At 73.3% G+C, this 57671-nt stretch carries 49 protein-coding genes (2 of these 49 cut by a window edge); 20 read left to right on the top strand and 29 right to left on the bottom strand.

The features are described 5' to 3' along the window. The 3 genes from AB0H28_RS10420 to AB0H28_RS10430 all read left to right on the top strand — a co-directional run. Positions 1 to 156 carry the 3' end of a low temperature requirement protein A gene (locus AB0H28_RS10420; RefSeq protein ID WP_358036756.1) on the top strand. 1161 nt of this gene lie to the left of the window's left edge, so the window shows 156 of its 1317 coding nt (coding positions 1162–1317); its start codon lies beyond the left edge, outside the window; the stop codon is at positions 154 to 156. Positions 157 to 194: 38 nt separating this feature from the next. Then, the gene (locus AB0H28_RS10425; protein WP_358036758.1) at positions 195 to 1253 is read left to right on the top strand and encodes an SRPBCC domain-containing protein; all 1059 of its coding nucleotides are present in this window, start codon (positions 195 to 197) and stop codon (positions 1251 to 1253) included. A gap of 150 nt (positions 1254 to 1403) precedes the next feature. After that, positions 1404 to 3164 carry a cellulose binding domain-containing protein gene (locus tag AB0H28_RS10430; RefSeq protein ID WP_358036760.1) on the top strand — a complete coding sequence of 587 codons (1761 nt, stop codon included), beginning with the start codon at positions 1404 to 1406 and terminating at the stop codon, positions 3162 to 3164. 60 nt (positions 3165 to 3224) lie between these two features. Here the strand turns inward: AB0H28_RS10430 and AB0H28_RS10435 are convergent, their stop codons facing one another. Further along, on the bottom strand, positions 3225 to 4787 hold the full coding sequence (locus AB0H28_RS10435) for a pectate lyase (protein WP_358036762.1): 1563 nt from the start codon (positions 4785 to 4787) through the stop codon (positions 3225 to 3227). Between the two features lie 377 nt (positions 4788 to 5164). On the opposite strand from AB0H28_RS10435, the gene AB0H28_RS10440 reads away from it, so the two are divergent. Both AB0H28_RS10440 and AB0H28_RS10445 read left to right on the top strand, forming a co-directional pair. Continuing rightward, on the top strand, positions 5165 to 5809 hold the full coding sequence (locus AB0H28_RS10440) for a response regulator transcription factor (RefSeq protein ID WP_358036764.1): 645 nt from the start codon (positions 5165 to 5167) through the stop codon (positions 5807 to 5809). Between the two features lie 110 nt (positions 5810 to 5919). Then, on the top strand, positions 5920 to 6531 hold the full coding sequence (locus AB0H28_RS10445) for a response regulator transcription factor (RefSeq protein ID WP_358036766.1): 612 nt from the start codon (positions 5920 to 5922) through the stop codon (positions 6529 to 6531). Here AB0H28_RS10445 and AB0H28_RS10450 read toward each other — a convergent pair. The 12 genes from AB0H28_RS10450 to AB0H28_RS10505 all read right to left on the bottom strand — a co-directional run bounded on the left by AB0H28_RS10450 (position 6427) and on the right by AB0H28_RS10505 (position 27244). Then, entirely contained in the window at positions 6427 to 8235 is a 1809-nt protein-coding gene (locus tag AB0H28_RS10450; RefSeq protein WP_358036768.1) for an ABC transporter ATP-binding protein, read from the bottom strand. The two genes, AB0H28_RS10445 and AB0H28_RS10450, sit on opposite strands and share 105 nt — an antisense overlap. Then, positions 8232 to 9899 (bottom strand): ABC transporter ATP-binding protein, encoded by a 1668-nt coding sequence (locus AB0H28_RS10455; protein ID WP_358036770.1) that lies wholly within the window; start codon positions 9897 to 9899, stop codon positions 8232 to 8234. Before AB0H28_RS10455 ends, AB0H28_RS10450 begins: the two co-directional genes overlap by 4 nt. A gap of 65 nt (positions 9900 to 9964) precedes the next feature. Further along, a complete protein-coding gene (locus AB0H28_RS10460; protein WP_088647629.1) occupies positions 9965 to 10084 on the bottom strand; it encodes a SapB/AmfS family lanthipeptide in 120 nt (39 codons plus the stop codon). A 47-nt stretch (positions 10085 to 10131) separates the two neighbouring features. Further along, positions 10132 to 10251 carry a SapB/AmfS family lanthipeptide gene (locus tag AB0H28_RS10465; protein ID WP_357761203.1) on the bottom strand — a complete coding sequence of 40 codons (120 nt, stop codon included), beginning with the start codon at positions 10249 to 10251 and terminating at the stop codon, positions 10132 to 10134. Between the two features lie 6 nt (positions 10252 to 10257). Next, positions 10258 to 12864: a class III lanthionine synthetase LanKC gene (gene lanKC / locus AB0H28_RS10470; RefSeq protein WP_358036772.1), complete on the bottom strand. Its 2607-nt coding sequence runs from the start codon at positions 12862 to 12864 to the stop codon at positions 10258 to 10260. 451 nt (positions 12865 to 13315) lie between these two features. Then, a complete protein-coding gene (locus tag AB0H28_RS10475; RefSeq protein WP_358036774.1) occupies positions 13316 to 17323 on the bottom strand; it encodes a discoidin domain-containing protein in 4008 nt (1335 codons plus the stop codon). A gap of 97 nt (positions 17324 to 17420) precedes the next feature. Then, complete coding sequence (locus tag AB0H28_RS10480) at positions 17421 to 20276, bottom strand: discoidin domain-containing protein (RefSeq protein WP_358036776.1); 2856 nt, start codon at positions 20274 to 20276, stop codon at positions 17421 to 17423. A gap of 184 nt (positions 20277 to 20460) precedes the next feature. Then, entirely contained in the window at positions 20461 to 22086 is a 1626-nt protein-coding gene (locus tag AB0H28_RS10485) for a glycoside hydrolase family 13 protein (RefSeq protein WP_358037397.1), read from the bottom strand. Positions 22087 to 22143: 57 nt separating this feature from the next. Then, positions 22144 to 23031 carry a carbohydrate ABC transporter permease gene (locus tag AB0H28_RS10490; RefSeq protein WP_358036778.1) on the bottom strand — a complete coding sequence of 296 codons (888 nt, stop codon included), beginning with the start codon at positions 23029 to 23031 and terminating at the stop codon, positions 22144 to 22146. Positions 23032 to 23034: 3 nt separating this feature from the next. Then, positions 23035 to 23994: a sugar ABC transporter permease gene (locus tag AB0H28_RS10495; protein ID WP_358036780.1), complete on the bottom strand. Its 960-nt coding sequence runs from the start codon at positions 23992 to 23994 to the stop codon at positions 23035 to 23037. Between the two features lie 58 nt (positions 23995 to 24052). Beyond that, positions 24053 to 25429 carry an extracellular solute-binding protein gene (locus AB0H28_RS10500; protein WP_358036782.1) on the bottom strand — a complete coding sequence of 459 codons (1377 nt, stop codon included), beginning with the start codon at positions 25427 to 25429 and terminating at the stop codon, positions 24053 to 24055. Between the two features lie 813 nt (positions 25430 to 26242). After that, positions 26243 to 27244, bottom strand: coding sequence for a LacI family DNA-binding transcriptional regulator (locus AB0H28_RS10505; protein WP_358036784.1), 1002 nt, complete (start codon positions 27242 to 27244; stop codon positions 26243 to 26245). A gap of 175 nt (positions 27245 to 27419) precedes the next feature. Here AB0H28_RS10505 and AB0H28_RS10510 point away from each other — a divergent pair, with 175 nt between their 5' ends. Continuing rightward, positions 27420 to 29447 (top strand): glycosyl hydrolase family 28-related protein, encoded by a 2028-nt coding sequence (locus AB0H28_RS10510; protein WP_358036786.1) that lies wholly within the window; start codon positions 27420 to 27422, stop codon positions 29445 to 29447. Between the two features lie 244 nt (positions 29448 to 29691). On the opposite strand, the gene AB0H28_RS10515 is transcribed toward AB0H28_RS10510, so the two are convergent. The 4 genes from AB0H28_RS10515 to AB0H28_RS10530 form a co-directional block, all read right to left on the bottom strand. Further along, positions 29692 to 30501: a SigB/SigF/SigG family RNA polymerase sigma factor gene (locus AB0H28_RS10515; RefSeq protein WP_358036788.1), complete on the bottom strand. Its 810-nt coding sequence runs from the start codon at positions 30499 to 30501 to the stop codon at positions 29692 to 29694. 151 nt (positions 30502 to 30652) lie between these two features. After that, positions 30653 to 31258, bottom strand: coding sequence for a GerMN domain-containing protein (locus AB0H28_RS10520; RefSeq protein WP_358036790.1), 606 nt, complete (start codon positions 31256 to 31258; stop codon positions 30653 to 30655). After that, positions 31255 to 32604 carry a HAMP domain-containing sensor histidine kinase gene (locus AB0H28_RS10525; protein WP_358036792.1) on the bottom strand — a complete coding sequence of 450 codons (1350 nt, stop codon included), beginning with the start codon at positions 32602 to 32604 and terminating at the stop codon, positions 31255 to 31257. Before AB0H28_RS10525 ends, AB0H28_RS10520 begins: the two co-directional genes overlap by 4 nt. Continuing rightward, positions 32601 to 33275, bottom strand: a complete 675-nt coding sequence (locus AB0H28_RS10530; protein WP_358036794.1) for a response regulator transcription factor — start codon at positions 33273 to 33275, stop codon at positions 32601 to 32603. The genes AB0H28_RS10525 and AB0H28_RS10530 overlap by 4 nt, the downstream gene beginning before the upstream one ends. A gap of 150 nt (positions 33276 to 33425) precedes the next feature. Here AB0H28_RS10530 and AB0H28_RS10535 point away from each other — a divergent pair, with 150 nt between their 5' ends. The 7 genes from AB0H28_RS10535 (at position 33426) to AB0H28_RS10565 (ending at position 38116) form a co-directional block, all read left to right on the top strand. After that, a complete protein-coding gene (locus AB0H28_RS10535; RefSeq protein WP_358036796.1) occupies positions 33426 to 33797 on the top strand; it encodes an STAS domain-containing protein in 372 nt (123 codons plus the stop codon). A gap of 9 nt (positions 33798 to 33806) precedes the next feature. Continuing rightward, positions 33807 to 34121 (top strand): hypothetical protein, encoded by a 315-nt coding sequence (locus AB0H28_RS10540; RefSeq protein ID WP_358036798.1) that lies wholly within the window; start codon positions 33807 to 33809, stop codon positions 34119 to 34121. Then, the gene (locus tag AB0H28_RS10545) at positions 34118 to 34654 is read left to right on the top strand and encodes an STAS domain-containing protein (RefSeq protein ID WP_358036800.1); all 537 of its coding nucleotides are present in this window, start codon (positions 34118 to 34120) and stop codon (positions 34652 to 34654) included. Before AB0H28_RS10540 ends, AB0H28_RS10545 begins: the two co-directional genes overlap by 4 nt. 26 nt (positions 34655 to 34680) lie before the next feature. After that, positions 34681 to 34965 carry a BON domain-containing protein gene (locus tag AB0H28_RS10550; RefSeq protein WP_358036802.1) on the top strand — a complete coding sequence of 95 codons (285 nt, stop codon included), beginning with the start codon at positions 34681 to 34683 and terminating at the stop codon, positions 34963 to 34965. Between the two features lie 142 nt (positions 34966 to 35107). Beyond that, positions 35108 to 36541: a cellulase family glycosylhydrolase gene (locus AB0H28_RS10555; RefSeq protein WP_358037399.1), complete on the top strand. Its 1434-nt coding sequence runs from the start codon at positions 35108 to 35110 to the stop codon at positions 36539 to 36541. A gap of 48 nt (positions 36542 to 36589) precedes the next feature. Continuing rightward, complete coding sequence (locus AB0H28_RS10560; RefSeq protein WP_358036804.1) at positions 36590 to 37246, top strand: YdcF family protein; 657 nt, start codon at positions 36590 to 36592, stop codon at positions 37244 to 37246. A gap of 60 nt (positions 37247 to 37306) precedes the next feature. Beyond that, positions 37307 to 38116, top strand: a complete 810-nt coding sequence (locus AB0H28_RS10565) for a glycosyltransferase family 2 protein (protein ID WP_358036806.1) — start codon at positions 37307 to 37309, stop codon at positions 38114 to 38116. Here AB0H28_RS10565 and AB0H28_RS10570 read toward each other — a convergent pair. After that, positions 38015 to 40591, bottom strand: a complete 2577-nt coding sequence (locus AB0H28_RS10570) for a discoidin domain-containing protein (RefSeq protein ID WP_358036808.1) — start codon at positions 40589 to 40591, stop codon at positions 38015 to 38017. The two genes, AB0H28_RS10565 and AB0H28_RS10570, sit on opposite strands and share 102 nt — an antisense overlap. Before the next feature lie 259 nt (positions 40592 to 40850). Between AB0H28_RS10570 and AB0H28_RS10575 the strand changes: the two genes are divergently transcribed. Continuing rightward, positions 40851 to 41774, top strand: coding sequence for a 5'-3' exonuclease (locus tag AB0H28_RS10575; RefSeq protein ID WP_358036810.1), 924 nt, complete (start codon positions 40851 to 40853; stop codon positions 41772 to 41774). Positions 41775 to 41831: 57 nt separating this feature from the next. Here the strand turns inward: AB0H28_RS10575 and AB0H28_RS10580 are convergent, their stop codons facing one another. Both AB0H28_RS10580 and AB0H28_RS10585 read right to left on the bottom strand, forming a co-directional pair. Continuing rightward, the gene (locus AB0H28_RS10580) at positions 41832 to 42767 is read right to left on the bottom strand and encodes an MHYT domain-containing protein (RefSeq protein WP_358036812.1); all 936 of its coding nucleotides are present in this window, start codon (positions 42765 to 42767) and stop codon (positions 41832 to 41834) included. 163 nt (positions 42768 to 42930) lie between these two features. Beyond that, positions 42931 to 45723: a DEAD/DEAH box helicase gene (locus tag AB0H28_RS10585; protein ID WP_358036814.1), complete on the bottom strand. Its 2793-nt coding sequence runs from the start codon at positions 45721 to 45723 to the stop codon at positions 42931 to 42933. Positions 45724 to 45809: 86 nt separating this feature from the next. Here AB0H28_RS10585 and AB0H28_RS10590 point away from each other — a divergent pair, with 86 nt between their 5' ends. After that, positions 45810 to 46562: an HAD-IA family hydrolase gene (locus AB0H28_RS10590; protein ID WP_358036816.1), complete on the top strand. Its 753-nt coding sequence runs from the start codon at positions 45810 to 45812 to the stop codon at positions 46560 to 46562. Next, a complete protein-coding gene (locus AB0H28_RS10595) occupies positions 46559 to 47491 on the top strand; it encodes an EamA family transporter (RefSeq protein WP_358036818.1) in 933 nt (310 codons plus the stop codon). The genes AB0H28_RS10590 and AB0H28_RS10595 overlap by 4 nt, the downstream gene beginning before the upstream one ends. Here the strand turns inward: AB0H28_RS10595 and AB0H28_RS10600 are convergent. From AB0H28_RS10600 to AB0H28_RS10610, 3 genes are all read right to left on the bottom strand, one after another. Then, positions 47454 to 48380, bottom strand: a complete 927-nt coding sequence (locus AB0H28_RS10600; RefSeq protein ID WP_358036820.1) for a diacylglycerol kinase family protein — start codon at positions 48378 to 48380, stop codon at positions 47454 to 47456. The two genes, AB0H28_RS10595 and AB0H28_RS10600, sit on opposite strands and share 38 nt — an antisense overlap. Before the next feature lie 67 nt (positions 48381 to 48447). After that, positions 48448 to 48768, bottom strand: a complete 321-nt coding sequence (locus AB0H28_RS10605; protein ID WP_358036822.1) for a fasciclin domain-containing protein — start codon at positions 48766 to 48768, stop codon at positions 48448 to 48450. A 43-nt stretch (positions 48769 to 48811) separates the two neighbouring features. Next, positions 48812 to 49510: a hypothetical protein gene (locus AB0H28_RS10610; RefSeq protein ID WP_358036824.1), complete on the bottom strand. Its 699-nt coding sequence runs from the start codon at positions 49508 to 49510 to the stop codon at positions 48812 to 48814. 142 nt (positions 49511 to 49652) lie between these two features. Here AB0H28_RS10610 and AB0H28_RS10615 point away from each other — a divergent pair, with 142 nt between their 5' ends. Continuing rightward, positions 49653 to 50537: an ABC transporter substrate-binding protein gene (locus AB0H28_RS10615; protein ID WP_358036826.1), complete on the top strand. Its 885-nt coding sequence runs from the start codon at positions 49653 to 49655 to the stop codon at positions 50535 to 50537. Positions 50538 to 50665: 128 nt separating this feature from the next. Here the strand turns inward: AB0H28_RS10615 and tatC are convergent, their stop codons facing one another. The 5 genes from tatC to AB0H28_RS10640 all read right to left on the bottom strand — a co-directional run bounded on the left by tatC (position 50666) and on the right by AB0H28_RS10640 (position 54419). Then, positions 50666 to 51619, bottom strand: coding sequence for a twin-arginine translocase subunit TatC (tatC, locus tag AB0H28_RS10620; RefSeq protein ID WP_358036828.1), 954 nt, complete (start codon positions 51617 to 51619; stop codon positions 50666 to 50668). 21 nt (positions 51620 to 51640) lie between these two features. Next, positions 51641 to 51961 carry a Sec-independent protein translocase subunit TatA gene (gene tatA / locus AB0H28_RS10625; protein WP_358036830.1) on the bottom strand — a complete coding sequence of 107 codons (321 nt, stop codon included), beginning with the start codon at positions 51959 to 51961 and terminating at the stop codon, positions 51641 to 51643. Between the two features lie 196 nt (positions 51962 to 52157). Continuing rightward, entirely contained in the window at positions 52158 to 52406 is a 249-nt protein-coding gene (locus tag AB0H28_RS10630; RefSeq protein ID WP_358036832.1) for a hypothetical protein, read from the bottom strand. Positions 52407 to 52416: 10 nt separating this feature from the next. Next, a complete protein-coding gene (locus tag AB0H28_RS10635; protein ID WP_358036835.1) occupies positions 52417 to 53424 on the bottom strand; it encodes a YafY family protein in 1008 nt (335 codons plus the stop codon). Then, a complete protein-coding gene (locus AB0H28_RS10640) occupies positions 53421 to 54419 on the bottom strand; it encodes a WYL domain-containing protein (RefSeq protein ID WP_358036838.1) in 999 nt (332 codons plus the stop codon). Before AB0H28_RS10640 ends, AB0H28_RS10635 begins: the two co-directional genes overlap by 4 nt. Positions 54420 to 54524: 105 nt before the next feature. On the opposite strand from AB0H28_RS10640, the gene AB0H28_RS10645 reads away from it, so the two are divergent. Then, positions 54525 to 55514, top strand: a complete 990-nt coding sequence (locus tag AB0H28_RS10645) for a cation diffusion facilitator family transporter (protein WP_358036841.1) — start codon at positions 54525 to 54527, stop codon at positions 55512 to 55514. A 43-nt stretch (positions 55515 to 55557) separates the two neighbouring features. Next, positions 55558 to 56643 (top strand): DUF3866 family protein, encoded by a 1086-nt coding sequence (locus AB0H28_RS10650; RefSeq protein WP_358036843.1) that lies wholly within the window; start codon positions 55558 to 55560, stop codon positions 56641 to 56643. 10 nt (positions 56644 to 56653) lie between these two features. Here the strand turns inward: AB0H28_RS10650 and AB0H28_RS10655 are convergent, their stop codons facing one another. Further along, on the bottom strand, positions 56654 to 57202 hold the full coding sequence (locus AB0H28_RS10655) for a carboxymuconolactone decarboxylase family protein (protein WP_358036846.1): 549 nt from the start codon (positions 57200 to 57202) through the stop codon (positions 56654 to 56656). Positions 57203 to 57467: 265 nt separating this feature from the next. On the opposite strand from AB0H28_RS10655, the gene AB0H28_RS10660 reads away from it, so the two are divergent. Then, positions 57468 to 57671, top strand: partial view of a hypothetical protein gene (locus tag AB0H28_RS10660; RefSeq protein WP_358036849.1) — the beginning only. The gene runs 732 nt beyond the window's last position; the window shows 204 of its 936 coding nt (coding positions 1–204); the start codon lies at positions 57468 to 57470; its stop codon lies off the right edge, out of view.

A 57671-nucleotide genomic window follows, 5' to 3' on the forward strand; every position in this document is an offset into this window, starting at 1 on the left:
GTCACCGTCATCTGTGTGGTGCTGGTCGCGGTCGAGCTGGTGATCTTCGCGGACGCCCGCGCCGCGCTGCGGCAGGTGGTGCACCAGGAGCGGGTCAGCGCCGAGGAGAACGAGGCCGGTTGGCGGGCGCGGTGGCACGACGGTGAACCGGAGTGACCCGGCCACGACGGCCGGACGGGCCTTAGAGTCTCCGCGTGATCGAGATCGCCACCGAGGTCGACCTGTTCCACCCGCCCGCCCGCGTCTGGCAGACGTTGACCGAGCGGGCGTTGCTGGCCAAGTGGTTCGCCGACAGCACACAGGGGGACGACCACTGGACACTGGCGACCGCCGCGCTGCCGGGCTACGACGCCGACACCGAGGTGGAGGTGGTCGAGCTGCGCTCCCCGCATCGGCTGGTGGTGCGGTGCCGGGAAGCCGGCCGCGCGACCCGGCTGGCGTGCGACCTGACCCCCACGGCGCACGGCACCCGGCTGTCCGTACGCGAGGTCCTGGAGGACGGCGACTGGGACGCGGAGGCCCGCGCCGGGCAGCAGGAACGGGCACTGACCGGGCGGCTCCCGGCGATCCTCGACTGGCTGGCCTTCCAGCAGGTGGACCTGCGCCGCGCCGAGGGCGGCCGGACCGCCGAGCTGCCGCTGGTCGGCCTGCCCGGAGCCCGGCGCGACCGGTCCCGCCACCGGATCCTGCTGGCCGCCGGCGCGGTGACGGTGTTCGCCGCCGCGACCGGGGCGGCGCTCTGGGCGACCCGGGACACCGCGCCCGCGCCGGCCGCACCGCCACCGTCCACCCCACCGCTGGTGCTGCCCGCCACCACCACCGCCTCGCCGCGGCCCACGACCGCCCGGCCCACGCCGAGCCCCGAGCGACGCAGCGCCTCCCCCTCGCCGTCGGCGTCGCGCTCCCCCAGCCGTACGCCGAGCCCGTCGCCGCCCGCCGCGGTGCCGCTGACCGCGACCTACGAGACGGTCAACGACCGGGTCTTCGGCTACCGGGGCGAGGTGGTGCTGCGCAACGCCGGCCCGACACCGCTATCGGAGTGGACGGTGACGCTGACGATCGGCGACGGTGCCACCGTGGGTTCGGTCCAGGGCGCCGAGGCGGCGCAGAGCGGCTCGGTGGTCACGTTCACCGGCGCGGCGCTGCCGCCCGACGGCTCGACCACCATCCGATTCGACGTCCGCGACCCGGATCCCCGGCACGACGGCCCCGAAGCCTGCGCCGTCGACACCACCCCCTGCACCACCCCCTGACGGAGTCCCCCGCCTCTCGCGGTGGGGCTGGGATTTCTGGGATTGAGCCTGTGGGAGCGCTCCCGTAACATCGCTGTTGCGGCTGTTAACGTTCACAACACAATCACGTCAGCGAATGTGCGGGCCGCCACCACCACAGGAGGAAGTGTTATGTCTAGATCCAGAGCCGCCAATATCGGATTGGTGTCGGCCGGCGTCGCGCTGGTCGCCTCGACGGGGGTCGTCGCGGCGCTGCCGGCCGGTGCCGCGGCGGCCGGCTGTTCGGTGGACTACGCCGTGTCGTCACAGTGGCCGGGCGGCTTCGGCGCCAACGTCACCATCACCAACCTCGGCGACCCACTGTCCAACTGGACCCTCACCTGGTCCTACGCCGCCGGCCAGAGCATCACCCAGGCCTGGAACGCCACCGTCACCCAGAACGGCGCCGCCGTCACCGCCAAGAACGTCAGCTACAACGGATCCGTCCCCACCAACGGCACCACCTCGTTCGGCTTCAACGGCGCCTGGACCACCAGCAACCCCACCCCCACCAGCTTCACCCTCAACGGCGTCACCTGCACCGGCGGCACCACCACCCCGACCAGCTCACCCACCAACTCGCCCACGCCGCCGCCCACGCCGCCGCCCACGACGCCGCCGCCCACCCCGACGCCCACGTCGTCGCCGTCCACCCCGCCCCCCGGGCCGGCGGACATCGCGGTGAACACCGCCACGAAGTACCAGACCGTGGACGGGTTCGGCGCGGCGGTGTCGATCTGGGGTGGCGCGTGGTCGACGGCCGAGACGCAGACGCTGGTCGGGTTGGGGCCCAACCAGCTCGGCCTGTCCATCGTGCGCACCGGCCTGTCGCCGGTGTCCAGCGAGTGGTCGACGCAGGTGAGCGCGCTGAAGACGGCGAAGTCGTACGGGTCGAACGTGAAGATCATGGCGTCGCCGTGGACGGCGCCGGCGGCCTGGAAGACGAACAACAGCCGGGTCAACGGCGGCAAGCTGAAGCCCGACTACTACGACGACTACGCCAACCATCTCAACAGCTACGTCCAGTACATGCGCGGCCAGGGCGTGACGATCGACGTCATGTCGGTGCAGAACGAGCCGGACTGGCACCCGAACTACGACTCGATGGACTGGACCGGCACCGAGCTGCAGACCTTCGTCCGGGAGCAGGGCGCCAAGGTGCAGAACACCAAGCTGATGGTCGCCGAGGCGGTGAACCTCAACTACGGCTACACCGATCCCACGCTGAACGACCCGGCCGCCCGCAACAACATCGGCTACATCGGCGGTCACCTCTACGGCACGGAGGATTCGGGACGGCTGAAGCCGTACACCCTGGCGCAGCAGTACAACAAACCGGTGTGGATGACGGAGTGGAACCTGCACGAGGCCGACGGCAGCGGCTCGAACATCTGGGGCAACCCCAGCAACGCAGCGGCCTGGAACGAGACGTTGGACGACATCATGCGCACCGTGCACAAGTCGATGGAGTCCAACTGGAGCGCCTACATCTGGTGGTACGGCAAGCGCTACTACTCGTTCATCGGTGACGGCGAGGCCGCGTACGGCACGACGGCCGGCGCGCCGCTCAAGCGTGGGTACGCCTTCTCCCAGTACGCCAAGTACGTCCGTCCGGGCTACCAGCGGGTCGGCCTGACGAAGAGTGCCAAGGCGTCGCCGCTGGAGGTGACCGCCTACTCCGGCGACGGCAAGATCACGTTGGTGATCCTCAACCGGTCGACGAGCGCGGTGAACAACGCCGTCATCCAGGTGCCGCAGAACGTCAGCGCGGCCCAGTACGTCGCCACCTCGCAGAACGCGAGCGCGGCGAGCCAACCGGCCGGCGTGAACGGCAACCAGGTGTCGGTGAACGTCGGCGCACGCAGCATCTCCACCGTGGTGCTCACCCTCTGACAGCACTGACGCACGCGGGCGGGGGCGGCCGACACGGCCGCCCCCGCCTCGTCGCGCCGGCTAACCGGCGTACGTCTCGAACTCGCCGACCTTCGGGGTACCGTTCGAGCTGGTGATCCGGAAGTTGATCTTCCTCAGTGAGGTGGCGGCGAAGGTGGTGGAGCCCGCGCCGTTGCCGGTTGCCAGCACGGCCCCGGTGTCGTTGTCGACCAGTTGCCACGAGCCGATCGAGCCCTGGGTGCCGGACGGCTCACGGATGATCACCCGGGACACCGTGGTGGCCGAGCCCCACTTGATCGAGATGGTGCCGGTCGACCCGGTCGGCGACCAGTACGTGCCCAGGTTGCCGTCGCGCACGTTGCCGTAGCTGGTGCCGCTGGCCTTGCTGGAGCCGTCCGCGCCGGCGCCGGAGGCGAGGCTCAGGTTGGTCCCGCCGGGCGGCGGCGGGGTGGTCGCCGGCGGCGGGGTGGTCGGCGCGGGTGTGGTCGGCCCCGGCGTGGTGGGCGGGGGCGACTGCGGCGCGCAGGTGCCGTCCGAGACCCGCAGGCCGGTGTTCGCGCCCGCCGTCTGCCGGACGATGTCCGGCACGCAGCTCGCCCCGTCGAGACGGTAGGAGTAGGGGATGCCGACGGTGGTCGTGGACGTGGGGTTCGGTCCCGCCGGGTAGTTCTCGTCGCCGGTGGCCGACCAGGTCACGTTGTCGAAGATGTTGCCGCTGACCTGCCAGGAGCCGCGTTCGTTGGTGTAGAACGTGCCCAGCACGTCCTTGGAGTTGCGGAAGTAGTTGTTCTCCACCTTGGCCCGTGCCCCGGCACGGGAGTTGATGCCGGACTCGTGCAGACCCGAGTAGTGGTTGTTGTAGATGTGCGCGACGCCGCCGCGCAGCAGCGGCGTGCGGGAGTCGATGTTCTCGTAGAGGTTGTGGTCGAACGTGATGAAGCTGTTCGACCTGTCGCTCTCGCTGGAGCCGATCAGGCCACCGCGGCCGGAGTTGCGCAGGATGCTGTAGGACAACGTCACGTACTGGGTGTCGTTCTTCATGTCGAAGAGACCGTCGAAGCCCTCCGACTCCCCGCCCGACGCCTCCAACGTGACGTGGTCCACCCAGATGTTGCGGACGGTGCTCTCCATGCCGATCGCGTCGCCGCCGTTCGAGGTGGGCGAGCCGGACTTCTTCACGTTCCGCACGGTGACGTTCCGGACGATGATGTTGCGGGATTCGCGGATGTGGATGCCGAGCTGGTCGAAGACCGCGCCGCCGCCGACTCCGATGATGGTGACGTTGCTGATCTGCTTCAGCTCGATCACGCCGGCCGCGGTGTTGCAGCTCGAACCGGACACCTTTGCGGTGTTGCCGTGGTTGATGGTCCCGCTGACCTCGATGATGATCGGAGTGCTGCTGCTGGCCCGGTTGCACAGCGCGGTGTGGATCGCGGTCCCGGTGGTGGCCCTTACCGTCGGTCCGCCCGCGCCGCCGGTGGTCCCACCGTTCTGGGTCGCGTAGCCGGTGGCGCTCCCGGCCGCCGCCGATGCCTGTGGGGTCGGCAGGGCCACGGCGACCGCGACCCCCACCGCGGCCGTGGCGAGGCTTGCCTGGAGCCGCAGTGCGGCTTGTCGTTTCATGTGACGCCTCATTTCGTATTCGCGCATGCCGGATCGACCGGCCGCCGCCGAACAGGGAAAAGGTGAATGGCCGCGGCGCGATACGGCGCGCCGCCGGCGGTTCTCATTCATTCGCGGAGCCCGGCCCGCAAACGAAACATCGATGTAACGCAATCGTATGAAAGCGCTTTCGCTCAGGGCAAGGGCTGGCGTTTGCAGGTTTTTTGCACCGCCGGAACTAGGCGGGCGCGGGCGCCGTCACCCGCCGGTACGGCCGGCGGCGCGCTCGTCCACTGACGACACCGGCGACCGGGAATCCGCCCACATGCCGGGACCACCTGCGAAACGTCCCGCCGGACGGGGTTACCGAGTGACGCTCCGTAGGGCAGAGTAGTCCCGTGAGTGATACTCCATGGAAACCTCCGCAGGGGTCGGCGTCGAGGATCCGGGTCGCCGTGCTCGGTGACCCGGGGCTGCACCGCACGCTCGTGGCCGGAGTGGTCGCGGCGGCGTCCGACTTCGAGGTGGTACGCGAGTGCGATGCCGGTCCCGACGACGTGCGCCGACTCGCCGGCGTCCGACCCGATCTCGTCCTGATCGACATCGGCGCCGAGAAGGAGATGTGGACCGTGCTGCCGGCGTTGCGCGTCGAGGTGCCGGACTGCGCGGTCGTGGTGCTGACGAACCGGCCCACCGCCCGGGTGCTGCGGTCCGCGCTGCGTCTACGCGCCCGCGCGGTCGTCGCCAAGGACGCGCCCCCGGCGGAGATGCTCGATCGGCTGCGGGCGGTCGCCGAGGGGCGGCGCACCACCGACCTCGTCACCGCGCTCGCCGTCCTCGACACCGTGGTCAACCCGCTCAGCGACCGGGAGCGCGAGGTGGCCGCCGTCGCCGCGAAGGGCCTGCGGAGCCGGGAGATCGCCGAGCTGCTGCACCTCGCTCCCGGCACGGTCCGCAACCACCTGTCCAGCCTCCTGCGCAAGGCCGGCGGCCGGAACCGGTGGGAGGCGGTCCGACGCGCCCAGGACGCCGGTTGGATCTGACGACACGCAGACGGATGCCTCGGGACAGTGATGCACCTAAGATTCCTCACGGTTGGTCATCGTCCGTTCACGTCAAGTCAGGAAAGCGGGGGTCATGGCTGGGAGTCGACATGGTCCGCACGCTGCTCGCACTCGAAGGACGGCTGGTTCGGGGCGCGCTCGCCCAACTGCTCGGCGCACAGGACGACATCGACGTCGTCGCTGAGGCCGGCACCGCCGACGCCGTCGAGGCGGCGCTCCTGCGGGACCGCCCGCACGTCACCGTCCTCGACGTCGACGTGGTGCCGGTGGAGCGGCTGGCACGGCTCGCCGCGGTGACCGACGGCAGCCACGGCGGCCGGATGCTGGTGCTGGTGGACCGGCGTCGGGCCGCACGGATGCGGGCGGTGTTCGCCGAGCACCACGGGTGGATCGGCTTTCTCGACCGGGACGTGCCGCCCGAACGGATCGCCGACGGGATCCGGCAGATCGCCGACGGTCAGGTGGTGCTCGACCCGGAGCTGGTCGTCGCCGCGCTGGAGGTCGCGGACAATCCGCTGACCACCCGCGAGCGCGAGGTCCTCGACGTGGCTGCCGACGGCATGCCGGTGCGGGAGATCGCCCAGAAGTTGGGGGTCTCACCCGGAACGGTCCGCAACCACCTGTCCCACATCATGACGAAGACCGGGGCGCGGACCCGGCTGGAAGCCGTCCGGATCGCCCGGGAGTCCTGCTGGATCTGACCCGCCGCCGGCCCAGTAGCCGACCAACTCCTGGTAGGCAGCCGAGACGGCCAGCAGTCCACGGTGACTGTCCAGGTGGGCGTCACCGCCGTCGAGCAGCAGCACCCGGCGGGCGCGCACCGCCGAGCTGATCCGGTGCGCGATCACCACGAGGGTGCCGGGCCGGGCGGCGAACGCGGCCTCCAGGCGCGCCTCGGTGGCCGGGTCAAGGTGGCAGGTCGCCTCGTCGAGGATGACCAGCGGCGCCGGCGACAGCCAGGCCCGGAGCAGGGCCACCTGCTGGCGTTCCCCGGCGGACAGGCCGGCCGCCCGCAGCGTCGCGTCGAGGCCGCCGAGCCGGCCCACCAGGTCCGCCAGCCCCAATCGGTCCACCGCCCGCAGGATCGTCGCGTCGTCCAGGCCGGGCCGCAGGTAGCGCAGATTGTCCCGGACCGTGCCGGTGAACACGTACGCCTCCTGCGGGATCAACACCCGGTGGGCCGCCAACTCCCCCGCGCCGACCGCGACCGTCGACGTCCCCGCCACGTGCACCGTGCCGGACTCCGGGCGCAGCACGCCGGTCATCAACCCCGCCAGGGTGGACTTGCCGATGCCGCTCGCACCGACGATCGCCAGGTGGTCGCCGGCCGGCACGGTCAGGTCGAAGCCGTCCAGCACCGGCTCGGCGTGCGGACCGTACCGGAAGGCCACCGCCCGCAACGCCAGGGCGGGCGCGGCCGGATCGCCCGACGGCGCGACCGCCACTGGCCCCGGCCCCGGCGGGGGTACGCACGTGCGCAGCAGCCGGTCGAGGGTGACCACGAAGCGGAGACCACCGGCCGCCACCCCCTGGAACAGCGTGTGCAGCGCCGGCTGGATGCCGCGGACGACGTAGACCAGCGCGCCGAGCAGCGCGCCCGGCCCGAGGCCCTGCCGCAGCAGCCACGGCCCGGCCAACAGCAGCAGGGGCACCGGGAGCCAGCCGCCGACGGCCAGGCTGAGGCTGCGCGCGGCGGCCATCACGGCCAGCCGCCGCTCCACCCGCGCCTGCGCGTCGACGTGACCGCCGAGCCAGCCGACGACCCGGTCGGCGGCCCCGCTGACCGTGACGTCGCGGTGCCCGGCCACCGCCACGATCGCGTCCCGGCCGAGCCGCTCCCCGGCCAGGACGTAGTCGCGCTGCCGGGCGACCATCGCCGGCAGGGCGGCGGCGAAGATCAGCAGACCGACGAGCACCGGTCCGGCGACCAGCAGGGCGACCGGAGCGGCCAGGGAACAGAGGCCCACCACGGCGGCCCCGGTGGCGAACACGAATCCCCGGACCACCATCAGCAGGCCGGCCCAGGTGTCGCGGACCAGCTCCACCTGATGGGTCAGCCGGGTCACCGCCGCGTCGTCGCCCCGACCGTCGGTCGCGCCGGCCAGCGCGCCCGCCACGACCCGCCGCAGCAGGTCGTCGCGGAACGGCTCCACCACCTCGCCCAGCAGCCCGTACGCCTGCCGGGTGCCGAGCGCGCCGACCAGCACGGCGACCGCCAGCAGACCCAGCCAGAGCAGGCCCACGCCGAGCCGGCCGGCCAGGAACCCGTCGTCGACGGCACGAGCGGTCAGCAGGCCGGTCAACGCCGCCGGCAACGCCTCGGCCAGCGACCAGCCGGCCAGGCGCAGCAGCGGGCCGCGCCGCGCCGACAGGGCCGCGCGGGTCACCCCGCCCACGCCGGTCACGACCGGAACACCGCCCGGTAGGCCGGATCGGCCCAGAGCGCCTCGTGCGGCGCCACCGCCCGCACCCGGCCACCGTCCACCCAGGCCACCAGGTCGGCTCGGGCCGCGGTGCCGACGCGATGACTCACCACCACCCGGGTACGCCGGTCGTTCGGGCCGGTGAGCGCGTCCACCACCCGGTGCTCGGTGACCGTGTCCAGGCTGGACGTCGCGTCGTCGAGGATCAGCAGCCGCTCGGCGCGCAGCGCGCGGGCCAGGCCGAGCCGCTGCCGCTCACCGCCGGAGAGGGCCAGCCCGGCCAGCGGGGTCCGATAGCGCTCGGGCAGCAGTCGCACCACGTCGTGGACCTGCGCCGCCCGGGTCAGGGGCACCGGGTCGGCGCCGCAGCCGACCGCCGCGCCGACCGTGTCGCCCACCAGCACCGGCCGCTCGAAGCCGTAGCCGACCGCCCGGCCCAGCGCCGCCGGGGTCAACTCGGGCAGCGGCACGCCGTCCAGCCGAACCTCGCCGGCGTCCGGGTCACGCAGCCGGCCGGCCACGGCCGCGAGCAGGGACTTACCGGCACCGGACGGGCCGACGACGGCGAGCAGCGTGCCGCCCGGCACCCGCAGGTCCACCCGGTCGAGCAGCGGCCGGCCGTCGTCGCCGCGCACGTCCACCCCGCACAGGTCCAACCGACCCGGCCCGGGCGGCAGGTCCCGGGCACCGTGGCGGCGGGCCGGTTCGTCGAGGATCTCGGCGGCCCGGGCGCAGCCGGCGCGTACCCGTACGGCGGTGTTGACGGCCGCGATCGCGGCGCCCAGCCCGGCGCCGATCGCCGCGTACTGCAGGGCCGCGAGCAGCTCCCCCGGGGTGAGCCGGCCGGCCGACAGCGACCATCCGGCGACCGCCACGACCGCCAGTTGCAGCAGCGGGTTCAGCAACGCGCCCCGGGCGGACGCCCCGGCGAGCACCCTCCAGGTGCGCACGCCGTGCCGGTGCAGCTCCGGCAGTGGGGCGAGGACCCGGTCGACCTCCCGCTCGGCGGTGCCGGCGGCGGCGATCGTCCGCGCGCCGGCGAGCGCCTCGACGAGTCGTCCGGCCAACTCCCCCTGGGCCCGCTGGTAACCGGCGACGGCGCCCGACGCCTCGCTGACGAAACGTCGCAGCAGCAGGGCCAGGAGCAGCAACCCCAGCACGAAGGTGAGGCCCAGCCAGGGATCGATCAGGGTGAGCGCGACCAGGCTACCCACCGGTGGCAGCAGCACGCTGCCGGCCAGGACGACCGTCGGGGCGGCCCGCCCGGCGTCGGCGACCTGCCCGACCAGCCGGCCGACCAGATCACCCACCGGCCGGCGGGCCGCGGTGCGCGGATCGAGCGCGAACAGGTGCCGGATCAGCGTGTGCCGCAGCGCGGCCACCGAGCGTGCGCCGGCCGCGCCGCCGCCGTAGTCCTGCGCGGCCCGGGTGCCGATCAGCACCAGCACCAGCGCGGCGACCACCACGATCCACCGGCCGGACGAGGACTGCGGGGCCGCGCCGACCACGGCGTCCACCGCGCGGCCCAGGACGGCGGGCAAGGCCAGCTCGGCCGCCGTCTCGGCCACGGCGAGCACCCCCAACGTCGGGGTCCACCAGCCGGCGAAGGCCACGGCGCGCAGTGCGAGCCGGTCGGCGGGGGTCATCGAGCCTCCCACGGGCGCGGGCCCCGGGCCGGCGGAGAGCCGGTCCGGGGCCAAGCGGCTGATCGTCAGTTGCAGGTGGTGACGCTCAGCGAGCTGTCGCCGCAGAGCAGCAGGCTGGCGCGGCTGCCACCGCCGGTACGCTCGGCGGCCGGCAGTTCCATCCCCTGGAGGTCGAGCAGAGCCATGTCGCTTCCTCTTTCCTGTCGTGTCGTGACGTCGGTCGTCGGACGGATCAGTTGCAGGTGGTGACGCTCAGCGAGCTGTCGCCGCAGAGCAGCAGGCTGGCCTGGCTACCACCGCCGGTACGCTCGGCGGCCGGCAGCTCCATCGCCTGAAGGTCGAGCAGTGCCATGTCGATTCACCTCCCTCCGGTCGGGTCGGATCGGGTCACCCCGGGGAAACCGGGGGGTCGGTGGCCGCTCGGCCCCGCGACGGCCGTCGCGTCGGGCAGCGGGGTGAGGAACGGCAGGTGCAGCGGATCGTCCGGCCGGGTCGCGGCGAGCGCGGCGAGCACCCCGGCGGTGCCGGTGGCGAGGTCCATGGAGAGCCGCAGCAGCTGGTCGCCGGGGAAGGCGGTCCGGTCGGCGTACGGCAGGGCGTGCCAGCCGAGCAGCCGGGCCTGCTGGCGGGCCGCGTCCCGCTCGCCCCGCTCGGCGAGGTACGCCACGATCCCGGCACGCCCGGCGAACAGGCCGGACTGCGCGTAGAACGGGGAGTCGGCGCCGCGGCGGATCGCGTCGGCCTCGTCACGCAGCGCGTCGTCGGGCCGGTGGCGAAGGTACTGGTCGAGCACGATCCCGATGCCGACGCTCCCCTCGGCCAGGTAGGGCATGGTCCGCCAGCCCTCGTTGACCTCCAGGTGCCCGGCGTCGCGCCGGACGCAGCGGCGCAGATCCTGGCGCAACGCGGTGCGCGCGTGGTCGAGCAGGACGTCGTCGCCGTCGCGCTCGTACGTCCGTAGCAGCATCAGCGCCACGCCGGCCCCGCCCCGCATCAGTCCGGCGTACGGGTGCCGCCCGCCGCTGACCTCGGCGACCGATTCGACGTCGCCGAGCCGGCCGATCACCACGTCGACGGCCCGCCGGGCGGCGTCGGCGTAGCGCCGGTCGCCGGTGAGCGCGGCGAAGTGGGCCAGGTTCAGCGCGATCCCGGGCAGGCCGCCGGTCAGGTCGTCGCGCAGCTCGGTCCAGGGCTGGTCGAGGCAGAGGTCGAGCAGGCGCAGCGCCTCGTCCCGGTGACCCAGCACGTCCAGCACGTACGCGATGCCGTGCAGCCCGTCGTAGAGGCCGAGGCGGCTGCCGGAGGCGGGCTCGCGGACCCGGTCGATCAGCCACCGCTCGTGCGCGGGGTCGGTGCCGGCACCGCCGGCGTGCAGCGCCCAGAGCACCCCGGCCGCGCCGTACGCCAAATTGAGCCCGCCGTCGGCGCCGGCGAACTGGCGGATGTCGCCGGGAAAGAGCCGGTCGTCGCGGTGCGGGGTGGCGCTGGCGGTGATCGCCGCGGCGAGCCGGTCGCGCAGCCCGGGCCAGTCGTCCGGGTCGATCGTGACAATGCGCCGCAGCCCGGCCGCGCGGCCCCCGCCGATCACCTCGACCGCCTCGTCCAGCAGTCCGCGCGGCACCGGGAAGTTCTCGGCGATCACGTCGGCCAGGTGCGCCGCCTTGGTCGGGGCCAGGCGCAGCATCGCGGTCAGCGGCAGGAACAGGGCCAGCCGCAGGCAGGCCAGGGCGTAGCGGTCGACGTCGGCGCCGGTGCGGTCGCGCGGCGCGGCGAACGCCTGGTTGCGCAACGCGGGCCGGGTCGCCTCGGCGACGTCGGTCGCCACCTCGAAGTCGATCAGGGTCACCGCGCCGTCGTCGCCCACCATGACGTTGAACATGTGCAGGTCGCCGTAGACGACGCCGTGCGCGTGGATGGCGGCGACCGCCTCGGCGACCTGGCGGTGCACATCCAGCGCCCAGCGGGTGTAGGCGGCCCGGTCGGCGTCGGCGTGGACCAACGGGTAGCGCTGCACCACCACCTGGTTGAGCGGCCGGCCCTCGACGAAGGCCAGGGCGAGGAACTCGTGCCCGCCGAAGCTGAACTCGTCGTGCACCCGGACCAGGTGCGGCACGTCGGCGAGCCGGCGCAGGGTCTGCGCCTCGCGGCGCAGCCGGGACACCGCGTCGGCGCCGGTGGCGTCCAGCCCGGCGTGCGGGCGTGCCTCCTTGAGCACCACCCGCTGGTCGGTGCGGGTGTCGCGGGCCTCGTACAGGCCGCCGCCGTTGGAAAAGTGGATCACCTTGTCGATGCGGTACGGCAGGTCGGTCGTCGCCGCCGCGTTGCGAGCCGCCAGGTGCGGGGCAAGGAAGTCGGGCAGGGTCACCCACTCGGGCAGGTGGAACACCGGGTCCCGGCGGTCCGGCACCAATACGCCGTCCGGGTTCTCGACCGCCGGCACCGTCTGGCCGTCGGTGGAGACGCAGTAACGGGCGGCGAAACCGCCGTAGCGGAGGTACACCGGGCCGTCGCCGTAGCGCAGGTCGCTCAGGATGTACGGTCCCGGTTCGCCGTCGAGCAGGTCGGCGAGTTCCTTGGCGGTCAGTTCCAGCTCGGCGTCGTCGCGCGGATAGACGGTGACGAACTTCCCGCTGGCGGCGCGCCGGGCGTACTTGCTGTTGCGCATCAGCAGCAGGCGCGGGCCGCGCAGGTGCTTGAACGGGATGCCCCGGGGCCGGCAGTAGTCGGCCACCCGGGCCAGGACGCGCTCGGCGTTGTCCAGCCGGGCCGACACGTGGATCTTCCAGCCCTGGGCGGGGAGGGAGCCGCCGACCGGTCCGTGGATCAGCCAGTCGTCCTTGACCTCACGCTCCCAGCCGTCCGGCACCGGGCCGGTCGGGTAGGCGTCCGCCTCGGCCGTGGTGCCGGCCAGCGAGTCGTAGAAGAGCGGATCGACCGCGCAGTACGAGTCGTACCGTTCGTCCATTTCGGTTGCCTCCACCGGCTGATCGGTTGACGTCAATACTGCGGATGGCGGAGGCATGGGCACAGTGCGATGAGTCATGACGAGACGATGAGTTCCGCATCCCCAAGTCGTGACATCGGCGGAGTTTGAATTCGCGAACACTGTTTGACCAGTTGTGTTTCCGGGCTCGCCGATCCGGGGTGATGAGTTCCCGCCTGCGTCAACAGCGCACCGCACAGCGACAGCTCCTGCGGCGTACCCGGATCCGGAGCGCGCGGCACAACCCGGTACGCGGCGGCCACCAGCACCGACCGCGCCCGAGCCGGCGCCCGCGACACCGGCCCGAGCTGCACCGCCGCACAGGCCAGCAACGTCCGGTCCCCGGTCGCGGCGGACGTCGGCCCGGACGTTCCCGGGTGTGAGAGGGGGCCCCTTCTCTACCGGAGGCGTTAAGAAGGGGCCCCTCCTTACATCAGTTGCGGGTGATGGTGAAGGTGCTGGTGGTGTTGCGGATGTCCTGGGCGTTGTCGGTCAGGTGGAGGTTGGTGAACGTGGCCGCGCCGACCGCCGGACCCTGGCCCGCCTCCGGCATCTCGTTGACCCAGATGCCGATGCCGGACTTCGCGTCGAACGCGTCGCCGCTGCGCCGCGCCCCCGAGATCGACACGTTGGCGAGCACCGTGTCGGTGATCGGGTTCTCCGGTTGCCCGCCGGTGTACTTGGTCTGGAACATGATGCCGGAGTAGGTCGGGTCCACGATGTCCACGTCGCTGACCCGCATGCCCCGGAACTCCTTCGACGCGGAGAACAACCACATCGCCGGGAACGTCTGCGCGCCCCAGAAGTGCCCGCCGGAGCGGATCAGCGAGATGTTCTCGAACCGGGTGGGCGGGTTGGCGCCGAACCCGACGAACGGGTAACCGAAGTCCAGCGAGCTGATGGTGATGCCCGAGTACGTCAACTGGTCGGCGATGTAGAGGTTGCGGAAGATGTTGTCGTAGCCGCCGTACACGGCGATGCCGGCCGCCCGCCAGGTGAGCGTGGCGGTCAGGTTCTCGAACACGTTGCCGTGGTTGCCGCCGGAGCCACCCTGGTCGGTGGCGGAGAACAACGCGAACGCGTCGTCGCCGTTGGAGCGGCCCTCCGAGTTGGTGACCAGGGCGTCGGTGCTGCCGTTGGTCATGTTCACCGCGTCGGCGAACGTGTCGCGGAACCGGCTGTCCCGGATGGTCAGGCCGGCCACGCTCACCCCCCAGTACGCGCAGACGGTGTGCTCCACCCAGACGCTGTCCAGCGTCAGGTCGTCCACGTCCTTCAGCTCGCCCCACACCTTGCCCGGCCCGTCGATCCGGTTGGTGTAGTTGCCGAAGAACGCCAGGTGGGCGAAGGTCGACCCGCTGGCCGAGGACTCCACCCGGAACCCGGCGTCGGTGTTCTGCTGGTTCGTCGGCGTCTGGAAGCGGGTGTACCACATGCCGGCGCCGACGACCTTCACCGCCTTGCCGTACACCTGGAACTTCTGCGCCGTGTCGTAGGTGCCGGCGGGCAGGTAGACGCCGACGAGGGTGCCGGTGGTGTCCATCCGCACCGCGTCCAGCGCGTTCTGCACGTCGGCGTGGCTGAAGCCGGTCGGCACCTTGTAGCGGGCCGGGTCCGGGTTGGCGCGCGGCGACACCAGCTCGGTGTTGACGAAGTCGATCGCGTACGTGGTGGCGTTCGCCGGGTCCTTCTGGAGCCGGATCCGGCTGCCCGCCGGCACCGTGGAGTTGAGCAGCACGTTCGCCTCGTCGTAGAGGTGCCGGGGTGCGCCCGCGCTCGGCGAGTCGCTCGGGCCGGCCTCCGCGCCGTAGAGCCAGATGTGCTTCGAGGTGAGGCTGATCGGCTTGTGCAGCACCCCGTTGACGTAGATGTTCAACGTCGAGTCGATCCCGCCGCCACCCGGCGCGTCCGGGATGGAGAAGCGGGTGACCAGGGCGTTCGCGGCCGACTTGGTGGTCCACTCGACGTACGCGCCGGTGGTGTTGAGGGTGACCGCGCGCCGGCCGGACGCCTCGCCGGCCAGGTCGCCGATGGTGCGGTTCGGCCCGATCACCTGCGCGCCGCCGCCGACCGAGCCGTCCTCCGCCTCGTACATGTCGTAGCCCAGGTTCGCGCCACGACCGACGAACAGTGGCCGGTCGCTCGTGTTGTTCTGCCGCTTCACCGGCAGTTCGTTGGCGTCGTCGGCGAGCACCACCCGCACGGTGTGGCGGCCGTTGGCGGCGGTCCAGGTGCCGAGCGACACCGGGCCGGCGGTGGCCCCGGCCGCGATCGTGCCGGAGTACGAGCCGGTGAGCGTGCGGACCACCGCGCCGGCGTCGTCGCGCACGGTGAGCGTGATGCCGTGCGCGCCGCCCGCCGAGGCGATCGTGCCCTGGTTGCGCAACGTCACCGCGAAGCTGACCGTCGCGCCGGCCGCCGGCGTGCCCGGCGACCAGGTCACCGCGGAGGCCACCAGATCGGAGCTGGCCACCGGGCGGACCGTCAACGCGGTCGGGTTCGTGTAGGAGTTGTTCGCCTCGTTCTGCTCGGTCACCGCGTTCGACTCGTCGACCTTCGCGGTGAGCTGGTAGCTGCCGGCGTCGCGTGCGCCGATGCTCGCCGCGACGGTGGTGGACGCGCCGGCCGCGAGCGCGCCGACGGCGGCGGTGCCGACCTTCGTCGTACCCAGGTAGAGGTTGACGTTCGTGGCGGCGGACGCCGCGGTGCCGGCGTTGCGGACGGTGGCGGACAGGGTGATCGTGTCGGTTTCCACCGGCGCGGACGGCGACGCGGTGACGGCGGTGACGGTGAGGTCCGGGTTGGGCGCCGGCACGCCGAGCACCTGGAGTTCGGCGACCTGGCCGTTGGACGAGCCGGAGTTCGCGGTGAACTGCAGCCGCACGTCCGCGGCGGTCGCCGAGACCGGGACGGTCACCGTGTTGCCGGTGTTCGGGTTGAACGAGTACGTCGCGGAGCCGACCAGGCTGGTGAACCCGGAGGCGGACTGGTCCCGGCCGAGCACCTGGAACGTCTGGGTGCGCGCGCCCCACGCCGGGTCCGGGTTGAGCTTCACCACGATCGCGCTGATGCTGGCGTTGGCGCCCAGCGCCACGGTCAGCGTGCTCGGGTACGCGCCCGGCGCGCCCTCCCAGTAGGTGGTGACGTCGTTGTCGACCGCGTTGGCGGCGTTGAACACGTGCACCACCGACGACGCGGTGGCCGGCTTGCCGACCGCCAGGTTGGTGCCGCCGGTGCTGCTGCCGGTGCGGGTGACGGTGTTGCTGGTGGCGGACACGTTGCCGGCGGCGTCGCGGGCCCGCACGTGGTAGGAGACGGTGGCGCTGTCCGGCTGGCTGTCGGTGAACGTCAGCGTGGTGCCGCCCACGGTGGTGCGCAGCGACCCGTTGGCGTAGACGTCGTAGCCGGTGACGCCGACGTTGTCGGTGGACGCGGTCCAGGTCAGCCGGATCTGGTCGGTGGCCGGCTCGGTGAACGCCAGGTTGCCCGGCGCGCCGGGCGCCTGGGTGTCGCCGGTGGCCGGGCCGTAGACTTCCAGCTCGGCGAGCTGCCCCGCCGGCCAGGCGCTGTTCGCGGTGAACAGCAGCCGCAGGTAGCGGGTGGACGCGCTGGGCACGGTAACGGTCACCGTGTTGCCGCCGGCCGGGTCGAACGGGTACGACGCGGACGCGACGAGCGTGCCGAACGTCGAGCCGTTGGTGCTGCCCTGCACGGTAAGCGTCTGGGTGCGCGCGCCCCAGCCGGCGGGCAGCCGCAGCACCAGCCGGTTGACGCTGGTGACGGCGCCCAGGTCGGCCTGGATCCACTGCGGGAACGCGTTGTTCGGGCTCTCCCAGTAGGTGGCGGCGTTGCCGTCGTTGGCGTTGCCGGCGGCGTACACGTCGGAGTGGCCGCTCTCGGTCATGGTCCGGCCGAGCGCCAGGTTCGTCGACGAGTTGGCGGTGCCGTAGACCTCCAGCTCGGCGAGCTGGGCGGCGGCCCAGCCGGTGTTCGCGGTGATCACGACGCGCAGATAACGGGCGGTGGCGGCGGTGAAGCCGAGCGTCACTGTGTTGCCGGCCGCCGGGCTGAACGAGCGGGCGGCCGAGGCGACGACCGTGGCGAAGCCGCTGCCGTCCGCGCTGGCCTGCACGGACAGCGTCTGGTTGCGGGCCTCCCAGGCGGCGGGCAGCTTGAGCACCACCTGGTCGACGGCGCGGCTGGTGCCGAGGTCCACCTGGGCCCACTGGGGCAACGCGCCGCTGCTCTCCCAGTAGCTGCTCTGGCTGCCGTCGGTCAGGTTGGCGGCGGCGTAGGGGCCGTTGACGCTGCTGGCGGTCGCGGGCCGGCCGGCGGCGAGGTTCGGCCCGCCGGCGGCCAGGGCCGGCGGGGCGGGCGCCGCGGTGACGGCCAGGCCGACCGCGGCGAGCACCGCGACCATTCTGGTACGGATTCTGGACATGGTGGACGGACACCTTCTTCCGGGGGAGGTGGAGAGGCGTAGACGGGGGTGGGGGATGTGGTGCGGCGGGGACCCGGGCGGGTCCCCGCCGCGCGGGTCAGGAGGCGTAGACCTCGAACTCGGAGAGCTGGCCGGCCGGCCAGCCGGTGTTGCCGGTGAACGTCAGCCGCACGAAGCGGCGGTCGCCGGCGGGCAGCGCGATCGACGCGCTGTTGCCGCCCGCCGGGTCGAACGTGTATCCGGTCGCCGGCTTGAGCGTGGTGAACGACGAGCCGTCGGTGGAGCCGAGCACGGACAGGGTCTGGGTGCGGGTCTGCCAGGCCGCCGACGGCGGCAGCTTGAGCACCACCCGGGCCACCGGCCGGGCGCTGCCCAGGTCGACGGTCACCGACTGCGGGAACGCGTTGTTGGCGCTCTCCCAGTAGGTGTTCGGGTTGCCGTCGACGGTGTTGCCGGCGCCGTAGACGTCGGCGTGGCTGGTCTCCGCGACCGGCCGGCCCGCGGCCAGGTTGCCCGTCGGCGGCGGGGTGGTGGTGGGCGGCGGGGTGGTCGTGCCGCCGCCGTACACCTCCAGCTCACTGAGCTGTGCCGCCGGCCAGCCGGTGTTGGCGGTGACGGTGACCCGGACGAACCGGCGGGCGCCGGAGGGCAGCGCGATGGACACGCTGTTGCCGGCCGCCGGGTCGAACACCCGGCCGGCCGACGCGGCGAGCGTGGCGAACGAGGAGCCGTCGGCGGAACCGAGCACGGACAGCGTCTCGGTCCGGCGTTCCCAGCCGGCCGGGAGCTTCAGCACCACCCGGTCGACGGTGCGCGACGCGCCGAGGTCGACCGTGAGCGACTGCGGGAAGGTGTTGTTCGCGCTCTCCCAGTAGCTGCCCGCGTTGCCGTCGACCGCGTTGCCGGCCGCGTAGACCTGGTTGACGCTGGTGGCGGTCGCCGGCCGGCCCAGGGCCAGGTTCCCGCCGGCCGGCGGCGGGGTGGTCGGCGGCGCGGTGGTCGGCGGGGCCGTCGTCGGGGGCGCGGTAGTCGGCGGCGTGCTGGTGGGCGGCGGGCTGGACGGGCCGTTGCCCCACTGCGGCTGCGGCCACGGACCGCAGTACGGGGTGGCCGTGTACCAGCCGGAGTTGCCGCTGCCCTGGGTGATCTGGAAGCCGCTGCCGACGCAGTTGTGCATCGGGTTGGCCTGGGCGATGTTCGTGGCCCGCACGTTCGTGAAGCTGACCTGGCTGGGCGCCTGCACCTGGAGCGCGTAGGTGCCCGCGCCGTCGATGCGGACGTTGGTGAACGAGATGCCGCTGGTCTGCCCCTCGATCCAGTGCAGCGCCGCGTAGGAGCTGTCCAGGATGTCGGTGTCGGTGACCCTGATGCTCGCGCCCTGGATCGGCTCGTTCAGCGCGGAGAACCAGATCGCCCCCACCCCGAAGTTCCAGTTGTAGTCGGAGTTGCCGTTGCGGATCAGCGTGTTGCGGGCGACCGTGATCGTCCCGGCCACCGCGGTCGGCCCGTTGACGCCGGGGTAGCGGTTCGCCACGTGGATGCCGCCGCCGTTGGTCACCGAGTCGGCGGTCACGTTGTCGGCGATGGTGATGTCGCGCCCGCCGTACGTGACGAGGTGGTTCGCCAGGATCGTCACGCCGATGGTGTTGTGGGTGAACGAGTTGCCGACGTTCGGCACGCTCTGCGCCCACATGGCCAGCGCGTCGTCGCCGGTGTTGCGGACGAACGTGTCGGTCACCGTGGAGTTGGTGACCCCCCAGTGGAAGTTCACCCCGTCGGCGGTCTGGTCCAGGATGCGGCTGTTGCGGATGGTGAAGTTGTCCATCGGGCCGTCCATCCAGGCGCCGACCTTGGTGTGCTGCAACCACAGGTTGTCCACCACCGAGTCGGTCATCGCGCCGCCGAGCGCGTTCACCTGGTCCTCGTCCACCCGCTCGCGGATGTCGCCGATGATGGCGAAGTCCCGCAGCGTCACGTTGCGGCTCGGTCCACCCGCCTCGTGCGAGCGGATCCCGCCGGAGTAGCCGCCGCCCGGCACGTACTTGCCGTAGATGCCGGCGGCCCGCTTGCGGTCGGTGGGGTGCCGGCCGCCGAGCACCGAATACCACGGCCCGGCGCCGCGCAGCGTCACCCCGTCGACCACCACGTGGTCCCAGAGCGTGAACGTGCCGGACGGGATCCACACCGCCCGGCCCTGCGCCTTGCCGGCGTCCACCGCGGCCTGGAACCTCGCGGTGGAGTCGGTGGCGCCGGTCGGGTCCGCGCCGAAGTCGGTGACCACGTCCAGGACTCCGGACGGCTTGGCGATCGGCGCGCCGACCAGTTCGAAGTCGGCCAGGTCGATGGTGAACGTGGGCGACTGCGCGGTCGAGGAGACCTGGAGGCGGATCTTCGTGCCGGCCGGGTAGGTCGTGCCGAACATGGCCCGGGTCTCGTCGTAGAAGTGGTGCGGGTTGGTGTCGCCCGGGTTGTTGTTGAACGGGTAGCCGCCGTAGTACCAGCCGTACCGGGAGGTGACCGGGACGGCCTTGAGCAGCGTGCCGTTGGCGCGCAGGTCGATGCTGGCGTCCCGGCCGGTGCCGGCGGCGCTGTCCGGCAGGCTGTAGCGGAAGGTGACCGCGTTCGCCGGGGCGGCGAGCGTGAACTCGACGTACTCCCCGACCGCGTCGAGGGTGACCGCCTCCCGGCCGGACGCCTCGGACGGCAGTGTGCCGTAGCGGCGGTCCGGGCCGATCCTGGTGCCGGTGTAGGCGGCCTGCTCCGCCTCCTGCTCCCGGAACGGCACGGTGGCGCCGCGGCCGGTGATGTCGAACGGGGACAGCCCGGCGGCGGAGGCCGGGGTGGCGGTGGAGGTCAACGCCACGACGGTCAGTGTCGAGGCGGCGAGCGCGGCGGCGGTCAGAGCCGCCAGCCCGGTGCGTCGGTGGCGGTGCGCGGTGCGGTGCTCGGCCATGCGGGGTGTGCTCCCTCTCGTCGGTGGCCAGGTCCCCCGTGTGCGGCGGTGCTCCGGTCCCTCCTTCCTCCCCAGGTGCTCCTGCGGCGGCCGGGACGGGCCGCCCGATGTCGCGCGCCGGCGGCTTCCGCCGGTGGTTCGCGGGGCGCCGGCGGCCAGACGGTGCCGCCGGCGCCGCCGCCGTTCAGACCGGTCCGGTACGCAGCCAGACCGCGGTGTCCGGTGGCAGCCGGTCGTCGTCGAGCGGCCCGCTGGCCAGCAGCAGTTCCCCGTGCGCGGGCAGCGGGACGGCCGCGTCGCCGAGGTTGACCAGGCAGGCGAACCCGGGTTCGCGGGCGAACGCGAGCACCCGGTCGCGTGCGGGCAGCCAGGTCAACGCGCCGTCGCCGAGCGCCGGCTCGGCCCGGCGCAGCGCCAGCGCCGCCCGGTACAGCTCCAGCATCGAGTGCGGGTCACCGGTCTGGGCGCGGACCGTGCGGTCCTTCCAGTCCGCCGGCTGCGGCAGCCACGGCGCGGCGGACGCGCCGTCGGGGCTGAACCCGAACGGCGGCGTGTCGCCCTGCCAGGGCAACGGCACCCGGCACCCGTCCCGGCCGGGGTCGACCCGGCCGGAGCGTTCCCACATCGGGTCCTGGCGCAGCTCGTACGGGATGTCCTCGACCTCCCACAACCCCAGCTCCTCGCCCTGGTAGACATAGGCGGCGCCGGGCAGCGCCAGGCAGAGCAACGCGCCCGCCCGCGCCCGGCGGGTGCCCAGCTCCAGGTCGGTCGGGATGCCCTCCCGTTTGGCGGCGAAGCTGAACGTGGTGTCCGCCCGGCCGTAGCGGGTGACGTGCCGGGTGACGTCGTGGTTGGACAGCACCCAGGTGGCCGGCGCGCCGACCGGCGCGTGCGCGCCCAGCGTGCCGTCGATGCTGTCCCGCATCGCCGTGGCGTCCCAGGCGCAGCCGAGAAAGTCGAAGTTGAACGCGGTGTGCAGTTCGTCCGGGCGCAGGTAGTGGGCGAAGCGCTGCCGGTCCGGCAGCCACACCTCGCCGACCAGCGCCCGCTCGCCCGGATAGCTGTCGGCGATCCGCCGCCAGGCGCGGTAGACGTCGTGCACGCCGTCCTGGTCGCGGAACGGGTGCGGCCGGTCCGGGTGGACCTCGGGCAGCGTGCCGTCCTTGACCAGCAGGCCGGCCGAGTCGATCCGGATGCCGTCCACCCCCCGGTCGAACCAGAACCGCAGGATGTCGGAGAACTCGGCGCGCACCCGGGGGTGGTCCCAGTTGAAGTCGGGCTGCTGCGGGGCGAACAGGTGCAGGTACCAGTCGCCCGGGGTGCCGTCCGGGTCGGTGGTGCGGGTCCAGGTGGGCCCGCCGAACTCGCCGGTCCAGTCGGTGGGCGGGAGATCGCCGCCGGGGCCGCGCCCGGCGCGGAACCAGAACAGCTCCCGCTCCGGCGCGTCCGGCCCGCCGGCCAGCGCCGCTTGGAACCACGGGTGCGCGTCCGAGCAGTGGTTGGGCACCACGTCGACGATGGTCCGGATGCCCAGCGCATGCGCCTCGGTGATCAGCGCCTCCACCTCGGCGAGCGTGCCGAAGACCGGGTCGATGTCGCGGTAGTCGGATACGTCGTAGCCGGCGTCGGCCATCGGCGACGGGTACCAGGGGCTGTACCAGATCGCGTCGACGCCGAGCGCGGCGAGGTGGTCCAGGCGGGACCGGATGCCGGCGACGTCGCCGATCCCGTCGCCGTTGCCGTCGGCGAAGCTGCGCGGGTAGACCTGGTAGATCACCGCTGAGCGCCACCACGGGCTGCTGTCGACGATGGACACGGGCACCTGCTTTCTGCGGGTCGGTTCTGATGCGGCGGGCGGCGGCAGCCGTCAACCCTTGAGGCCACCGGTGGTCAGGCCGGACATGATGTTCCGTTGAAAGATCAGGAACAGCACGACGGTGGGGATCGCGGCGATGACCGAGGCGGCGATCACCACGTTCATCGGGGTGCCGCCGGCGAAGGTGTAGATGCCGACGCTGACCGTCCGCGTCTCCGGCGACGGCATGACCAGCTTCGGCCAGAGGAAGTCCTTCCAGACCGCGGTCACCGCGAAGATCGCCACCACGCCCAGGATCGGACGGGACATCGGCAGGACGATCGACCAGAGCGTGCGCAGCGGCGAGGCGCCGTCCATCACCGCCGCCGACATCAGGTCCTCGGGGATCGAGTCGAAGAACCGCTTGAGCAGGAAGATGTTGAACGCGTTGGCGACCAGCGGCAGCCAGATCGCGAACGGCGAGTCGAGCAGGTTGACGTGCACGATCGGCAGGTCGAGCACGGTCACGTACTGCGGGACGATCAGCACCATGGCCGGGATCATCAGCGTCGCCAGCATCATGCCGAGGATCAGCCCGCCCAGCACCGGGCGCAGCTTCGACAGCGCGTACGCGGCGGCGGTGTCGAACACCAACTGGAACAGCACCGCGCCCATCGCGTAGTAGAACGTGTTGAACAGCAGCTTCGCCAGGGCGAGGTGGTTCCAGGCGTCGGCGTAGTGCTGCGGCTGCGGATCACGCGGGAACAGCGACGGTGGCGTCTGCGCGATCTCCTGGCCGCTCTTGAGCGCGCCGGTGACCATCCAGTAGAGCGGGCCGAGGAAGACCAGCGTGAAGACCGCCACGACGACGGCGAGCACGGCCCAGTAGAGGATCCGGCCGCGACCGCGCCGCAGTTGGGCCGGGGAAATCAGGGTACGGGTGGTGGCGTCGACAACCATGTCCTAGTCCTGCCTCGCGGTCAGTCGCACGTAGACGGCGGAGAACCCGGCCAGCACCACCAGCATGATCACGCCGAGCGCGGCGGCGCCGTTGAGGTCGTTCTGGAAGAAGCCGTGCTGGTAGATCAGGTACGCCACCGAGGTGGCCGAGTCCTGCGTGCCGGCGCCGTTGGCGAGGATCAGCGGCTCGGTGAACACCTGCATGGTGGCCACGATCTGGAGCATCGCCAGCAGCGCCAGGATCAGCCGGGTCTGCGGGATCGTCACGTGCACGATCCGTCGCCACACCCCGGCGCCGTCGATCTCGGCGGCCTCGTACAGCTCGCCGGGGATGTTCTGCAACGCGGCCAGGTAGATGAGCACGGCGCCGCCCATGTTCATCCAGGTCGACGCCAGCACCATGGCCGGCATCGTCATGGTCGGCGACTGCATCCATTCCGACGTGGGCAGCCCGAGGGCGGTGAGGATCGCGTTGAACAGTCCCGCCTCGCTCGGGTCGTACGCGTAGAACTTGAACAGGAACAGTGCGGACGCCGGCGGCAGCATCACCGGCAGGTAGACCAGCACTCGCAGGTAGCCCCTGGCGTGGCGTAGCTCGTTGAGCAGGATCGCCACGAGGAACGGCACGGCGTAGCCGAGCACGAGCGCCAGGGCGGTGAAGACGAACGTGTTCTTCCAGGCCGTCCAGAAGCTCGGGTCGGCGATGATCCGGGCGTAGTTGTCCCAGCCGACCCAGGTGGTCTCGCCGCGCCGGGTGCGCTGGAAGCTCATCACCACGCCGCGGACCATCGGATACCAGGAGAAGACGGCGAAGCAGGCGACCGCGCCGATCAGAAACGTGTGCCCGGTGAGGTTGTCCCGAACCTTGCGGCCGAGCCCGGCGCGGCGCGCAGCGGTTCGCTGCGGCGGCGGCGCGGGGCGGCCGGTGCGGCGGGTGGCACCCGGGGCGGTGGTGAGCGCCAAGGCAACTCCTGCGGTAGTGGGCGGGGGCCGGTGCGGGCCGGCCCCCGCCCGCGTCGGGTCAGCTTCCGGCGGCCTGGAGCTGGTTGACCTTGCCCTCGGCGGTCTTGAGCAGGGTGTCGATGTTCGCGTTCGGGTCCGTCAGCACCCCGGACATCGCCGCGTCGAGCACCGCGTAGATGGCCTGGGCGTTGCGCGGCTCGCCCTTGATCGGCACCGGGTTCGCCTCGAAGACCGCGAAGTTGGTGGTGTCGACGTTCGCGTTGGCCTTGCGCAGTTCCAGTTCCTGCTTCTGCGCGTCGCTTCCGTTGGTGAACAGCAGCGGCTGGGGCAGGCCCACCGGGTAGTTCTGCGGCTTGGCCCGGGCGTAGTCGAACTGCCCCTTGCCCGGGGTGAGCTTCTGGTAGGCGATCCACTTCAGACCGGCCTTGACCTGCTCCGGGCTCAGGCCCTTCTTGAAGAAGTAGCCCTCGCCGCCGCCGAGCGTCGCCAACGCCTTCCCGTCCTGGCCGGGCAGCGGACCCATCGCCCAGTCCTGGTACTTGCCCTGGAACTGGGTGACGATCGCCTGGGTGGCGTCGGGCGCGCCGATGAACATGCCGACCTTGCCGGCGCCGGCGTTGGTCAGCAGGTCACCCCACTGCAGGAGCTGGCGGCTGCCCATGCTGTTGTCGCCGTAGCGCATGTCCTTGAGGTTCTGCAGGACCTGCCTGCCCATCGGGTTGTTGAAGTCGGCCTTCTTGCCGTCGGCGCTGAGCACCTGGCCGCCCTGCGAGTAGAGCAGGGAGGTGAAGTGCCACCCGCCGGTGTTGCCGGCGCTGTACTCCGAGTAGCCGGCGACGCCGCCGCCGAGCGCGGAGATCTTCTTGGCCGCGGCCCGCACCTCGGGCCAGGTCTTCGGCGGGTTGGCCGCGTCGAGGCCGGCGCGCTGGAACAGCGCCTTGTTGTAGACCAGGCCCATCGAGTAGTTCTTCACCGGTACGCCGTAGAGCTTGCCGCCGTCGGTGAAGACCTCCTTGAGCGCGGGGTCGACGCTGTCCCAGGTGGGGATCGTGTCCTTGGTGGCGTAGTCGGTGATGTCCATCGCCTGACCGGAGTCGAGCACCTGCTGCAGGTCGGTCATGTAGCCGTAGAAGACGTCGGTGACGGTGCCGCCGGCGAGGCGGGCGGTGAAGTCCGGCGGGTTGTTGCACTGCTCGCCGACGCTGACGCTCTTCACCACGATGGTCGGGTTCTGCCGCTGGAACTCGGCGACGTCGTCGTTCCAGTTCTTCAGCAGCTCCTTCTGCGCGCCGACCGGCTGGCAGTCGACAGTGATGGTGACCTTGCCGCCGGCGTCGGCGGAGTCGTCGCTCTTGGTGGAACACGCCGCGAGGCTGAGCCCGAGGCCGGCCGCGAGCGCCGCGGCCACGACCTTTCGGTACTGCGGTACGGACATCTGTCCATCCCTTCGGGAACTGGCGTATCGATGAGTTTCATTGGTTTGCGGAGACCGCCTGCGAGTGGAGTCAATGTAGCGACGTCGACTCTTAACAGCAAGGTTTCGACCTGATGACGAAAGAACACGACTTTGCAACGGCTGATCACGACGGCTGCCCGCGGGCACCTCGGCATCGGCCTCCGGGTCGGGGCGGCCGGCAGCGCGGCGGCAGGTGGCGCCGGTCGGCGCCTGTCGAGCTGAGTCGTTCCTGACGTCACGCGCGCCCGGCGTGCCACGGACGGCGCCAACGGGAACGATCCGAACCCGACCTGCCTCGCGCCGACCCCACCGGTTCCGGCCGGCCAACGGCGCTTCGCCCCCGCTGCGCTGGGTGGGGCCAAGGCACGGGGCGGTTCAGACCGCCCGGCACGACGGTGACGGGCCCGGTCGGAACGGCGCGTCGGACCGCGGGCCACCGGGTCCTGTCGAGCTGACGTCGGGGACGACTGGGCCGGCGACGTCAACCGGCGCCGCCCGAGCGCGTCGCGCCCCGGGCGCACGGTTCGGCGGTCGCGCCGGTACGGCGTCGTCGTTCGGGACGACCACATCGAGGCGCAGGTGAACGGTGAGGTGAGTCTCGCCGGGACGTGGAAGCCGACGCCGACGCGCGTCCTTGCACGACCCCGCCGATCACGTCACGGCCCCGTAGCGCGCGACGGGGCGGCGCGCGGGGGCTCGCGCGGAGCGAACCGGCGCGCAGGGGCTCGCGCGGAGCGAACCGGCGCGCGGGGCTCGCGCGGAAGGGATCTGGCGCGGGAGGGGGACGAGGGGTCAGGCGCGGGGGGCGGGAGCGGTGGAGCCGCGTACCACCAGTTCGGGTTCGAAGAGCAGCTCGTCGCGCAGCACGCCGGCCCCCTCGATCTGGGTGACCAGCAGGTCCACCGCGGCCTGGCCCATCGTCTCGATCGGCTGCCGCACCGTGGTCAGCGGCGGGTCGGTGCAGGTCATGAACGCCGAGTCGTCGAAGCCCACCACCGAAACGTCGGCCGGCACCGCGCGGCCGAGCCGGCGGGCGGCCCGGATGGTGCCCAGGGCCAGCACGTCGCTGGCGCAGATGATGCCGGTCACGCCGCGTTCGATCAGCTTGGTCGCGGCGACCCGGGCGCCCTCCATGGAGAAGCTGGAGCGCTCGACACAACTGCGGTCCCCGCCCCAACCGGCGGCCCGGGCCATGGCGTCCAACTTACGTCGCGAGGGCACGTGGTCCTCCGGGCCGAGCACCATGCCGATCGCCTCGTGCCCGAGCGAGCGCAGGTGCCCGTAGGCCTGCTCGACGGCGACCGCGTCGTCGGTCGCCACGCGCGGGAAGCCCAGTTCCTCGACGCCGGCGTTGACCAGCACGACGGGCAGGCCGCGGTCGGTCAGGCGCCGGTAGTGCTCGTGCGAGGCGTCGGCCAGCGCGTACGAGCCGCCGGCGAAGATGACGCCGCTGACCTGGTGGTCCAGCAGCATCTCCACATAGCCGGACTCCGGCACGCCGCCGATGGTGCGGGCGCACAACGCGGGGGTGAAGCCCCGTTGGGCGAGGGAGCCGGTGACCACCTCGGCCAGCGCCGGGAAGATCGGGTTCTGCAACTCCGGCAGGACCAGCCCGACCAGCCGGGCCCGCTCCCCGCGCAGCTTCGTCGGGCGCTCGTAGCCGAGCACGTCGAGCGCGGTCAGCACCGCCGTCCGGGTCGCCTCGGACACGCCACCCCGGCCGTTGAGCACCCGGCTCACGGTCGCCTCGCTGACGCCCGCCTTGCGGGCCACCTCGGTCAAGCGCTTCGTCACGGCGGCAATCGTACGTCAGAATCTTGCAAGAAATGAACAGCGACTCGGCGTGGGACCTGTCGCGTGAGGGCGGAGCCGTGTCGAAAGATTCGAGCATACTGATGCTTGAAAGACGACAGCTTTCCGGAATAACATGGCCGCCACCGTCCCCTCCCCCGAGAAAGAGGGTGCTCCGATGCAGCGGAGCGTTCCCGGCCCGGCGGGCCGTCCGTCCGTACCGAAAATCCTCGTCGCCGTGGCCGCGGCCGTCGCCCTGGTTGCGCCGCCCGGTGCCGCCACGGCCTCGCCCGCACCGGTCGGACCGGCCGTCGTGGCGACGCGGGCCGCGCTCGACCCGGCGCTCGTCGCCGGCCGCGGCGCCCGCGTCGACTACCTGGAGCAGGAGGCCGAGCACGCCCGGACCACCGGCACCGTCATCGGCCCGGACCGGTCGGCCTACACCCTCACCGGCGAGGCGTCCGGCCGCCGCGCCGTGCGCCTGCTCCCCGGCCAGTACGTCGAGTTCACCCTGCCCCGCGCCACCAACGCGCTGACCGTGCGATACAGCATCCCGGACGCGCCGGGTGGCGGCGGCATCACCGCGCCGCTGCGGGTGGCGGTCGGCCGCGCGCCCGCGCGCACCATGACACTCACCTCGCAGTACGCCTGGCTCTACAACCAGTATCCGTTCACCAACGACCCCGACGCCGACCTGCTGCACCCGGACTGGTGGATCACCGAGTGCTCCTGCGTGCCGGCGGCCACCACGCCCACGCCGGTGATCAGCAAGCCGTTCCGGCCGCACCACTTCTATGACGAACAGCGGATGCTGCTCGGCCGGACCCACCGGGCCGGCGAGGTGGTCCGGCTGACCGCGCCCACCCGGACGCCCGCCGCCTGGACCGTGATCGACCTGCTGGACACACATCTGGTCGCCCGACCGCGGGTGCTCCGCGACGCGGTGAACGTGCTGGCCTTCGGCGCCGACCCGACCGGCCGGCGGGAGTCCGCCGACGCGTTCGACCGCGCCGTGGCACACGCCCGGCGGATCCACCGCCCGCTGTACCTGCCGCCGGGCACCTACCGGGTCGACCGGCACATCGTCGTGGACGACGTGACCGTCGCCGGCGCCGGTAGCTGGTACACGGTGGTGACGGGACGCGAGGTCGCCCTGGACACCCCCGCGCCCGACGGCTCCCGGCACACCGGCGTCGGCTTCTACGGCCGCGACGCCGCCGACGGCGGCAGCCGCGACGTGCACCTCTCCGGCTTCGCGATCGAGGGCGACGTCCGGGAGCGGATCGACACCGACCAGGTCAACGGCGTCGGTGGCGCGCTCAGCCACAGCACCATCGACGGCCTCTACCTGCACCACACGAAGGTCGGCATGTGGTTCGACGGGCCGATGACCGGTCTACGGGTCACCAACACGGTGATCGCCGACCAGATCGCCGACGGGCTCAACTTCCACACCGGTGTCACGCACTCCTCGGTCACCGACACCCTGGTCCGCAACAGCGGCGACGACGCGCTGGCCATGTGGTCGGAGGGCACCGCGAACACGGGCAACACGTTCGCGTACAACACGGTGCAGTCGCCGGTGCTGGCCAACGGTGTCGCGCTCTACGGCGGCGCCGACCTGACCGTCGCGCACAACCTGATCGCCGATCCGGTGCGCGAGGGCAGCGGGATCCACGTGGGCGCCCGCTTCGGCGCGCAGCCGTTCACCGGCCGGATCCGGATCGCCGACAACACCACGGTCCGGGCCGGCACCTACGACCTCAACTGGAACATCGGCCTCGGCGCGATCTGGTTCTATGCGCTGGACCGCAACATCGACGCCGACATCCAGGTGGTCGGCGACGCCTATCTGGACAGCACCTACAACGCGATCATGCTGGTCAGCGACTGGCCGGTGAAGGACAGCGTCCGGATCGACAACGTCGCGTTCCGCGACATCCGGGTCGACGGCACCGGCACGTCGGTGGTCAGCGCCCGCTCGGCCGGCGGGGCGAGCTTCGCCGACGTCGACGCGCGCCACGTGGGCGCGGTCGGAGTGAACAACTGCGGCTCGTTCCACTTCACCCCGGCCGGGTCCGAGTTCCGGTTGACCGATCTCGGCGGCAACGACGGCGACTGGCTCGCCCCGTGGCTGCTGCCCAACACCATCACCTGCGACGACCGTCCGCCGGTGGTGCCACCACCTCCGCCTGCCGCCTGGTGACCGGCGCGCGGCCGGGCGCTCGGCGTCCGGCCGCGCGCCGTCCGGGCTTGCGACGCCGACCCGACCCGGCCGGGCCTCGCCCCGCGACGCCACGTCGGGGAGGTGGCGGCATCAATGGCCCCGGCTGGTCACCACCCGGTCAACGACACGACCGCCACCGGCGGAGCCGGTGGCGGTCGGGACGGGGTGTGAGAAGGGGCCCCAGCTATGCCCCAGGCGTTAAGCGGGGGCCCCTCCTTACCTCTCAGGCCTCGGTGAGCTGGCCGCGCAGCTTGGTGAGGGCGCGGGCGAGCAGCCGCGACACGTGCATCTGGGAGACACCGACCCGGGTGGCGATCTCGCTCTGGGTCAGGTTGCCGTAGAAGCGGAGCGTGAGGATCTTCTGCTCCCGCTCGTCGAGCGTGGCTAGCGCCGGGCCCAGCGAGGCACGCAGGTCGGCCAGCTCGTACTCGTTGTCCTCGGTGCCGAGGGTGTCGCCCAGCTCGGTGGCGCTGTCACCGTCGCCGATCGGGGTCGAGAGCGAGACCGCGTTGTAGGCGCGGGCGCCCTCCAGGCCCTCGAGCACCTCTTCCTCGGTGACGTCGAGGTGGGCGGCGATGTCGGCGACGGTCGGCGCCCGGTTGAGCGTCTGGGTCAGCGAGCTGTTCGCCTCCGAGATGCGCAACCGCAGCTCCTGGAGGCGGCGCGGAACCCGGATGTTCCAGGTGCGGTCGCGGAAGTGCCGCTTGATCTCACCGAGGATGGTCGGGATGGCGAAGCCGGCGAAGTCGACGCCGCGCGAGGCGTCGAACCGGTCCACCGCCTTGATCAGACCCAGCGCCGCAGTCTGCGCGAGGTCGCCGGCCGGCTCGCCGCGACCGCTGTAGCGGGCGGCCAGGTGGTTGGCCAGCGGCAGCCACGCCTCGATGACCTGGCTGCGCAGGGCGGCCCGCCCGGGGTGGTCCGCCGGCAGCTCGGCGAGCGCCGCGATCAGTTCGCTGGCGCGGTTCTCCTCACCGGTCTGCGGCGCGCGGTGCACCTCGGTGACGGACGGTGCCATGGTCATCGTGGTCATGCTGCCCTTCCTGTCCCGGAGAACGGGGTGGACTCCCACACCGGTCGTGTGAGGAACAGTAGACCAAAGGCCATCAGCAAATCAACCGAACGGCCGATGGATGTTTAGCCCGATAAACGGACATAACGTCGGCTCAACTGAGAAATCCCGGTCACCGGCGCATGAGCGGCCGGTAGTCGGCGGCGGTGAGCGGCAGCGCCGAGACGCTGCCGTCCGCCCGCGGCACCTCCAGCGGCTGCCCGTCGCGCCGGAACGCCACGCTGTCCACGTCCGGCCGCTGGGTGAGGCTGCACACGATCTGGCCGAAGGCGAGCACCTCGTCGTTGCGCCCGACGTCCTGCCCGGCCTCCCGCACGTCGACGGTGGCCACGCTGCCGGCCAGCGTCGCCCCGGCCACCGCCACGGTGCCCGGCAGCGCGGTGGCCAGCCCGCTGCGGCGCTCCGCGCTGTCCGGCCCGGCCAGCAGGTGCTGCAGGTGGGCGTCCACGCCCGGCAGGCCGTCGACCCGGCGCTTGACCACCGCCAGCCCGCCGTCGCGCACGAAGCAGAACGGCTCACCCGCCCGCCCGTCCGGGTCGGCGGTCGGAGTGCCCGCCGGCGTCGTCGGGAACCGGCCGGGCGGCTCCCGCACCAGGCGGGGCTCGTCGTCGACCGGGACCCCGCAACCGGCCAGCAACACCACCGCGAGCAACGCCGGCACCAGCCGGCGGCGTCGGCGCGCCCCCGTCGGCCGGCGCACCACCAGTCGCGCGATCATCGGAGGGCCCCCGGCAGCTCGACCCGGAACCGCGCGCCCCGGCTGCGGTCCCGCACGGCGGCCGTCCCGCCGTGCGCCGCGGCGTGCTGGGCCACCAGGGCGAGCCCCAGCCCGGTGCCGTCGGTGCCGGCCCGGGCGTGCGCCGCCCGGCCACGGACGAACCGGTCGAAGATGACCTCCCGGTCCGCGTCCGGCACGCCCGGCCCGTCGTCGTCGACCTCCAGCACACCCACTCCGTCCACCGCGCCGAGGCGGACGGCGACCGGACCGCCGCCGTAGCGCTCGGCGTTCTCCAACAGGTTCAACAGGATCTGGGCGAGCCGCCGTCGGTCGACCCACCACTGGTGCGGGACCCCGTCGTCGACCTGCACCAGGCTCTCCGGCAGCGACCGCTCCCGGCAGGCGGCCCGCGCCAGCTCGGCCACGTCGACCGTCTCGCGGTGCGCGGGTTGCTCGGTGCGGGCGAGCTGGATCAGGTCGTCGACCAGACGCTGGAAGCGGGCCACCTCGTCGGCGACCAGACCGGCCGCGGTCGCGGTGCGCTCGTCATGGTGCTCCTTACGACGGTTCAGCACGCTCGCCGCCGCGGCCAGCGTCTGCAGCGGGGAGCGCAGTTCGTGGCTGACGTCGGCGGCGAACCGCCGGTCCCGGTCGATCCGCTGCACGAGCTTGTCCACCATCTCGTTGAAGGAGCTGGACAGGCGGGTGAGGTCCGGGTCGGTGGTCGGGTCGAGCCGGGTCGCGAAGTCGCCGGCCGCGATCCGCTCGGCGGCGTCCGCGACCGCGGTGAGCGGCCGCAGGCTGTTGCGGGTGGCGTACCACCCCAGCGCCGCGCCGGCGCCGGCGATCATGATGGCGACGGCGGTCAGCGCGAGCCCGACCACCTGGAACGTGTCCTCCACCTCGCGCAGCGAGGTCAGCTCGTAGTAGCCCAGCTCGCCGGGCAGCGGAACGCCGACCAGCAGCGTCGGCTGCCCGTCGAGGCGGATCCGCTGCACGGCGGGCTGCCCTTCGGCGACCACGCGTTGCAGCGCCACCGGCACCGAGCTGGCGCCGACGTCGGCGGTGCGGGCGTACCAGCCGGTGCGCAGGTGCAGCAACGGGCGGCGGGCGCTGCCGGTGTCCAGCGAGCGCAGCACGGCCACCACGTCCGGAGTGCCGGTGTCCAGGCCGGAACGGACCACCGCGGCGTCGTAGTACGCGGCCCGCACCGCCGCGCGCTCACGCTCGTCGAGCAGCGAGCGGCGGGTCAGGTCGTACGAGAAGAGGGCCATCAGCGCGGCCAGTAGCAGGGCTCCGATGGCGAACGCGGCGGTGACCCTGGCGCGCAGTCCCGGTCGGCTCATCGTTGCAGCTTGTAACCGAGGCCGCGGAGCGTGACCAGGTGCCGGGGATTGGCCGGGTCCGGCTCGATCTTCTGCCGCAACCGGCCCACGTGCACGTCGACCAGCCGCTCGTCGCCGGTCTCGTAGCCCCAGACGCGGCTCAGCAACTGCTGGCGGGACAGCACCCGGCCGGCGTGCTCGGCCAGCTCGCACAGCAGCCGGAACTCGGTGCGGGTCACCGGCACCGGCTGACCCGAGCGGCGCACCTCGCCGGCCTCGGCGCTGATCTCCAGGTCACCGAAGAACTGGGCGGGGGCGGGGCCGGCCACCGTGCGCGCCCGCCGCCGCAGGGCCCGCAGCCGGGCCGACAGCTCCTTGATCGCGACCGGCTTGACCACGTAGTCGTCGGCGCCGGCCTCGAGCGCGGCGACGATGTCGTGGGTGTCGTCGCGGGCGCTGATCACGACGACCGGCACGTCGTCGTCGCGACGTAGCTGACGGATGCAGTCGAAGCCGTTCATGCCGGGCAGCATCAGGTCGACAAGCACGTAGTCGGCCGGGCTCTCCCGCTGCCGGCGCAGCCCCTCCTCCGCGGTCGCCGCACCGTCGGCGGCGTAACCCTCCTCCTCCAGGGCGAGCTGCAGCGCGAGCCGGATGCGGTCGTCATCCTCGATCACCAGTACGGCCGTCATATGGGCATCATGACGGCCCGAGCACCGGTCGCCCAATCGCGTCGGCCGTTCACGCTTTTTGTCACCGAACCGTCATCCAACCGTCCGGTGACCTCCACGGTCGCCGCACAGAGTGGGGACCGCCCCGGAACCCGTCACGGAAGCGACCCGATGACCAGCGCCCTGCCGTCCTCCCCGCCGGACTCCACGGTCCCGCACGTACGGGTGGAGATCACCGATGAGCTGGACCTCGACGGGCTGCCCGAGGTCGCGCACGTGCTCGACGAGATCCTCGCGCTGCAGCCCCGCGAGGTGACGATCGACCTCGCCGGGTGCCGTCACGTGGATGCCGCCGCGATCGCGCTGCTGCTCGACGTGCACCGCCGACTCCGGCGGCGGGACGGGACTCTCGTCCTGAGCAACCCGCACCCCCGGATCCGGCGCATCCTCGCCACCGCCGGGGTCAGCGCGATCGTGCCCGTCGTCGATTCGCCCCGACCGGCCGCACGCGGCCGGGCCCGGGTCGCGTCCGCCCCGCGCTGAGGAGGTGTGGTGACCGTCAGCACGCTCGTCGGAGCGCTCGTCGTCGGGCTCGCGATCGGCGCGGTGGGTCGGCTGGTGATCCCGGGCCGCAAGGCGGCCCCGGTCTGGCTGACCCTCGCGCTCGGGGTGGCCGCCGCCCTGCTCGGCGCGATCGTGACCGGGCTGGTGGATCGCCGTCCGACGGCCTCGCCGCTGCTGCCCCTGCTGGTGCAGTCCGCGTTCGCCGCCGTGGCGGTCGTCCTGGCAGTGCTCGCCGCCGGCCGGCCGTCGGCGCACCCGCAGACGCCCCCGGACCCGGGCGCCCGGCGGAAGGAGGAGGTGTGACTGTCGTACCGGCGGAGCACCTGATGATGCTCATCTGTGACGGCTGCGGCGACAGCGTCACCGGCACGGGTACCACCCTCCCGGACGCCGAGGTGGTGTGGACGTTGGTCTTCGAGCACGACTGGGCCGGCTCGCCGTTCGCCTCCGGGCCGCACCACTGCCCCCGGTGCAGCGTCCGCGCGGCGGTCGCCGACGACGGCCTGGGGATGGACGACCTGGAGCAGGTCGGCGGCCCGAGCGCCGCCCCGCAGGACACCTCCACCGAGGCGGTACGCCGGGCGCTGGCCGACCGGCGCGTCCGGGACGACCGGGTGCTGGTCGACCTCGCCGGGCTGGAGGTGATCGACTCGGCCGGCCTCGGTCTGCTGGTTCGCGCGCACCAGGAGGCGCGGCGCGACGGCCGGCAGCTCTGCCTGGTGGCGCCGTCGCGGTTCGTGCTCACCGTGCTGCACACCATGCGGCTCGACGGCGTCTTCAGCGTCGTCGAGGGCCGCACTCCGACGTCGGGCGCCGCGCCCGGCGGGTGGTCGTGATCGAAGGAGAAGGAGCCTCCGCAGTGATGATGCCCTGGCCGTACCCCGAGTTCCCGTACACCGGCGGGCCGGCGCCCGACGACGCGGACGTGCAGCTCTCCTCGCTGGTCGCCCAGCGGCTGAGCGCCGACTGGACCACCCGGCGGCAGCAGATCACCGTGACGGTGCAGAACCGGGTGGTGATCCTCGCCGGGCTGGTCGCCGATCCGGAGACCCGCCGGGTCGCCGCCGAGCTGGCCTGGGACGTGCCGGGCGTGTTCGACGTGTGCAACGCGCTGCGGCTCTACGGCGGTCGCCGCAGCCGGCGCTGACCCGGCCGGCGGCGGTTGCACGCATCGGCATCCACCTCTACCCTCTGCGTGGGAGCGCTCCACAGGGCACCACGTCGGGCTTTCCGGGCAGGTCTACGACGGGCACCGTCCGATCCTCACCCACCAGATGGGACCTTCCCGCATGTTCTCGATCCCCCGGCCGTCCCGGCGGCACCTTCTCGTCGGCGGCGCCGTCGGCGCGCTCGCTCTGGCGACCACGGCCGTCCTGCCGTCGACGAACGCGATGGCGGCGACCGGCTGCGCCGTCACCTACACCACCAACTCCTGGCCGGGTGGCTTCACCGCCAACCTGACCGTCACCAACCTCGGCGACCCGGTGAGCAACTGGACGCTGGGCTTCACCTTCCCCGACGGGGGCCAGCGGCTGGTCCAGGGCTGGTCGGCCACCTGGCAGCAGAGCGGCTCCGCCGTCACCGGGCGCAGCCTGGACTACAACGGCTCGCTCGGCACCGGGGCCAGCACCACCGTCGGTTTCAACGGGTCGTGGACCGGGTCGAACCCGAACCCGACCTCGTTCACGCTGAACGGCACGGTCTGCACCGGCGGCACCGGCACGCCGCCCACCACACCGCCGCCCACCACTCCCCCGCCGACGACCCCGCCGCCTCCGACCGGCACGACGCCGGTGGCGATCAACGGGCAGTTGCGGGTCTGCGGGCTCAACCTCTGCAACCAGTACGGCCGGCCGATCCAACTGCGGGGCATGAGCACCCACGGGTTGCAGTGGTTCGCCAACTGCTACACCGACACCTCGCTCAGCGCGCTGGCCGACGACTGGCAGGCCGACCTGCTGCGCATCTCGATGTACGTGCAGGAGAAGGGCTACGAGACCAACCCGACCGCGTTCACCAACCAGGTGAACACGCTCGTCGACAAGGCCGAGGCCCGGGGCATGTACGCTCTGATCGACTTCCACACCCTGACCCCCGGCGACCCGATGTACAACCTGGACCGGGCCAAGACGTTCTTCGCCAACGTGTCGGCGCGCAACGCGGCCAAGAAGAACGTGATCTACGAGATCACCAACGAGCCCAACGGGGTGAGCTGGTCGACCATCCGCAGCTACGCCGAGCAGGTCATCCCGGTGATCCGGGCCAACGACCCGGACGCCGTGGTCATCGTCGGCACCCGGGGCTGGTCCTCACTGGGCGTGTCCGAGGGCGGCAACTCCGACGAGATCGTCAACAACCCGGTCCGGGCGGAGAACATCATGTACACGTTCCACTTCTACGCCGCGTCACACAAGGACAACTACCGCAACGAGGTGCAGCGGGCCGCGTCCCGGCTCCCGCTGTTCGTCACCGAGTTCGGCACGGTGACCTACACCGGTGACGGCGCGGTCGACACCGCCAGCAGCAACGCCTGGCTCGACCTGCTCGACCGGTTGAAGATCAGCTACGCCAACTGGACCTTCTCCGACGCGGCCGAGGGCAGCGCGGCGCTGCGGCCGGGCACCTGCGCGGCGGGCACCTTCACCGGTCCCTCGGTGCTCACCGAGTCCGGCGCCTACATGCGCAACCGGATCCGCACCCCGGACAACTTCCCCACCTCCTGACCGGCTGCCGCCCGAGTGTAGGGAGGGGCCCCTCCCTACACTCGGGTCGTGATCGCCACGGTGCTGCTCGTCTTCGGTCGCGGAGTCGTGGCCGACGGCGGCGGCGGTTACCGGCTCACCGGTGAGAGCGTCGCCCGCGCCCGGGCCGCAGTGACGTACGTCCGGGCGCACGCGGCCGAGTTCCGGGCCGCGACCGGCGCGCGCGTGGTGTTCACTGGCGGCTGGCCGCACGGGCCGGCCGGGGCGCCCGACCCGCCGGCCGCGTACCGCGAGGGTGAGCTGATGCGGGCCCTCGCCCGCGAGGCGGGCCTCGACGGGTACGCCCGGCTGGACGCGGAGACCCGCTCCCGCACCACGTTGCAGAACCTCGCGCTGACCGTCCAGGACGGACTGCTCGGCCCGGCCCGGTTCACGCCCGCGCACCCGCTCGGGTTGGTCTCCCACCCGTGGCACCTGCCCCGGGTTCGGCTGCTCGCCGGGCGTGTCCTCGGGCTGCGCGGCGCCGAACTGCTGGACGTGCCGGTGACCGGGCCGGAGCCGGTGCCGGCCCGGCGGGAGCGGGCGGCCCGGGTCGCCAGCCGGCTCGGCTATCTCGGCCTGCGTACCCCGGAGGCGCTGTTGCGGCGCGAACGCGGGCTGACCCGCGCGGCGCACCGGGTCGAGGGGCTCCTCGGCCGAGGGTTCGCCACCCGACGCCCGGGGTAGAACGCCCGTCGATCGACCTGGCGGGCCGTGCCGCCGGGCGGGCGAACCTCGGGAGGTTCCATGATCGTGCTGGTGCCGGTGTACCGGCCGGGTGACCGGCTGCCGCCGCTCGTCACCGACCTGACCGCCGCGGTGCCCGGGGCGTGCGTGCTGGTCGTGGACGACGGCAGCGGCCCGTCCGCCGCGGCGGTGCTCGGCGCGGCCCGCGCCCGCGGCGCCACCGTGCTGCGCCGCCGGGTCAACCGGGGCAAGGGCGTGGTGCTGCGCACCGGCTTCCGGTACGCCACGACGCACGCTCCGGGCGACGGCGTGGTGTGCGTGGACGCCGACGGCCAGCACGAGGTGTCCGACGTGGTCCGGGTGATCGACCGGCTGCGGGACACCGGCGCGCAGACGCTCGGCGTACGCCGGTTCGGCGGCGAGGTGCCGGCGCGCAGCCGGTTCGGCAACGCCGCCACCCGGGCGGCGTTCCGGCTGGCCACCGGCCGCGAGGTGCGGGACACCCAGACCGGCCTGCGCGCCTACCCGGCGGGCCTGCTGCGCTGGCTCACCACGATCCCCGGCGACCGGTTCGAGTACGAGATGAACGTGCTGCTGGAGTCGGCGCGGGCCGGGCTGCCGATCGAGCAGGTCGACATCGCCACGCACTACCACGGTGACAACTCCGGGTCGCACTTCTCGGCGCTCGCCGACTCGGTGCGGATCTACCGGCCGCTGGTCGGCTACGCCGCCGCCCGGGTGTTTCTCCCCGGGCGGCGACGGGCCGGGTCAGGGATAGCTGACCACGTTGACCGGGACCGTCGCGGTGCCCTGGGCGGTGGCGCCGGTGTCGTTGATGACGTGGGTGATCGAGCCGTTGCCGCCGAGTGAGACGGTGAGCAGGTCGTGGAACCGCACGCCGGCCCGGGTGGGCGCCTCGAACGAGTGGTAGGCGGCGATGGTCGGGTCGACGTTGAAGTAGCAGTAGCTGCCCATCCCCCACCCTTCGAACGAGGTGACGGTGTCGGCGACCTTGAACGCCGCGTAGCCGACCCGTGAGCCGTTCGTCCAGGCCGCCGCGTTCGGCGGGTCGTACGGCAGCTCGTTCTGGAAGAAGATGGTCCGCCCGTTCTCGCCGTTCCAGATCACCTCGTGCTTCTGGTAGTGCTCGACGAAGAGCCCGAGCGCGGTGACGTTGTCGCCGTTGACGATCAGGCCGGTGTCGGCGGTGTTCACGGTCCAGCCGATGCCGGTGCCGTGGTCGCCCCGCCAGGCCCAGATGTGGTCGATCAGCGCGTCGTCGGTGTTGACGACCAGGCTGGTGGTGGCCTTGCCGGCGTGCGCGCCGCCGATGCGGAAGAACACGTCCTGCACCGAGGTGGGGTCGGCGGTGTGGCGTGCGCTCGACCCGGCCGGGCCGACCTGGAGCAGCACCGGCGAGTTCACCGCGCCGGCGTCGAACAGCAGCCCGGCGAGGCGGACCCCGTCGACGTCGGCGACCGTCATCGGCACCACGCCGTTCTGCGGCACCAGCGTCGGGTAGCCGATGCCGAGGACCACGGTGCCGGGCCGGTTGACCGCGATGGTCCGGTCGACGGCGTAGACGCCGGGGGTGAAGAGCAGGTTCAGCCCCTGGGCCAACGCGCTGTTGATGGTGGCGGCCGAGTCGCCGGGCTTCGCCACGTAGAACTGGCTCAGCGGGATCGACGTGCCCGGGGTGGACCCGCCGAGCCAGGACGCGCCGCTGGCGTTGGTCCGGGTGGACGGGACGAACACCTGGTAGGCGCCGGCGCCGTCGACGTACAGGTAGGGCACGTCGCGGCTGACCGGGGTCTGCGCCAGCGTGGTGTACGGCGGGTTCGGGAAGCTGGTGGCGGGTGCGCCGACCACGCCGGAGTTGGTCACGTTCCACACCGCGTTCAGATAGCCACCCACGTTGCTGTCCCGGGTGTACCACTGCTGCTGCGAGTAGGGTTGGACGACGCCGGTCACCCGACTGTCGGCGATGTAGCCGCCGCTGGCCCAGCCGTAGCCGTTGGGGGCCAGGTTGAGGTCGCCCTGGATGTCCATCCGGCGGAACGGCGCGGCCTGTGACACCGCCCAGCGGGTGAACCCGGCGGACGGGTAGACCCGCATGTTCGACGCCGAGCGCCAGAAGTTCTGGGTGGCGTTGCCGCCGAACCAGCCGGCGTCGACCGTGACGTCGCCGTGGATGCGCACGTCGCCGGGGTTGCGGCCGAGCCCCATGATCGAGGTGTAGAAGCCGATCTGCGCGTTGATGCCGGAGTAGTCGCCCGGCTTGAACATCAGCGCGTACCGCTGGGTGCCGAACTGGTTGGACTCCTGGGTGCGGAAGACGGCATCCAGTTGGGACTGGATGCTGGCGGCGGACATCGACGGGTCGAACGTGATGACGTTGGGTCCGAGCGGCCCGCCGCCCGGCACGGTGCCGCCGCCGGTGGTGTTGACGGTGACCTCCCACAGCGAGTAGCCGTAGCCGGTGCCCCGCGCGGTGCCGTACACCCGCAGGTAGCGGCCGGTGCCGTTGACCGTCACCGGGTCGGTGCCGCCGTCGCCGGTGGTGGTGCCGAACACGGTGGTCCAGGTGGTGCCGTCGGTGGAGGTCTGGATCTGGTACGACCGCGCATAGGCGGCCTCCCAGCTCAGCACCACCCGGCAGACGGTGCGGACGCTGCCCAGGTCGATCCGGAGCCACTGCGGGTCGGCGGCGGCGCTGGCCCAGCGGGTGCCCGGGTTGCCGTCGACCGCGGCGGACGCGGGGGTGCCGGCGTTCTCGGTCGACGAGGCGGTGGCCGGGCGGCCCTGTGCGGCGTTGGTGGCGGTGTCGCAGCCGCCGCCGGTGCCGGTGCTGCCGTAGACCTGGAACTCCCAGAGCGAGTAGCCGTAGCCGGTGGCCCGCGCGGTGCCGTACATCCGCACGTAGCGGCCGGTGCCGTTGACCGTCAGGTCGTCGGTGCCGCCGTCACCGTTCGTGGTGCTGAACACGGTGGTCCAGGTGGTGCCGTCGGTCGAGGTCTGCACCTGGTACGCCCGCGCGTACGCGCCCTCCCAGGTCAGGCTGACCCGGGACACGGTGGCGGTGGCGCCGAGGTCTACCTGGATCCACTGGGGGTCGGCGAACGCGCTCGACCAGCGGGTGCCGGCGTTGCCGTCGGTGGCGTTGGACGCCGGGGTGCCGGCGTTCTCGGTGGAGGAGGCGGTGGTGGGTCGGCCCTGGGACAGCAGCGGGTCGGCGGCGCGGGCCGGGCCGGGCGGCGCGACCAGCGCCACGGCGGCCAGCAGGGCGGTCAGCGCGGCGAGCAGCGGCCGGGCCGGTCGGCGGCGTACGGACGGTACGGATGACATGGGCATCTCCGGGACGGGTGGAGTGCGGGTCGGGGACTTCCGGGCGTGTTGCGGTGCCTGCCCGTGCGCTGGACCCTCCCCGGGCGCAGTGGCGCATGTCAATTCCCGAAGGTCGACTCGGCGGCTTTTTTCGCACCTTGTGAAAAGTCCGGAACTAACGTGTCGCACGTGGACGGAAGACCGTGCTCAGTCCGGCAGCACCTCCGGTCGCCCGGCCGCGTCCCCCACCTCGTCGGTGGCCTGTGCCAGGCTGTTCCGCGTGGCACATCGACCCCCGATCCTGCTGATCGACTCTCCCAGCCTCTACTTCCGCGCCTACTTCGGCATCCCCGAGTCGGCCGCGAGGACCGACGACGGCCAGCCGGTCAACGCGGTGCGCGGCTTCCTCGACATGCTCGCCCAGTTGGTGCGCACCCGCCGGCCGGACCGAATGATCTGCGCGCTGGACCACGACTGGCGGCCGGCGTGGCGGGTGGAGCTGCTGCCGTCGTACAAGGCGCACCGGGTCGCGCCCGAGGGCGGCGAGGTCGTGCCGGACACGCTCTCCCCGCAGGTGCCGATGATCCTGGCGGTCCTCGACGCGCTCGGCGTTCCGGCGGTCGGCGCCACCGGCTACGAGGCCGACGACGTGCTGGGCACGCTGTCGGTGACCCAGCCCGGCCCGGTCGAGGTGGTCTCCGGCGACCGCGACCTGTTCCAACTCGTCGACGACGCCCACCCGACCCGCCTGCTCTACGTCGGTCGGGGCGTGGCCAAGCTGGACGACTGCGACGACGCCGCGGTCCGCGCCCGCTACGGCGTGCCCGCCGACCGGTACGCCGACTTCGCCGCGCTGCGCGGCGACCCGAGCGACGGCCTGCCCGGCGTGCCCGGGGTGGGCGAGAAGACCGCCGCCCGGCTGATCGACCGCTACGGCGGGCTCGACGGCATCCTGGCCGCGCTCGACGACCCCGGGTCCGGCTTCGCCCCGGGGCTGCGCGGCAAGCTCGACGGCGCCCGCGACTACCTGGCCGTGGCCCCGAAGGTGGTCCGGGTCGCCACCGACGTCCCGCTGCCCGATCTGGACCCGGCGCTGCCGACGTCCCCCGCCGACCCGGACCGGCTGCTGGAGCTGGCGCAACGCTGGAACCTGGCCGGCTCCTGCCGCCGCCTGGTCGACGCCCTGGCCACCCCCCGCACCTGAGCGTCGCGCGCCCACCCCGGCAGGGTCGGCCCGCGGACGGCGATGTCGCGGCCGGGGTCAGCCTCGCGGGTCGGTCTTGCGGCGGGACGGGAACTGGGCGCCGGGCTGTGCCAGGGTCGAGCGGGCCCGCAGGCCCACCGGGTCCGGGGCCGGCTGCTCCGGCACCGCGCGGGTGGCCCGCAGCCCCACCGGGTCCGGCAGGTCCGCCTCGGCCACCGGCGTCGCGCCGTCGAGCCGGGCGGCCACGTACGCGGCCCCGGCCCGGTCGTCGTCGGACGGCGCGGCGAGCAGCGCGTAGACCAGCCCGACCACGCCGAAGACCACGGCCAGCACGATCGGCACCAGCAGCCCGCTCACCTCGGTGCCGCTGGTCCCGCCACGGGTCGGGTGCAGGTGCACCGACAACGCGCTCATGCCGGTGAAGTGCATGCCGTTCACCGCGATGCCCATCACCAGCGCGGAGGCGACGATGGCGACGCCACGGCGGACGGTCATCGCCAGCCACAGCGCCACCGTGGCGGCCACCAGCGCGATGACGACGGAGAGCGCCACCCGCAGCCGGTCGTAGCCGAGCGTGCCGTCCAGCCGCATCGCCGCCATGCCGGTGTAGTGCATGGCAGCCACCCCGGCGCCGGTGAAGAGACCGCCGGCGAGCAGCCGGGGCGCGGTGAGCCGGCCGGTGCCCACCACGGCCAGGCCGATGCCGACCGCGCCCACCGCGATCACCGTGCTGGCCGCGGTCAGCGGCACGTCGTACCGGATGCGGGTGCCGCTGACGGCGAAGCCGAGCATGGCCATGAAGTGCATCGCCCAGATGGCGGTGCCGCCCAGCGCCCACGCCGCGAGCAGTCCCCACCACACGCGCTGGCCGGCGCCGGTGGCGGTCCGGATGCGCCCGGCGCAGACCAGGCCGAGCGCCGAGCCGAGCACGGACAGCGCGTAGCTGAGCGCGGGTGTGATCCACCCGTACTCGAAGTGATTGATCTCGCCCACGGTGACCTTCCCCCGATCGCTACCGGCGCGTGACCGTCGCGCCCCGGCAATGATCCGGCAGCCCCTGACCAGGCATGACACCACCCCCCGGAGGTTTCGGGGGGTGGTGACGCGATGACGCAGTGCTGCGTCGGTTTTCCGATCGGATGACCGAAAGTGATCGTCAGGCGGAGGCGTGGTAGGCCAGTACGCCCCGGTTGACGGCCGAGATCGCCTGCCGCGCGGTGGCCCGAAGCTCGGTCGAGGCGCCGCCCGAGTCGGCGATCTGACCCAGCAGGTCGACCACCTGCCGCGCCCACCGGACGAAGTCGCCGGCCGGCATCTCGCCGTCGATCTGGTGCCCGCTGGCGAGCACCTTGGCCAGCGCCTCACCGCGGGCCCAACGGTAGATCGGCCAGGCGAAGCCGAGATCCGGCTCGCGGGTGACCGTCAGCCCGCGCGCCGCCTCGTCCGCCTCGATGTCGCTCCACAGCTTGAGCGTCTCGTCGACCGCGTCGCCGACCGCGCCCCGGGGCAGCGACGCCCGCTCGTCGAGGTCGCGTCGGGCCTCGAAGACCACCACCGACACGGCGGCGGCCAGCTCGGCCGGCGAGAGCCCGTCCCACACCCGGCGGCGCAGGCACTCGGCCACCAGCAGGTCGGCCTCGGTCCAGATCCGCGACAGCATCCGGCCCGCGTCGGTGACCTCGCCGTCGGCGGCCAGGTAGCCGCGCGCGGTCAGCAGCGCGACGATCCGGTCGAACGTCCGGGCCAGCGAGCCCGTCCGCCCGCTCACCCGCTGGCGCAGCTCCTCGGTGTCGCGCTCCAGCCGCCGGCGACGTTCCGCCCACCGGGCGTGCTCCTCCCGGTCCGGGCAGGCGTGGCAGGGGTGCCCGCGCAGCTCGACGCGGAGCTGGCTGAGGCGGTGGTCCTCCCCCACCGCCTGGCGGGAGCGCCCGCCGCGCCGGCCGCCGTGCCGGTCCAGCCCGGTGCCGCTGACCGCGGCGGCCAGGTCACGCCGGGCCGCCGGCGACCGGTGGTTGAAGTGCTTCGGCACCCGGATCCGGGTGAGCACCTCGGCCGGGGTGGTGAAGTCGCCCGGGCTGACCCGGCCGGCCCACCGGTCCTGGGTGAGCACCAGCGGGCGGGGCTCGCCGAAACCGCCGGTGGCCGGGTCGAGCACGACGGCCAGGCCGGCCCGCCGCCCCGACGGCACCCGGATCACGTCGCCGACGCGCAACCGCTCCAGCGAGGCCACCGCCGCCGCCTTGCGCTGGGTCTGCCCCTGCCGGGCGATGGCCCGCTCGCGGTCGGCGATCGCCACCCGCAACGCGAAGTACTCGTCGAAGTCGCCCTGGTGGCAGGCCGCCTCCGCGCCGTACGCGTCGATCGTCTCGGTGTTGCGCTGCACCTGCCGGGCCAGCCCGACCACCGACCGGTCGGCCTGGAACTGCGCGAAGGAGGACTCCAGCAACGCCCGGGCCGGCTCCGCGCCGACGCTGCCGACCAGGTTGACGGCCATGTTGTAGGACGGCCGGAAGCTCGACCGCAGCGGATAGGTGCGGGTGGAGGCGAGGCCGGCCACGTGCCGGGGGTCGGTCTCCGGTGACCAGACCACCACCGCGTGGCCCTCGACGTCGATGCCCCGCCGGCCGGCGCGGCCGGTGAGCTGGGTGTATTCGCCCGGGGTGAGGTCGACGTGGGCCTCGCCGTTGAACTTCACGAGGCGTTCCAGCACCACGCAGCGGGCCGGCATGTTGATGCCCAGCGCGAGGGTCTCGGTGGCGAAGACCGCCTTGACCAGGCCGCGGACGAACAGCTCCTCGACGACCTCCTTGAACGCGGGGAGCATGCCGGCGTGGTGGGCGGCCAACCCGCGCTCCAACCCGTCGAGCCACTCCCAGTAGCCCAGCACGGTCAGGTCCTCGCCGGGGATCGCGGTGATCCTCGACTCGACCACCTGGCGGATCTCGGCGCGTTCCTCCGGCGAGGTCAGCCGCAGCCCGGCGGCGAGGCACTGCTGGACGGCGGCCTGGCAGCCGGCGCGGCTGAAGATGAACAGGATCGCCGGGAGCAGCCCCTCCCGGTCGAGCCGGTCGACGATGTCGGGCCGCATCGGGCCGCGCCACCGGGGGCCGCGCCGCCCGCCGCCCGGGCCCGCGCCGCGCCCCTCGCCCAACTCCAGCCGGCGCACCGTGTCGCGGGTGTAACGGAGCAACTCCGGGTGCACGTCGTGCTTGCGGGCCGCGTCGGCGTCGTGGAACAGGTCGAACATCCGCTTGCCGACCAGCATGTGCTGCCAGAGCGGCACCGGCCGGTGCTCGGAGACCACCACCGTCGTCTCCCCGCGCACGGTGACCAGCCAGTCGGCGAACTCCTCGGCGTTGGACACGGTCGCCGACAACGACACCAGCGTGACCGACTCCGGCAGGTGGATGATCACCTCCTCCCAGACCCCGCCGCGGAACCGGTCGGCCAGGTAGTGCACCTCGTCCATCACCACGTAGGCCAGGCCCTGGAGGGTGGCCGAGCCGGCGTAGAGCATGTTGCGCAGCACCTCGGTGGTCATCACCACCACCGGCGCGTCGCCGTTGATCGCGTTGTCGCCGGTGAGCAGGCCGACCTGCTCGGCGCCGTAGCGGTCGACCAGATCGTGGTATTTCTGGTTGGACAGCGCCTTGATCGGCGTGGTGTAGAAGCACTTGCGCCGGGCGGCCGGCCCGTCGTCGCCGGCCGGCGGCGCGGGCGCGCCACGCAGCGCCAGGTGCACCGCGAACTCGCCCACCACGGTCTTGCCGGCGCCGGTGGGCGCGCAGACCAGCACCCCGCTGCCCCGTTCCAGGGCCTCGCACGCCTCGCGCTGGAAGTCGTCCAGGTCGAACCCGAGATCGCGGGAGAATTCGTCCAGGGCCGGGAAGGCGGAGGCCTGCGCGGCCCGGCGGCGCGCCGCGGCGTACCGCTCGGCGGGGCTCGACATGTATCCAAGATTAATCGGTGCCGCCGACGGCCACCGGTCAAGGCCGTCCGGCGGGGCGGTCGGAGCGGGTCGGTAGGGTGCACGACGTGCCGGACCGTACCGAACTGCCCCACGCCGACGACGCCGTCCGTCCGAGCCCGTCCCGCCGGCCGGTGGAGGCGGTGCTCTTCGACTTCCACGGCACCCTCGCCCAGGTGGAGGAGCCGCTGGCCTGGGTGCTCGCCGCGGCGGCCACCTGCGGGGTCGAGCTGGACCGGATCCGGGCCACGTCGCTCGCCGACCGCCTGCTCACCGCCGGCCGGGCGGGCGGTCCGCTGCCGGCGCGGGTGCCGCCGCGGCTGGCCGAGCTGTGGGCCGACCGGGACCTCTACCCGCACGCCCACCGGGGGGCCTACACCGGGCTGGCCGAGACCGTCGACACCGGCATCGACGGCTTCGCCGACGCGCTCTACGAGCGGGTGCTGGTCCCCGAGGGCTGGCTGCCGTACCCGGACACCGCCCCGGTGCTGCGCGCGCTCGCCGCCGCCGGGGTGAAGGTGGCGGTGGTCAGCAACATCGGGTTCGACCTGCGGCCCCTCTTCGCCGCCTGGGACCTCGACGGCCTGGTCGACGCGTACGCGCTGTCGTACGAGGTGGGGCGCTGCAAGCCGGACCCGGGCATCTTCCTGCGCGCCTGCGGGATGCTCGGCGTCGACCCGGAGCACGCCCTGATGGTCGGCGACACCCCGGCCGACGCCGGTGCGGTGGCGGCCGGCTGCGGGGCGCTGGTGCTGCCCGCCGCCGACGCCGGCCGGTCGAACGGGCTGGGCGCGGTGCTCGACCTGGCCGGGGTCGGGTGAGCGACGGGGCACCTGGGCGGGCGCGCCCCCGGGGGCCGGGCCGGCTCGGCGGGGTCGCGTTGGTGCTCGGCGGAGCGCTGTCGGTGCAGTTCGGTTCCGCGCTGGCCGCGCTGCTGTTCCCGCGCACCGGGGTGGCCGGGGCGGTCACCCTGCGGCTGGCGCTCGGCGCGCTGCTGATGCTCGCGGTGTGCCGGCCCCGGCTGCGCGGGCACGGGCGGGGCGACTGGGTGGCCGTGGTCGCGTTCGGGCTGGCCCTGGCCGGCATGAACTCCGTCTTCTACCAGGCGATCGAACGGATTCCGCTGGGTCCGGCGGTCACCCTGGAGGTGCTCGGCCCGCTGGCCCTGTCGGTGCTCGGCGCCCGCCGGGCGGCGGCCTGGTGCTGGGCCGGGCTGGCCCTGGCCGGGGTGGCCCTGCTCGGCCGGGGCGGGTTCGACCGGCTCGACCCGCTCGGCGCCGCGCTGGCGCTGGCCGCGGGCACCATGTGGGCGGCGTACATCGTCTGCTCGGCCCGGGTCGGCGCGCGGTTCCCCCGGGCCGACGGGCTGGCCCTGGCTCTCGGCGTGGCCGCGCTGGTCACGCTGCCGGTCGGACTGGTCGACGCGGGCGGCCGGCTGGCCGACCCGGCGGTGCTGGGGCTGGGCGCCGCGCTGGCACTGCTCGCCTCGGCGCTGCCCTACAGCCTGGAGCTGGCGGCCCTGCGGCGACTGCCCACCGCGACGTTCGCCGTGCTGATGAGCCTGGGGCCGGCGATCGCCGCGCTGGCCGGCTGGCTGGTGCTCGGTCAGGCGCTGCGCCCGGTCGAGGCGCTCGCCATCGCGCTGGTGGTGGCCGCCAGCGTCGGCGCGGTCCGGGCCGCCGCCGCACCGCCGGTCACGCCGCCACCCGTGCTCACCGCAGCAGCCGCAGCGCCGCCGGCACGGCGGTGACGGTCACCGGCAGGTCGAACGACCGTTCCCCGTCGACGTAGGTGGTGATGCCCTCGGCGGCCAGCTCCACGGTCCGCGCCCGGTAGGCGCGCACCAGCGGGTGCGTCACGTGGGTGCCCCGGTAGATCCGCGGCTTGACCCGCATCAGCGTGCGCCGGTCGAACCGGCCGCCCACCACCACGTCCAGCAGCCCGTCGGTCGGGTCCGCGTCCGGGCAGATCCGCATGCCCCCGCCGTAGCTGGCCGCGTTGCCGACCGCGACCAGCACCGCGTCGACCTCGTGCCGGACCCCGTCGATGGTCAGCCGGTAGCGACGCGGCCGCAGCCGGGCCAGCTCCACCAGGATCGCCAGGTCGTACCGGCGGGGACCGCGCGGCCAGCGCATCCGGTTGGCCCGCTCGTTGACGATCGCGTCGAAGCCGGCCGCGAGGACCGCCCCGTACCAACGGTCGTCGCCGCCGGGCGCGGACAGTCGGGCCAGGTCGACCGGGCGGCTGCGGCCGGCGACCAGCGCGTCGGTGATCACTTCGACGGCCGCGCGGGGTTCGGGCGGAAACCCGGTCTCCACCGCGAAGTCGTTGCCGGTGCCCGCCGGCACCGGCCCGAACGGCACGGCCGTGCCGGCCACCGCCTGCATGGCCCGGTGCACCGTGCCGTCGCCGCCGACCGCGATCAGCGCCCCGGCGCCGCCGGCCACCGCGGCATGGCACGCCGCCTCCGCCTCGATCGGGGTACGCGCGCGCAGCAGCTCGACCGGTCGGCCGGCCCGGCCGAGGCGGGTCAGGATCTCCGGCAGCAGCCCCCGGTGCCGCCCCCGCCCGGCGGTCGGGTTCGCGAGCACGGCGACGGGGCCGGGCGGGGCATGATCGTGCGCGGTCACGGCGAGCACCGTACGGCACGGACCGCGCCACCCACCAGGGGCGACAACTGCTCGGCAAGGCCGTCGGGGCCGTACGTCAGGGCAGGTCGATCGGGCGCACCTGCCGGCCGTACCAGCAGTGCCGCACGTCGACCTCGACGGCGGAGCCCAGTGCGGTCGTCAGCTTTGCGCCGTCGGCCTTCAGCGCCGCCTTCCGGTCGATCGTGGCGCCCGGCACCACGTGGTAGAGCAACACGTCCTCCACGGTGTCCACGCCGAGGCCGGCGACCGCGTCGAAGGCGGCCCGCTCGCCCGGCAGCTTCCGGGCGTGGGTGAGGTCGCGGACCAGCTCCCGGAACGCGTAGTCGTTCGGCACGAACGCGGTAAGCGCCACCGTGCCGTCGGTGAGCACCTTCACCGGCGACCGTCCCCGGTGGATGCACCCGCCGCGACCGTCGCCGTCAGCGCACCACCAGCCGCTTGCTGACCGCCGCGACCCCGTCGCCCTTGACCTTGAGCGTCCAGTTGCCGGCGGCGCCCAGCGCCACCACCGTCTCGGCGGTGCCGTTCGGCTCCGCCTTCAGCTCGGCGATCCGCTTGCCGTCGGGGTTGAGCACGTAGAGCGTCCGGGCGCCGGCGGTCTTGTTGGTCACCTTCAGCGAGAACTTCTCGCCCGGTTCGGCGATCAACCCGTCCGCGCCGGTGAGCGTGTTCCCGGTCAGCTCAATGGCGACCGCCCGGTCGTACGCCGTCTCGGCCGCGGCGCTGGCCACGTTGCCGTCGTCGGAGACGGTGATCCGGGTCCGCACCCCGTCGCCCTGCCGGCCGGGCTTGCAGGCCACCTCGTAGGAGCCGGTGGCCAGCGTGGCGCGCAGGTCACCGGTGCGCCCCGGCGGCACGTCGGCCACCTCGCCGACCACCTTGGTGAAGCCGCCGCCCTCCCGGCCGTAGACGTAGACCCCGGTGGCCTGCTGCCCCCGGTTGGTCACGGTGAAGGTGACCGTGCCGGGGGTGAACAGCGTGGTGGTGACCTCGCAGCTGGTGTCGGTGGCGGTCACCGGGACCTGCTCGCCCTTCGGCGCGGGCTCGTCCTCACCGCAGGCGGTGAGCGCGGCGGCGGTGCAGAGGACGGTCAGGACGGCGGCGGTACGGCTTTTCATCGGGCGCTCCGGAGCGGAGGTCAGCGCGCTGACCGGGACGGGTGGGACTCGGCAGAGTCAGCAGAGTCTAAGCGGGCCGGCTGCCTCGGCAAGGCCCGAGGGCGGCTCGAATGTCCGGCTCCGGTGCGGCGAGGATGACGACATGCGCATCGTCTCCCTCCTGCCCTCCGCCACCGAGATCACCTACGCCCTGGGCCTCGGCGACCACCTGGTCGGGGTGACGTTCGAGTGCGAGGTGCCGGCGGAGCACCGGGCCGGCGTCACCGTGGTGGTGGGCGGCCGGGACACCAGCGGGATGAGCCCCGGCGACATCGACGCCTACGTCCGGCAGCGGCTGGCGGACGGGGCGGACCTCTACACGCTGCACGCCGGCGCGCTGGCCGGGCTGGACCCGGACCTGATCCTCACCCAGGACCTGTGCCGGGTGTGCGCGCTGCCGTCCGGCCGGGTGGCCGACGCCGTCGAGCATCTCGGCGCGCGGGCGGAGGTGCTGTCGCTCGACCCCTACACCCTCGACGACGTGCTGGGCACGATTGGCGCGGTGGGCGCGGCGGCCCGGGTGCCGGACCGCGCCGAGGCCCTCGTGGACAGCCTGCGGGCCCGGCTGGCGGCGATCGGCGCGTCGGTGGCCGGCCGGCCCCGGCGGCGGGTCGCGGTCGTCGAGTGGGTGGATCCGCCGTTCGGCGCCGGGCACTGGATCCCGGATGTCGTCGAGGTCGCCGGCGGCACGCCGGTGGCCACCCACCCCGGCGCCCGGTCCACGCCGACGACCTGGGCGGACCTGCGCACCGCCGACCCGGAGGTGGTGCTCGTCGCGCCGTGCGGCTTCGGTCTGGACGGCGCCGCCGCCCAGGCGAGCGCGGTGGCCGGTCATTTCCCGGGCGCGCAGGTGTGGGCGCTGGACGCCGACGCGCTGATCGTGCGCGCCGGCCCGCGCCTGGTCGACGGCGCCGAGGCGATCGCCGCCATCCTCCACCCCGACGCCGTCCCGCCCCTCTCCCCCACCGCCGCCCGCCGCGTGTCCTGAATCCGCCGCAGGGGGCAGGTGGATGTCAGGACTCCCACTGGTGCATCGGCCACGGGGATCGGGGGTGAGACGCGGCCGCCGTCCCCGTGGGCGGGGACGGCGGCCGGGTGGATCGGGAACGGGGCGGGTCAGGTCATGTCGTCGTAGCGGCGTTCGATCGGGGCGGGGGCGGTGATCGGGGCGGGGGCCTCGACCGGGGCGGACGCCTCGATCCGGGCGCCGGTCGGCACCGGCTCGTGCGACAGGTCAAGCGGCGACACCTCGTCGTCGGCGATGCCCGCGTAGACCTCCCGCCCACGCCCGCGCCGCTTGTCGTTGAGGAACGCCACTCCGACCGCCACGAAGTAGAGCAGGGAGAGGGAGAGCGCCAACAGGGTCATGCCGAACGGCCCGGGGTCGGGCGTGGCGATCGCCGCGAACGCGAACGAAATGAAGATCACCACCCGCCACCAGCTCAGCAGCCGGCGGGCGCTGGCCACGCCGGTGAAGTTGAGCATGAGCAGGATCAGCGGGAACTCGAACGCCACCCCGAAGAGCAGGATCATGTTCGTGATGAACGCGATGTAGGCGCTGACCTCGAACTGGTTGGACAGACCGCCCACCCCGGACTCCATCAGGAAGCCGAGGCCCTTGTCGACCACGAGGTAGGCCAACGCCGCGCCGGCCGCGAACAGCGGGGCGGCGATCGCGACGAAGACGTACGCCCACTTGCGCTCGTGGCGGTGCAGACCTGGCGCGATGAACGCCCAGAGCTGATAGAGCCAGACCGGCCCGCCGATGATCAGACCGAGCCAGAGCGCGAGTTTCAACTTCAGCACGAAGCCGGTCGTCGGCGCCAGCGCCAGCAGATCCTGACAGTTGCCCAGCGCGTCGGTGGTGTCGGGCAGCCGGCAGTAAGGACGCTTCAGCAGCAGGAAGACCGGGTCGGCCAGCCAGAAGCCGACGATCAGGCCACCGACGACCGCCAGCGACGCCCGGAACAGGCGGTTACGCAGCTCGCGGATGTGCTCGATGAGCGTCATCGAGCCGTCGGACGCGCGCGCGAACGAACTCGGCCCGCGCTTCTTCAACCCGAAGGCCACGGTGGTGGAGGCCCTCTCGAATCAGTTCTCGCGGACGCGCTGCACCGGGTCGACCGGCGGGGCGACCGGCTGCTGCGGCTGCGGAGCGTACTGCTGCTGCGGCTGCGCGAACTGCGGCTGACCCTGGACCGGCTGCTGCGGCGGGAGCGGCTGGTAGCCGGCCTGCGCGTCGGCCTTCTCGGCCAGATCGCGGTCGTCGTCGTGCAGGCTCTTGGTCTCGGCCTTGATGATCCGCAGCGAACGGCCCAGCGAGCGGGCCGCGTCGGGGAGCCGCTTCGCGCCGAAGAGCAGGATCAGCACGACCACGAGTACGGCGATGTGCCACGGCTTGAGGGCACCCATGGGAAGCTCCAGTCGCTCTGTGTCGGTGGTGGGGTCGGTCGCCGCCCATCGTACGTGCGTCGCAGCGGCTTGCCACCCCCGCCGGGCCTGCTGGTGCCGGCCCGGCCGGTGAAGTCTCGACCAACCCGAAGTGTCCCGTCAACCACCCATCGCGGCGCATTCGGGCGCAACACCGCCCGGAAGCGACGGGCGTCGATCACTCCCCGCGCTTGGCCTTGATCAACGTGACCCGCTGCTGCGCGACGGCCGCCCGCGCCTGGAGCCCCTCGGCCCGCGCCTGGAGCGCCTCGGTCGCCGAGCGCAGCGACTCCGCCTCGGCGGCCCGGCGCTGCAACGCCAGCGCCGAGCGGCGCAGCCGGGGCAGCCGCGCCACCACCGGCCGGACCGCCAGGGCCAGCACGACCAGCGCGAACAGCACGACCCCGAGCACGATCCAGATCACCACGGCGGTCAGCCTATCGGGTGACGCCGGTCGCCGCCGGACCGGCGGTGCCGGTCGGGACGGCGTACGCGTCGAGCGCGGCGACCGCCTGCGCGCGGACCTGCTCGGCCAGCTCGGCCGGGGCCACCACCGTCGCCTCCGGGCCCAACCCCAGCACGAACCGCCGGGCCCAGCCCAGGTCGGTGACCCGCAGCGACACCAGCCACTGCTCACCGTCGGCCTCGACCCGCTCGCACGGATAGTATTCGGTGATCCACCGCTCCCCCCGGCCGATCCGCAGCGTGATCAACGGCAGGTCGACCGAGGGCCGGAACACGCCGTCGGTCAGGTCGTGCGGGCGGGCCTGCGGCGGCACCACGGCCCGCTCCGGCAGCTCGGTGACCGCGTCGATCCGGTCGGCGCGGAACAGCCGGACCGCCTCCGCGCGACGGCACCACGCCTCCACGTACGCCCGGCCGCCGACCATCAGCATCCGCAGCGGGTCGATGGTGCGCTCGGTGGTCTCGTCCCGGGCCGGCGTGTAGTAGGTGATCCGCAACGCGCGGCCCCGCTCGACCGCGGCGCGCAGCTCACGCACCCGGGCGGTGTCGCCGGGCAGCCGCACCTCGACCGGCGCGCCGGCCAGGTCGCCGGCCGCGCTCTCGATCTTGGCCAGCGCCCGCTCCACCGCCTCCCGGTTGGCCACCCCGGGCGTCTCCGCGAGCATCCGCAACGCCACCACCAGGGCCAACGCCTCGTCCGGGGTGAGCCGCAACGGCCGGTCGATGCCGGCGTCGTAGGTGATCGTCACCCGGTCGCCGTCGAACGCCATGTCGATCAGGTCACCCGGGCCGTAGCCGGGCAGCCCGCACACCCAGAGCAGCTCCAGATCCTCCCGGAGCTGCCGCTCGGTCACCCCGAGGTCGTGCGCCGCCTCGGCGATCTCGATGCCGGGGCGGGCCAGCAGATAGGGCACCAGGTTGAGCAGCCGGGCCAGCCGGTCGGCCGAGGCGCGGCCGGCGCGGGCCGCCGGCCGGGTCACCGGGCACCCCCGGCGACCGCCAGCTCGTCGTGCCGGGCGGCGACCTCCTTCAACCGCTGGATGACCGCCTCCCGCACCTCCGGCGGCTCCAGCACCCGCACGTCCGGGCCGTAACCGACGATCTGGCCGGCCAGGAAGTCGGCGTCGGCGTAGGGCAGCACCAGCCGGTCGCCGTCCGGGCCGGCGTCGCTCTCCACCGCCCAGCGCCGCAACCCGGCGGCGCGCCCCGGCGCCACCAGCACGGTCGCCCGGCCGGTGCGCTCCACCGGCCCGGACCAGCGGGCCACGTGGCTGATCAGGTCCACCCCGGCGGGCGGCTCGTAGGCCCCCGGCCCACCGGTCGCCCGCACCGTGCCCACCACCCGGGAGAGCCGGAAGCAGCGGGTCGCCGCCCGGTCCAGGTCGTGGCCGACCACATACCACCGGCCGCGCCAGCAGACCACCCCCCACGGCTGCACCCGGCGGCGCGTCGGCGCGTCCCGGTCCGGCACCCGGTAGTCGAAGCTGACCTCCCGCCGGTCCCGCGCGGCGGCGGTCAGCGGCGCGAACGCCGGGTCGACCGTGACCATCGGCTCCAGCCCCAGGGTGGCCTGCGGGTCCACGTCGATGCCGGCGGCGCGCAGCTTCGCCAGCCCGGACGAGGCGGCGGCGGCCAGCCCGGCGTGCTGCCACAGCCGCGCCGCGATGCCCACCGCGGCGGCCTCGTCCGGTTCGAGGGGGATGTCGGGCAGCGCGTACTCCCGGTGGGCGATCCGGTAGCCCGGCTCGGCGTCGAAGACGCTCGCCGTCCCGGTCTCCAGCGGCACGCCCAACTCCCGCAGCTCGGCCTTGTCCCGCTCGAACTTGCGCTGGAACGCCTCGTGGTCCTTCGCGTCGTCCGGGTCGTGCTCGTATCCGGGCACGGTCGCGGCGATCTGGGCGGCGGTCAGGAAACGCCGCGTGGACAGCAGGCAGATCACCAGGTTGACCAGGCGTTCGGTACGGGTCCGGGACACGTACCGAACGCTAGCAGCCCGCACGTCCCACGCGGGCACCCGCGCGGGCGCGGCGCGGCTCCGGCTCGCCGGGCGGCCCACCGGGACCGGTCATAGGGTGAGCGGATGGCGGAAGCGGAAGGCAGGACCGAGAGCGTCGGCACCGTCGTGGTGGCCGGCGCGGCGAACCTCGCCATCGCGGTCGCGAAGCTGGTCGCGGGCCTGATCTCCGGCTCCGCGGCGATGCTCTCCGAGGCCGCCCACTCGATGGCCGACACCACCACCGAGCTGCTGCTCTACCTGGCGCTGCGCCGCGGCGCGCGGCCCGCCGACCCCCGGCACCCGTTCGGGTACGGCAAGGAGAGCTACGTCTGGGCGTTCCTCGCCGCGCTGTTCACGTTCGTGGCCGGCGCCGGCTTCGCCATCACCCACGGCGTGACCACGATTCTGGTGCACGAGCACACCGGCAACTACCTGACCGCGTACGTCGTGCTGGCGCTCTCCTTCGCCATCGAGTCGGTGTCGCTGGCCCGGGCGGTGCGGCAGGTGCGCGGCGAGTCGCGGCGCTGGGGCACCACCCCCCGCCGCTACCTGCGGCTGACCGCCGACACCACGGTCAAGGCGGTCTTCCTGGAGGACAGCGCCGCGCTGGTCGGCCTGCTGCTCGCCGCCGCCGGGCTCACCCTGTCGCACCTCACCGGCGACGAACTCTACGACGGGATCGCCTCGATCCTGATCGGCGTGCTGCTGCTGGTGGTCGCCGCGATCCTGGCCCGCAGCAACATCTCGCTACTGGTCGGCCGCGCCGTGTCGGAGCGCACGCACCGACGGATCGAGCGGGAGCTGGCGCAGTTGCCGACGGTGGACCGGATCGACACGCTGATGACCATGTTCCTCGGCCCGGAGGACATCCTGGTCGCCGCGAAGGTCGACTTCCGCGACGACGCCACCGGCGCCGAGATCGAGGCCGCCTCCGACGAGGCCGAACGGCGGCTCACCGAGCAGTTCCCGGAGATCGCGTACGTCTTCCTCGATCCGACCCGGTCCCGTGGCGCCGGCCGTCGGGCCCGCACCACCCAGGACGAGCCGGGCCGCCCGGTCGACCAGGAGGCCTGACCCGGCCGCCGGCGGCCCGCACGCCGGCCGATAGCGTGCCGGCATGGTGCGATGGCGGTCCGGCACGGTCACGACGGTACGACGGCGGTGGGCCGGCGCCGTCGAACTCGACGTCGAGTTGCCCGACGGCGCCCGGATGCGCGCCCTGGCCTACCCGGCGCTGGTCGGCGAACCCGAGCCCGGCGACCGCGTGCTGCTCAACGCCGGCGCCCTGCTGATGGGGCTCGGCACCGGCGGCTACGCGCTCGTCGTCGCGCTGCCCGACCGGCTGCCCGCCGATCCGCCGCAGGCCGTGGACAACCGCGACGCCGGGCACCTGGTCAAGGCCCGCTACACCCCGCTGCAGCCGATCCTGCTCGGCGTGGACGAGGAAGCCTCCCCGCACCACGCGCGGCTGGCCGCGGCGGATTCCGTCGACGGGATGCCGGTGGTCACCGCCGACCTGCACTCCGCCCTGCCCGCGATCCTGGCCGGCGTGCACGCCGACGCCCCGCGCGCCCGGGTGGCCTACCTGCTCACCGACGGCGGGGCGCTGCCCGCCTGGTTCTCCCGGACCCTGGCCGGGCTGGCCGGCCACCTCGCCGGCACGGTCACCGTGGGGCAGGCGTTCGGTGGCGACCTGGAGGCCAGCACCCTGCACAGCGGCCTGCTCGCCGCCCGGCACGTGCTCGACGCCGACCTGGCGATCGTCGCCCAGGGGCCGGGCAACCTCGGCACCGGCACCCGGTGGGGTTTCTCCGGGGTGGCCGTCGGCGAGGCCGTCAACGCCGTCGCCGCGCTCGGCGGGCGGCCGGTCGGCTCGCTGCGCGTCTCCGCCGCCGACTCCCGCCCCCGGCACCGCGGCGTCTCCCACCACAGCCTCACCGCGTACGGCCGGGTGGCGCTGGCCCCGGCGGAGCTGGTCGTGCCGGACGGGCTCGACCCGGAGCTGGCGGCGGCCGTGGCGACGGCGCTGGCGGCGCTGGCCGAGCGGCACCGGATCGTCACCGTGCCCACCGACGGGCTGGACGCGGCGCTGCGGGCCAGCCCGGTCGGGCTGTCGACGATGGGCCGCGGTCTCGACGCCGACCACGCCTACTTCCTGACCGCGGCCGCCGCCGGCCGGCACGCGGCCGGCCTGCTCGGCTGACCGCCGCCGCTCAGCTCGCGCCGTAGCCGCGCGCCACGACGCGCGCGGCGGCCGTGGCGTACACCTGCGGGTCCTGCGGCGCCCACGTGCCCAGTCCGTCGACGTACCGGTTGAACATGCAGAACGCGGCGGCGATCAGCACGGTGTCGTGGATCTCCAGGTCGGTCGCGCCGCGGGCACGGGCCGCGTCCACCAGCTCGACGGTGACGTCCCGGCCGTCGCGCCGCACCGCGGCGGCGATGTCCAGCAGGGCCCGGAGCTTCGCGCTCACCGGCGCCGAGGACGGGTCCCGCCGCACCTGGTCCACGAGCGTCATCCCGCTGGGCAGTTGAGCGGCGGCGAACGCCGAGTGCGACGCGCAGCAGAAGGCGCACTCGTTGAGACCGGAGACGTACGCGGCGATCAACTCCCGCTCGCCCGGGGTCAGCGTGGGATGCGGGGCCCGGAGCAACTGCTCGGCGAGCGCGTTGAGCGGCCCGGCCGTCTCGGGGCGGAACCGCATCGGCCCGTTGATGCCCGGGTGGGCCAGCTCGTCCAGACCGAGATCGATGTGAGCCATGACCGCGTCCTCCCTGCGCCGGGCCGCCGGCCCGATCACCCGCCCGCGCCCCCGGCCGGGCCGCGGCACCCCGCCCAAGATATCGGCGACTGGCGATGCCATCCAGGCGTTGACCACTGGAAGCGCACGCTCGGAGGCGTTGAGCCGGCCGGCCGCTCCTATCGTTTCTCCTGTCCCGGCCCGGACGCGGCCGTCCCGGCATGCTTCCCCCGTCATCGTCGCGGCCCGAGGGCCCGCCGCGACCCCGTAGCGGAAGGCAGGCGCCATGTCCCTCCGACAGCTTCCGGAAACCGACCGCCGCCCCGGCGTCCCCCCGCCCGGCGCCGGGCGCCGCCCGCGGGTCGTCCTGCTCAGCGCCGCGGCCGGCATCCTGCTCGCCGTCCTGTGGTCGTTCGAACTGGTCGACCAGGTCATCGGCGACAACGTCGCGAACACCGTGCTCGGCCACGACGCCAAGGGGACCGCGATC

The sequence above is a fragment of the Micromonospora sp. NPDC050980 genome (assembly GCF_040653835.1).
In the GTDB taxonomy this organism is placed as follows: Bacteria; Actinomycetota; Actinomycetes; order Mycobacteriales; family Micromonosporaceae; genus Micromonospora.

What these genes read in the sequence shown, in the direction of transcription:
- AB0H28_RS10650 (WP_358036843.1), top strand. Translation starts at nt 55,558, where the DNA reads ATGGTGCGATGGCGGTCCGGCACGGTCACGACGGTACGACGGCGGTGG.
- AB0H28_RS10525 (WP_358036792.1), bottom strand. Translation starts at nt 32,604, where the DNA reads ATGAGCCGACCGGGACTGCGCGCCAGGGTCACCGCCGCGTTCGCCATC.
- AB0H28_RS10455 (WP_358036770.1), bottom strand. Translation starts at nt 9,899, where the DNA reads ATGACCCCCGCCGACCGGCTCGCACTGCGCGCCGTGGCCTTCGCCGGC.
- AB0H28_RS10500 (WP_358036782.1), bottom strand. Translation starts at nt 25,429, where the DNA reads ATGTCCGTACCGCAGTACCGAAAGGTCGTGGCCGCGGCGCTCGCGGCC.
- AB0H28_RS10655 (WP_358036846.1), bottom strand. Translation starts at nt 57,202, where the DNA reads ATGGCTCACATCGATCTCGGTCTGGACGAGCTGGCCCACCCGGGCATC.
- AB0H28_RS10530 (WP_358036794.1), bottom strand. Translation starts at nt 33,275, where the DNA reads ATGACGGCCGTACTGGTGATCGAGGATGACGACCGCATCCGGCTCGCG.
- AB0H28_RS10430 (WP_358036760.1), top strand. Translation starts at nt 1,404, where the DNA reads ATGTCTAGATCCAGAGCCGCCAATATCGGATTGGTGTCGGCCGGCGTC.
- AB0H28_RS10515 (WP_358036788.1), bottom strand. Translation starts at nt 30,501, where the DNA reads ATGACCACGATGACCATGGCACCGTCCGTCACCGAGGTGCACCGCGCG.
- AB0H28_RS10445 (WP_358036766.1), top strand. Translation starts at nt 5,920, where the DNA reads ATGGTCCGCACGCTGCTCGCACTCGAAGGACGGCTGGTTCGGGGCGCG.
- AB0H28_RS10550 (WP_358036802.1), top strand. Translation starts at nt 34,681, where the DNA reads ATGATGCCCTGGCCGTACCCCGAGTTCCCGTACACCGGCGGGCCGGCG.
- AB0H28_RS10645 (WP_358036841.1), top strand. Translation starts at nt 54,525, where the DNA reads ATGGCGGAAGCGGAAGGCAGGACCGAGAGCGTCGGCACCGTCGTGGTG.
- AB0H28_RS10610 (WP_358036824.1), bottom strand. Translation starts at nt 49,510, where the DNA reads ATGAAAAGCCGTACCGCCGCCGTCCTGACCGTCCTCTGCACCGCCGCC.
- AB0H28_RS10615 (WP_358036826.1), top strand. Translation starts at nt 49,653, where the DNA reads ATGCGCATCGTCTCCCTCCTGCCCTCCGCCACCGAGATCACCTACGCC.
- AB0H28_RS10570 (WP_358036808.1), bottom strand. Translation starts at nt 40,591, where the DNA reads ATGTCATCCGTACCGTCCGTACGCCGCCGACCGGCCCGGCCGCTGCTC.
- AB0H28_RS10520 (WP_358036790.1), bottom strand. Translation starts at nt 31,258, where the DNA reads ATGATCGCGCGACTGGTGGTGCGCCGGCCGACGGGGGCGCGCCGACGC.
- AB0H28_RS10510 (WP_358036786.1), top strand. Translation starts at nt 27,420, where the DNA reads ATGCAGCGGAGCGTTCCCGGCCCGGCGGGCCGTCCGTCCGTACCGAAA.
- AB0H28_RS10460 (WP_088647629.1), bottom strand. Translation starts at nt 10,084, where the DNA reads ATGGCTCTGCTCGACCTCCAGGGGATGGAACTGCCGGCCGCCGAGCGT.
- AB0H28_RS10555 (WP_358037399.1), top strand. Translation starts at nt 35,108, where the DNA reads ATGTTCTCGATCCCCCGGCCGTCCCGGCGGCACCTTCTCGTCGGCGGC.
- AB0H28_RS10465 (WP_357761203.1), bottom strand. Translation starts at nt 10,251, where the DNA reads ATGGCACTGCTCGACCTTCAGGCGATGGAGCTGCCGGCCGCCGAGCGT.
- tatA (WP_358036830.1), bottom strand. Translation starts at nt 51,961, where the DNA reads ATGGGTGCCCTCAAGCCGTGGCACATCGCCGTACTCGTGGTCGTGCTG.
- AB0H28_RS10490 (WP_358036778.1), bottom strand. Translation starts at nt 23,031, where the DNA reads ATGGTTGTCGACGCCACCACCCGTACCCTGATTTCCCCGGCCCAACTG.
- AB0H28_RS10475 (WP_358036774.1), bottom strand. Translation starts at nt 17,323, where the DNA reads ATGTCCAGAATCCGTACCAGAATGGTCGCGGTGCTCGCCGCGGTCGGC.
- AB0H28_RS10565 (WP_358036806.1), top strand. Translation starts at nt 37,307, where the DNA reads ATGATCGTGCTGGTGCCGGTGTACCGGCCGGGTGACCGGCTGCCGCCG.
- lanKC (WP_358036772.1), bottom strand. Translation starts at nt 12,864, where the DNA reads ATGGACGAACGGTACGACTCGTACTGCGCGGTCGATCCGCTCTTCTAC.
- AB0H28_RS10435 (WP_358036762.1), bottom strand. Translation starts at nt 4,787, where the DNA reads ATGAAACGACAAGCCGCACTGCGGCTCCAGGCAAGCCTCGCCACGGCC.
- AB0H28_RS10585 (WP_358036814.1), bottom strand. Translation starts at nt 45,723, where the DNA reads ATGTCGAGCCCCGCCGAGCGGTACGCCGCGGCGCGCCGCCGGGCCGCG.
- AB0H28_RS10535 (WP_358036796.1), top strand. Translation starts at nt 33,426, where the DNA reads ATGACCAGCGCCCTGCCGTCCTCCCCGCCGGACTCCACGGTCCCGCAC.
- AB0H28_RS10480 (WP_358036776.1), bottom strand. Translation starts at nt 20,276, where the DNA reads ATGGCCGAGCACCGCACCGCGCACCGCCACCGACGCACCGGGCTGGCG.